Below are 56,422 nucleotides of genomic sequence, written 5' to 3'. Positions count from 1 at the left end.
TCCAGCTTCGTCATTCCGAAGTTCCTTCCAGGGGTATGCGTACGGCGTACGCGAGACACCGGTACAGTGTACGCATTAAGACCGGATGACGAAAGTGAGTCATGGGATGACTGAGGCCAAGCTCACCAGGGCGGCGATCGTCGACGCCGCGATCGCCCTCGCCGATGCCGACGGCCTCGACGCGGTATCGATGCGACGTATCGCCGACCGGCTCGCGGTGGGGACCATGTCGCTGTACCGGCACGTGGACAGCAAGGACGAACTGATCGCGGCGATGACCGACGAGATCGCCGCCCGGCACCCCTATCCCGACCCCACCGGGCAGAACTGGACCTGGCGCGACCGGGTGCGCATCGCCGCCGAGATCGATTGGCAGCTCTACCAGCAGCATCCGTGGGTGCTGCTGACCTTCGCGGTCCCCCGCTACAGCTTCGGCCCCCAGGGGCTGGCGAGCCTGGCCTGGCTGGTGGCGGGCCTGCGCGAGCTCGAGGTGTCGGCGCGCGAGGCAACGACGATGGCGTTCACGGTGTGGAACTACATCTCGGGCGCGAGCCTGCCGGTGGTCGGTGGCGCCCTGCTCGCCGACAAGCGCACCGCGACCGACGACCCCAACGGTCTGCGCGATCTGCTGGAAGGCACACCACAGTTCCCGGTGCCGCCCGCCTTGGCGGACCTGGAGGGCGCGGGCGTGAGCGAGCTGACCTCGCAGGATCTGCTCTACCTCGGCCTCGACGCACTCTGCGACGGTTTCGCCGCGCGCGCCGACCGGTCCGGCTAGGTCATCGAACAGCCTGCGCCGCAGCCGCTTTCGGTTTCCTCCAGGCGGGCACTGTCAGATAGGTGGCGGCGCGCAACACCCATTCCACCGGACCGTAGGGATGGTGACGCAACCACCAGGCACTGAGCGCGAGCTGGGCGGCGAAGGTGACCAGCGCGACGAGCACGACCACCGGCGGCGCGACGGTATCGGAGAGGGCGAAACCGTATCCGGTGTAGACCACCATCAGCACCACCGACTGACCGATGTAGTTGGTGGCCGCCATCCGCCCGGCGGGCGCGAGCGCGGCGAGATACCGGCCGGTGCGCGGCGAGCCCGCCAGCCGCAGGACCAGCGCGACATAGGCGAAGGTCATGGCGGGCGCGATGAGGTACTGGAGTCCGTGGACCAGGACCGGCGGATGCCACCAGTCCATCAGCTGAGCGAAGGTCATGGCCGAGATCGGGAGCCCGACCCCGAACCCGATCCACAACACCCGGGGCGACCAGCGCGCGATGGTCGCGGCGTCCTCGAACAGATTGCGTTTACCCGCCACCATGCCGAGCAGGAACATCGCCAGGCTCGGCACACCCTGGGCTATCCAGATGAGGATCGCGAACACCGGGGCGACGGAGGTCTGGGCGGCGAAGGTGTCGGCGAAGCTGCCGGTGTAGTCCGCCGACATCTTCGGCAGGTCGAAGAACAGGCCGAGACCGAGTGTGCCCGTGTCGCTTCCGGGTAGGAAGGCGAAGACCGACCACAGCGAATACAGCACGATCGCGGTGATGACAGCGGTGCGGGCCGAGAGTTTGCGCAGGGCGATCAGCAGCAGGCACAGTGCCGCGTACAGGGTGAGGATGTCGCCGACCCACAGGAAGTACACGTGCAGCAGGCCGATTCCCATCAGTGCCGCACACCGCCGCAGCAGCCGCCGAACCGGTGGCGCCCCGGCCCGCTGAGCCGCCGCGATCTGCAAAGTGAACGAGTATCCGAACAGGAACGCGAACAGCAGGTAGAAGCGCCCGGTGAACAGCGCGTCGACGCCCGCGCGGACCAGTTGATCGGCGGTGCCGTCGAACAGGGAACGCGGTTCCTCACGGGTGCCGACGGCGGACCACAGGGTGGTCGCGATGATCACATTGGTGATCAGGATGCCGAAGAGGGCGAAGCCGCGCAGGATGTCGACCTCGCCGATGCGGCGGCCGGAAGATGCCGCGGGTGAAGGGGGTCCGGCTGTCATGGACCGAGAGTAGGCCGGAGCGCCTCGCCGGTCGTCCCCCGTGAGACCGATTCGGTGGAGCTGTCGCAGGGGGTATCGGTCACCCTTGCGGCGTATTGACAGGCCGGGCTGCCATCGGCCTCTGTGCCGGGTGGGCGAGACGCGCGACCGGAACGTGCGGAGTCAGGCGAAGTCAGGCGCGGTGGAAGAATGGGCGCATCGTGCACGACTCGCAACCAGCTTCGGAGGCGGACATGCAGGCAGTGGTGATCGAACGATTCGGGGAGCCGAAGGACGTACTCGCGGCACAGACCGTGCCCGCGCCCGAACCGGGACCAGGTGAGGTGCGGCTGTCGATGACGCTCTCGCCCATCCACAACCACGACCTCGCGATCGTGCGCGGGGTATACGGCTACAAACCACCGCTGCCCGCGATTCCGGGCACCGAGGCCGTCGGCGTCGTCGACGCGGTGGGTCCGGGCGCCGATCAGGTGCAGGTCGGGCAGCGGGTCGCGGTGGCCGGGGCAAGGGCCGCGTGGGCCGAATTCTTCGTCGCACGCGCCGACCAGGTGGTCCCGATGCCGCCGACGGTGCCCGACGAGACCGCCTGCCAGTTGCTTGCCATGCCGTTGAGCGCGCTGATGCTGCTCGACGACCTCGCCGTGCAGCCAGGTCAGTGGATCGTGGTCAACGCTGCCAACGGCGCCGTGGGCCGACTGGTTAACCTGTTCGCGAAGCAGCGCGGGGTGCGAGTGCTGAGCCTGGTGCGCGGACCGAGTTCGGTGCGGGCACTCGAGGACCTCGGCTACGGCCCGGTCCTCGACACCGAGAGCGACGGGTGGACCGACCGGGTGGCGGAGGTGACCGGTGGCGAACCGATCGTGCGGGCCGTCGATCAGGTCAGCGGTCCGGCCGCGGCCACGCTGATGTCGCTGCTCGCCCCGCGCGGTGAACTCATCTCCTTCGGCGCGCTGTCGGGCAAGCCGATGATCGTCGACACCGGTGCGGTGATCTTCAAACAGGCTGTGGTGAAGGGCTTCTGGGGCCAGCAGCGCAGCGCCGAGATCGACCGCGCCGATTACGTGCGGCTCATCACCGAACTGGTCGGACTGGCCGCCGACGGCACGCTGCGCCTGGAACTCGACGGTGAGTTCCCCCTCGACAAGGCCGCAGACGCGGCCGTCGCCTCGGAAACACCGGGACGCAACGGCAAGATCGCGGTACACGGCTCAGCTCGCTGACTCGGATCGGCGAAAACCGCGTTCGCCGGGCGCGGTTTTCGCCCATCCGAACATTACCTGCCACAAGGGAATTCGGTAATTCCGGTGGTCACTTTCGGCGCGTCGCCTCGGCCACCCCGGTACCGTGACGAAATGGCCGACACCACCACCGCCGCCGCCCCTGTCGAGACCATCGGCGCCGACTTCTTCGACGACCCGCACGCCCACTACCGCCGCTGGCGCACCACCGGACCGGTGCACCGGGTGCTGTTCCCCGACAATGTGATCCGCTGGATCGTCATCGGTTACCCCGAGGCGCGCGCCGCCCTGGCCGATTCCCGGCTACGCAAGGACACGGTTCGTGCCGACGAGATCCTGCGCGCCAAACGCGACGGCACCCCCACCGACGCCAACACCATGGTGCTGCTGCAACACATGCTCAGCACCGACCCGCCCGAGCACACCCGGTTGCGCAAACTGGTGAACAAGGCGTTCACCACCCGGCAGGTGGCGGCCCTGCGCCCCCGCGTCGAGGAGATCACCGAGAACCTCCTGGACGCGATGGACGGCCACGACGAGGTCGACCTCATGCAGGCCTTCGCCAATCCCCTTCCGGTGACGGTGATCTGCGAACTACTCGGTGTTCCCTTCGACGACCGCGACGACTTCCAGGCCTGGACCCGGTCGCTGGTCGGGGTGGTCGGCGAGGAGGAGGGGCGGCCCGCCGCCGCGGCCGCGATGGCGGCGTACCTGTCGAGCCTGGTGCGCGCCAAGCAGTCCCGGCCCGCCGAGGATCTGCTGTCACAACTGGTGCTCGCCGACGAGGACGGCGACCGGCTCACCGACCGTGAACTGGTGTCGATGGCGTTCCTGCTGCTGGTCGCCGGCCACGAGACCACCGTGAACCTGATCGGCAACGGTGTGCACGCCCTGCTGCGCGAGCCGACCCAGTGGGCGGCGCTGTGTGCCGACCCGGCGGGTGTGCCCGAGGCCATCGAGGAGTTCCTGCGTTTCGACGGGCCGGTCGACATGGCGACGCTGCGGTTCACCGCCGAGCCCGTCACCCTCGGTGGTGTCGAGATTCCGGCGGGTGAGATCGTGAACGTCGCCCTGGCGGCCGCCAACCGCGATCCCGCCCGTTTCACCGACCCCGATGCGCTCACCGTCGACGGGCCGACCTCGGGTCACCTCGCCTTCGGTCACGGCATCCACTTCTGTGTCGGCGCACCCCTGGCCCGCCTCGAAGCCGAGGTCGCCTTCACCGCCCTGCTCCGGCGCTTCCCCGACCTGCGCTTGGCCGATCCCGCCGCGACCATGCACTGGCAGACGAGCACTCTCATCCGCGGGCTGCTCGACCTTCCGGTCCGGCTGCGCTGAGTAGTTTTCGCTGCGCGAGTCCCTCGTCGCTGCGCTGAGCCCTCGTAGCTGCGTCGAAGCCTCAGTCACGTCCCCGGCGTAGCATCGGGCCCAGACGTCATCCGGGAGACAGGGGCCGATCATGCCGAAGAAGTTCGCCGCCGCGGCGCTGATCCTCTGCGCTGCGGCGGCGCCGCTGTTCGCTGCGCCCGCCGCCTCCGCCGAGATCACCGGGCCGAACCGCCTGACGGTTCACACCGGGTCCGGCCAGCTGGCCGACGAGACGGCCGGACTCATCCTCTGCCTCATCCAGCTCCCGCCCTCGGCGTCCGGCGACTCCGGACAGGGCTGCCCCACCTGACCTACTGCCGGTATGTGGCCAGGAAGCGGCCGATGCGTTCGATGATGGCCTCGAGTTCGTCGGCGTGCGGCAGGGTGACGATGCGGAAGTGGTCCGGATGCGGCCAGTTGAAGCCGGTGCCCTGCACGATGTGCAGCTTCTCCTGCAGCAGCAGGTCGAGAACGAACTTCTCGTCGTCGTGGATGGGGTACATGTCCAGGTCGATGCGCGGGAAGGCGTAGAGCGCGCCCTTGGGTTTCACGCATGAGACACCGGGGATGGAGTTGAGCGCTTCCCACGCCCGGTCGCGCTGTTCGCGCAGCCGGCCACCGGGCAGGACCAGGTCGTTGATGCTCTGATACCCGCCGAGGGCGGCCTGGATGGCTTGCTGCGCCGGGACATTCGCGCACAGGCGCAGACCGGCCAGCATGGTGAGACCCTCGAGGTAGCTCGCCGCGTGCTGAACGGGGCCCGACACCACGAGCCAACCGGAGCGCAGACCGGCGGCGCGGTAGTTCTTCGACAGGCCGGAGAAGGTCAGGCACAGCAGGTCGGGGGCGAGCGAGGCGACCGCGGTGTGCTCGAGGTCGTCGTAGTAGATCTTGTCGTAGATCTCGTCGGCGAACACGACGAGGTTGTGCCTGCGGGCGATCTCGAGGATCTCGCGCAGCACCTCGGGCGGGTACACCGCACCGGTCGGATTGTTGGGGTTGATGAGGACTATGGCGCGGGTGCGGTCGGTGATCTTGGCGGTGATGTCGGCGAGGTCGGGGTACCAGTCGGCGCCCTCGTCGCACAAATAGTGCACCGGGGTGCCGCCGTTGAGCGCGGTCGCGGCCGTCCACAGCGGGAAGTCGGGGGCGGGTACGAGGACCTCGTCGCCGTTCTCGAGCAGTGCGGTCATCGCCATCATGATGAGCTCGGAGACACCGTTGCCGAGGAACACCTGCTCCACGTCGACATCGGGCACCCCGAGCGTCTGGTAGTACTGCACCACCGCGCGCCGGGCAGAGAGCAGGCCCTTCGACGAGGTGTAGCCGGTGGAGGCGGGCAGGGTTCGGACCATGTCCTGCAAGAGGTCCGGCGGCGCGTCGAAACCGAAGATCAGCGGATTGCCGGTGTTGAGCTTCACGACGTGATGCCCCTCGGCCTCGAGCCGGGCGGCTTCCTCGGCCACCGGACCGCGAATCTCGTACGACACTCCCGACAGCTTGCTCGACTGCTTGAACTGCATGGACTTCCCTCCGCGATGTGGTTGCCGCACACACTACTTGGTTTTTCCAAGATCTCACTTGGATTTTCCAAGTATCAGGTTAGAGTGATAGCCGTGTCACGCCGAAGCTACGACCACTACTGCGCCGTGAGCCGCGCGCTCGACCTCGTCGGGGACCGGTGGAGCCTGCTCGTTGTCCGCGAATTGTGTTCCGGCCCACGCCGTTACAGCGATCTGTTCGCCGACCTGCCCGGGATAAGCACCGATATGCTCGCGACCCGGCTCAAGGGGCTCGAACGTGACGGTGTGCTCACCCATCACCGCAACGGGATGCGCTCGAGCTATGAGCTCACCGAACTCGGCCGGGGGCTGCGACCGGTGCTCGACGCGCTGGCCGGGTGGGGTGCGCCGCTGCTCGGGCAGCGCAATCCCACCGACGCGGTGCGCGCGCATTGGCTGGCCCTGCCCCTGGGCCGGGCTCTCGCGGAGGTCGTCGACGAGGGCACAGTCACCGTGCATATCGGCGACACCGTGCTGCACTACGTGCGCACCGCCGAGGGGATCACCCACCACGACGGACCCGCGTCCGCAGCGGATCACGAGCTGCGGCTCGACCTGGCCGAAGCCATCGATATCGCGACCGGTGCGCAGCCGCTGTCGCCCCGGGCGCTGTCACCCGTGCGCTGACCCGCGCGAGCGCGGCCCGTCGCGGTACCGGCACGCCGCCGACCCGTCCGGGTACCCGGCCCACCGCTACCCTGTCGTACCGACACGGGACCAGCCGGATCGGCGACGAGGCCGTGCCGCTAGGCCTCCGAACCGTTGACCACCGCGTACGCGAAACCGTCCCAGCCTTTGGCACCGACGGTCTGGACCACCGTGGCGTCCAGGCTCGGTTCGGCGGCGAGCAGGTCGATCAATTCGCGGCTGGCGCGCACGTTCGGGTCGTCGGAGTGCTCGTCGGCAACAGCCCCGCCGCGCACCACATTGTCGACGATGATCACCGAACCCGGACGGGTCAGCCGCAGCGCCCACTGCACATAGTTCGAGTTGTTCACCTTGTCCGCATCGATGAACACCAGATCGAACGGCTCGCTGCTGTCCTCAGCCACCTCGGGCAAGGTATCCAGTGCGGCACCCACCCGGATATCGACGCGCTCCCCCACCCCGGCCCGGTCCAGATTCTCCCGCGCGACCTTGGCATGACGCGGCTCGAATTCCAGAGTCACCACGGTGCCACCCTCGCCGACCGCACGCGCGAGCCATTCCGTGCTGTACCCACCGAGCGTGCCGATCTCGAGCACCCGACGCGCACGAGCGGTGCGCGCCAACAGATTCAGCAGCTTCCCCTGCGGCGGCGACACATCGATCGCCGGCAACCCCGCACTGGCGTTCGCCTCCAGCGCGGGCACCCCCTCCTCCCCGACGAGCGCACTGACGAGATAACTGTCGACATCGGCCCACTCAGCACTGGTCATACCCGCAGTCTGCCACCAACCCCCACCACACACCGGCACCTATTTCGCGGATTCGACTCCGGCGACCCCGCGCACCAGCTGCACCGCGCTCTGCGCCATGGTCTTCGTCGACACCAGCGCCTCGGCGAGCTTGATCAGCATCTGCCACACAGTCATGGTGGCCAGCGAGATATCGGCCAGCGCGCGAGCGATGAGCGCGGGCGACGCGGTTCCGGCCGAGGCGATGAGGATCGCGGTCATCTCGAGCAGCATGCCCGCCAGGCTGCTGAGGATCTCGACGACGATGCCGCGCACCGTTTCCACGATCGACTTCATCGCCTTGTTGCAGTCGGCGAGGATCTGCGACACGGCGGCCTTCTCGGCGATCGTGCTCGCGAGTTCGGTCGCCTTGGTGCGATAGGCCTCGGCGGCACAGCCGGTCCACTCCCCGATGCCGGTGTCGACGGCGGCGGCCAGTTGCCCGGCGGTGGTGGTGAGATGGTCGGCGATCTTCTTCCACGAATCCGAATACGCTTGGACCATATCGGGATTGCCGGTGATGGAGTCGAGCGACTTGCGCATCGGTTCCACGTGTTCGAGCATCCAGCTCATCAGCTGCGAGCCGATGAAGTTGAACGGGTCGAACTTCGCCGGCGCCGAGGTGCCTTTGATGGCCTTGCCGAATGTCTGGACGGCGGAGGACCAGTCGGCCGCTGTCGATCCGGCCTTGGCGATGGCGTCGATCTTGTCGGTGGTCGACCCGCCACCGGCGAAGGCGTTGTAGAGGCTGTACCCGTTCTCGAAGGTGTCGCCCTGTAGAGTGCCCTCGAGAATGCCCGCGTCGGCCTCCTGCCCGCGGTTCTTCTCCTCGATCCGCGGCACACCCACGTTGCTGAACAGGAAATTCGATTCCTGGTAGTAGGTGTCGCGATAGTTGGTTCCATCGGCCAGCAGGTCGTTGTCGGGTGCGGGCGCGTCGTCGAAGGAGTCGACGGTGCCCGGCAGTACCGAGTTCTCGTTGAGGAAGGTGCCGATGGCGGTCGGTTGGTCGGCCATGCTCAGACGGTCCCCTCGATCTCGGCGGTGGTGGCTTTCAGCTGTCCGGCCCGGGTGGTGTCACACATTTCGAACGTGTCGGCGGCGGTTCGCAACTTGCCCGGCATCGCCGCCACCAGGGCATCGAGTTCGGTGAGTCCGTCGACGATCTCGTCGTGCAGCGTGTTGAGGGTGATCACCGCGTACGGCTTCACCAGCAGGCCGTAGCCGTCGTCGGCGTGGGCCAGGTAGCTCGCCGCCTCCAGGGCGGAGGCCACCCCGCTCGCGACGCCGTCCACCGATCCGGCGTGCGTTCTGATCGCATTCGGGTCGACATTCACCACGTCGGTCACGCTGACTCCCTCCTGAAAGCGAACCCGATCGAGTCCGCGCACCTGTCTCGAACTGATTGGACGCGGAACCACCCCGTTCGGTTCCCCCGAATATTCGCCGCAGCCGAGATCGCGCTACTGCAGCCAGGATTTGCGCTGGTAGAAGAGATCTTCCTCGTCGGGTTCCACGGGCGCGACGACCCGGTCGCGGTCGGGTTTGCGGGCGGCGCGCACCTCGTGTTCGACGGGCGGCCACGCGGTGACCGGCGGTGGCGGCGTGGCGGCAACGGGCGCCTGCTCCGAATCGATCGGATCGGGGAACCGGTCGGCGTACTGGCCGACGATCGCGGTCCCGGCCTCGTCGGTGCCGACCACGTCGTGCACCAGCCCGGCGACTCGGTCGCGCAGCCGGGCCTGGGCACGCTGGGTGCAGGCCATCAGTTCTGCGGCGACGGCCGAGGGGTCCATGCCACGCACGCCGGCGCCCAGCGCGCCAGATCGTCGGCGGCATCGGTCAGATCGTCCACGACAACGGCCCCCTCCCGCCGGTTCGTCCCGGCACGTGACGCGAGGCGACCGATACCCGCCCCGCTCGGATCGCGCCGAGATTACCCCAGGCCGCCGACACTCGGCGGCCAGCCCTCAGAACAGGAAATAGCGCTGGGCCATGGGGAGTTCGGTGGCGGGGGCCTCGGTCCAGACCTCGCCGTCGACGCGGACGGTGAAGGTGTCGGGGTCTACTTCGATGCGTGGCATGGCGTCGTTGTGGGGCATGTCGGCCTTGGTGACGCGGCGGACGTTTTTGACGGGGACCAGTTTTCGGCGGACGTCGAGGCGGTCGGCGAGACGGTCGTCGATGGCTTGTTCGGAGACGAAGTGCAGGGAGGTGGCGGCCGCGGCGGGGGCGGCGGCACCGAACATCGGGCGCGGCAGCACGGGTTGGGGGGTGGGGATGGAGGCGTTGGCGTCGCCCATCGCCGCCCAGGCGATCATGCCGCCCTTGAGGACCGCGTGCGGGCGGACACCGAAGAACGCCGGATCCCACAGCACCAGATCGGCCAGTTTGCCGACTTCCACCGAACCGATCTCGTCGTCGAGTCCGTGTGAAACAGCCGGGCAGATGGTGTATTTCGCGATGTAGCGCTGGACGCGGGCATTGTCGGCGGCGCCGTCGCCCGGCAGCGCACCGCGACGGCGTTTCATCACGTGCGCCGTCTGCCAGGTGCGCAGCACCACCTCACCGATGCGCCCCATGGCCTGGGAATCCGAGCCGATCATGGAGATGGCGCCCAGGTCGTGCAGGAGGTCTTCGGCGGCGATCGTCGAGGGCCGGATGCGGGATTCGGCGAAGGCCAGGTCCTCGGGGATCGACGGGCTCAGGTGGTGGCACACCATCAGCATGTCGAGGTGTTCGTCGAGGGTGTTGACGGTGTGCGGGCGGGTGGGGTTGGTCGAGCTGGGCAGCACGTTGAGATGCGAAGCGACCGTGATGATGTCGGGTGCGTGGCCGCCGCCCGCGCCTTCGGTGTGATACGCGTGGATGCCACGGCCCGCGATGGCGGCGAGGGTGTCCTCGACGAAGCCCGCCTCGTTGAGGGTGTCGGAGTGCAGCGCCACCTGCACGCCCGCCGCGTCGGCCACGGTGAGGCAGGCGTCGATGGCGGCCGGGGTGGAACCCCAGTCCTCGTGCAGCTTGAAACCCGATGCGCCGCCGCGCAATTGCTCCCACATGGACTCCTGGCTCACCGTGTTGCCCTTGCCGAGCAGCACGATGTTCATCGGCCAGTGGTCGAGCGATTCCAGCATCCGGGCCAGGTGCCAGGAGCCGGGCGTGACGGTGGTGGCCTTGGAGCCCTCGGCCGGGCCGGTGCCGCCGCCGATGAGGGTGGTGATGCCGCCGCCGAGGGCCTCCTCCATCAGCTGCGGGCAGATGAAGTGCACGTGGCAGTCGATGGCGCCCGCGGTGAGGATGCGGCCGTTGCCCGCGATGATCTCCGTCGCCGGGCCGACGACGAGGTCGGGGTGCACGCCCGACATGGTGTCGGGGTTGCCCGCCTTGCCGATGCCGCAGATGCGGCCGTCGCGGATGCCGACGTCGGCCTTGATGATGCCCCAGTGGTCCACGATCACCACTCCGGTGATGACGGTGTCGGGTGCGCCGTCGGCGCGGGTGGCGCGCGACTGCCCCATCGACTCGCGCAGCACCTTGCCGCCGCCGAAGACCGCTTCCTCGCCCGCCAGACCCGGTCCGCCGCAACGGTCTTCGGTGATCTCGATGAGCAGGTCGGTGTCGGCCAGGCGGATCCGGTCGCCGGTGGTCGGGCCGAACAGTTCGGCGTAGCGGGCGCGGCTGAGTTCGGTCATCGGCTCTCTCCCGGAAGCTGCTGCGAAACGGCGTGCGGTGTTCGGTTGCGCTCAGCCATCGAGACGGCCCGGTGCGTCGGCGTTGATCCCGTAGACCTCGCGGGAGCCACCGAGCGGTACCAGCGAAACCCGTTGCGGCAGACCCGGTTCGAAGCGGACAGCGGTGCCTGCCGGGATGTCGAGGCGGTGGCCGCGCGCGGCGGCACGGTCGAAGTCGAGTGCCGCATTGGCCTGCGGGAAGTGCACGTGACTGCCCACCTGCACCGGACGGTCACCGGTATTGACCACGTCCACTTCCACACGCACCGCGCCCGCGTTCAGTTCGATCGTGCCCTCGGCACACAGGTACTCACCGGGAATCATGGTCTCATCCGATCGGGTGGTGCACGGTGACGAGTTTGGTCCCGTCCGGGAAGGTCGCCTCGACCTGAACGTCGTGGATCATCTCGGGCACGCCCGTCATCACGTCGTCCCTGGTGAGCACCTGACGCCCCGAGGACATCAGTTCCGCGACGGTCCGCCCGTCCCGCGCGCCCTCGAGCACGTGGTCGGTGATGAGCGCGACCGCTTCGGGATGGTTGAGCTTGAGCCCCCTGGCCTGCCTGCGCCGCGCCAGCTCGGCCGCGTAACTCAGCAGCAGCCGTTCCTGCTCGTGCGGCGACAAACGCATCGGGATTCTCCTCGGCGGGTCGTGGTCGGTGAGCGACATTCTGGCACGAGCGTGCCCCCACGGGTCGCCCACCGACTCCGTGACCTGGGACGAACCCGGCTCGATTAACGAGAAGTTAACGAACCGGCCCCCGCACCGCTAACGCCTAGTCGGGTCGGTCCATCGAATTGAACCCGTCAGTCAACTTTTGGCCCGAATTCGGCTTAGACTCCATAGGCGACCTCAGCGACAACCCACTTCGCGGCGACCTGACCGCCAGCCGCCCTGGACACGCACAAGGACCCGATGTGACCGGATCACGCGACCCCCTGCTCGTCACCATCGAAGCCGAACGCGCGATTTTCAAGACCTTCTACAAGTTCTTCCGGATCGCCGACACCCAGGAGAGCGAACGATTCTCCGAATGCTTCACCCCCGACGCACTGATCGAGTACCGGATCATGCCCGGCCCGCCCGTGCTCTTCCACGGCCGCGACTCGTTCACCGACTACATGAGCCGGGTGCCGAAGTCCCAGCGCGCCCCGGTGGCCCACGTGATCGGGCAGGCCACCATCGAATGGACCGACGATCGCCCTCTGCTCACCGCGTATGCCACCGTCTGGCACTGGTTTTCGAATCCGGACGCGGGCAGGCCCGCGGACTGGACCGTGATCGGCCTCGTCCGCGACGAGTTCGAGCAGCACGAGGGCGAATGGCTGATCGCGCACCGCGACGTGCGCCATGTGGCGGGAAAGGTCGCCGCGGGCCGAACACCCGGCTCGCCGGCGGCAGCCGGCGACTCCACGGGGAACTGAGGTCAGGCCGCCAGATTCTGCAGGCGCACCTGTCCGCGAGCGACCATGCGACCCTCGGCGTCGGTGATCACCACGACCCACAACTGCTGGCTGCGGCCGCGGTGGATCGGGGTGGCCTCGCCGGTGAGGGTGCCCTCGCGCACCGCGCGCAGGAAGTCGGTGTTGTTGTTGACGCCGACCACCTGACCGCGCTCACCGAACCAGACACTGCCGCCGACGCTGGCGAGGGTTTCGATCACCGTGCAGTACACGCCGCCGTTCTGGATGCCGGCGGGCTGATGCAACTGAGGACGCACCTCCCATTCGCCGCGCACACGGTCGGCGGAGACCTCGGTGTAGCGCATGCCGATGAGGTCGGTGAAGGTGCCTTCACTCATCTTGGTCATCAGCTCGGGCGTGATATCGGCCCACGACAGGGGATTTTCGCTCATACCGTCCGGTTTACACCATCAGAAATCCGGCGTCGCCACCGGGAAAACGAAGCGGCGGACCCCGTTACGAGAACGGAGCCCGCCGCGGCAGGAACGAGGGGGTCGACCGCAGCCCTCGGGACCACCGACTCATCCATACGCCACGATGAGCATAGGTCAGGCTTACCTAAGTGGTCAAGTGACTGCCGGAATGCGACGCGCCGGTAGCCATATCCAGGGCTTGCTCAACACAATCGCAATACTCCATGATCATTCACACCTCTATGTTCCGAGGCTTGTGTCGATGGTGAAAGCTCATGTTCTGGGCGTACGACGACCAGGGGTGGGCGCGGCGAGAGAGGCAAGATTTCGTGAGTAGTAGTCGTATTCCCCGGTGGGCCGCGTGCGCGGCGATGTGTGCGGCGGTGGCGGGCACCGCGCTCGCCGCACCCGTGCAGGCCGAACCACTGTGGCCCGGCGGGCCCGATATCCCCGGCGTGCCCGCCATCGTTCCCGCGCCCGAACCGGAACCGGTGGTAGCGCCGTGCAGCGAGAAGGCCCGCGCGTGCCTGCAGCTGTCCACCAACAACGCGTGGCTGATGGACAACGGCACGGTGACCTACGGTCCCACCCCGATGTCGCACGGCCGCCCCGGCTACGAAACCCCGCCGGGCACGTTCAAGGTGGCGTTCAAGAAGCCGTTCCACTGGAGCACCCTGCACAACGCCCCCATGGAATACGCGATCTTCTTCAACGGCGACATCGCCTACCACATCGGACCCACCGAGGAGCAGTCCCACGGCTGCATCCGCCTGACCCCCGACGGCGCCAAGGCGCACTACGAATGGCTCGAACCCGGCGACATCGTCGAAGTGGTTCCCTGATCGTCCCCTGAGGGGAGGCCACTCGTGGCCTCCCCTCGTTCGTCCCCCGGCAGGTTCAGCCCGCCGATTGTGCGACCGAGACGGTCAGCGCGTCGAAGAGCCACAAGTGCGCGGCGCCGGAGGTGACCGACTCGCCCGTCAGGGCCGTGGTGAGACGCCAGTAGCGGCGCACGCGCTGGTCGGCGGCGCCGAGGGCCAATCGCCGACGGAATTCCGGGGTGTCTCGCTCGGCGCGAGCGGTGGCGTGGGCGTGAACGTAATGGTCGAGTTCGGTGCCGGGCCGAGGTTGTTCGCCGATCGCGACGAGTGGGGCCACCGAGAGACACGCCTGTGCGACGGACAGCAGCAGGTCCTTTTCGTCACGCACACCAGGAACGGCGCCGTGCCGGACGGTGTCGAACATCGCCGCGGTCAGCCGTGGATCACGCACGGCCGCCACGAGTTCGGCGTAGGTCAGCAGATACCGCGGGTCCGGATCGGTCGGAGGGCCCGGCACATTCATATCGATGAAGTCGTGCAGCACGGGAGCGGGCAGCGGAGCCAGCTGATGCCGCCAGAACCCGACGAGCGCGTCGTGCGCGGCAGCCGGATCAGCAACGGCGGCAACCAGATTCACCCCGACCCCGACCTCACCGGCAACCACCGCGGTCAGCAGCGCCTCGCGTCGCCGCAACGCGGTGAGTTCACCGACGACAGCTTCACGTTCGGCGGCGATCACCTCCGCCAGGGCGCGGGTACCCGCGAGGACCTCGGCGATGGCGGCCAAGCCGATACCCAGCGCACGCAGGCGTCGCAGCAGGCCGAGGCGCTCGATCGCATCCGTCCCGAATGTCCGATGCCCGGTCGAGGTGCGCTCGGCAGCGAGCAACCCTTCGTCGCAGTAGTAGCGGATGGTGCGCACTGCGACGCCGGTTCGGTCGGCGAGTTCGCCGATCGTCAGGCGTGTGTTGTGGGTCACATCCGCTGGCACCTCCACCTCGGTGGAGCTCCTACGGTACCGACGACATCGACCGAAGGAGACAGGATGACAACCGAACAACCGAGCGCGGACATGGTCTGGCGGCGCGTCGCCGAGGAGCGCACCACACTGGTCGAACTTCTGACCGGGTTCGACGAATCCGAGTGGGACGCAGCGTCATTGTGCGCAGGGTGGCGAGTTCGCGACGTGGTTGCCCATCTGGTACTCGCGACCCGGTTCACCCTCGGGACGATCCTGGTGGAGCTGGTGCGGGCGCGCGGAAATATCGACCGGCTCATCCGTGACAGTGCCGTTCGGTATGCCGATCGGACGACCACTGGGGAACTGCTCGCACAGCTGCGGGAAACGATCGGGTCACGCACGACCCCGATCGGTACGACGCCGCTCGACCGCTTGATGGACCTGCTCGTACACGGACAGGACATCGCGGTACCGCTCGGGATCGAGCGGGTCGCGCCCACGGAGCCCGCGCAGTGGTCGCTGGAGCGGGTGTGGGCGATGGGTGCGCCGTTCCACGCGCGCAAGCGGCTCGCCGGATACCGGCTGTGCGCGACCGACACCGGGTGGACAGCAGGATCGGGGACGGAGGTCACGGGCACTGCTGCGGAATTGCTGATGCTCGTCACCGGCCGCGCCGATTGCCCGACTACCGGCGGACGGGTCGTGCTGCCCGACGCCGGTGGCGGACAGGGGGATTGACGCGGCTCCCCGACGGACGGGCGACGCGTGACAAGCCTTGTGCGTCGCCACAGGTCACAGCATCAGCGGCAGTGACGTTCGCCAACCGGGCGAGATACTTTCCGTCGGAAAGAATTCGGGACGAATTGTCCGGATCCGCCAAAAATCGGGTGAGGCGAAATGGCCGGCGGCTACGTTACCGGCATCACGACGGGCGACCGCCGCTGATGCAGATCCGAAAATGCCGCAAGGAGAACTGATATGGGTTCACTCACCGAATTGATGATGGCCGGAATTGCGGGACTCGGTTCCGCCGCCGAAGGGGACGGTTTGCTCGCCGTGTTCCTCGGCTCTGTCGAAGCCTTCTTCCCGTAAACAACCCGATATTTCACCGAGGAGAACACCATGGGATCGCTCTACGAATTGCTGCAGACCGGGGCGGGCAGCCTCAGCGACGGCGCACTGCCGTTCGTGCAGGCGCTGATCTCGGCCAGCGGCGGCACGCCGTCGCCCGGTAAGTAGCGACCAGGCGAACGGGTCGAGAGCGGGCCGACGAGCCCCTCCGACCCGTTCACGGGACCGAGCAAGAGTTACCTTTCAATAGCGAAGCGACATAACGACTCAACGGCCCATCGTCGGCAGCACGACAGATCTCCCCGAGGCATAGCCCCGAAACAAGGGGCTTGCGCGTCCACCCGGCAACACCCCACCGACGAGCCCGCAGCGCGTTCCGATCCGAGCGGACCCAACATCCATCGCGCCCCCGCGCATCAGCCGAGCATTCGGACTCGACTCCGACACGCTCCGCACCGCTGCAGTTCAGAGCGGAAAAAAGCCCCCTTGACACCCGTTCCGCGTACACCGTTGTTCCCCGCGAACCGACTGATAACTGTGCCAGACAGTGGCAGTAACCACAGGTCACACCTAGTACGGACGAGCCCTTCCGGCAATCAGCAAGTTGATTCCGCCCGGAAGAAAAATATGAACAGTTCGAGCGGAGTGAAACATCGGGTTGCCACACCTTGGGTGGCGGGTTACGTTACCGGCGTCACATCGAAGCCTGGTGTGGCCACAACGCAAGGAGAGATACATGGGCTCGTTGAGTGAGCTTCTGACCGCGGCCATCGCGGGACTCGGTTCGGCTGCCGAAGGCGATGGTCTGCTGGCCGTCTTCCTCGGTTCGGTGGAAGCCTTCTTCCCGTAATCCGGCCGTCCGGTCACCCGGCTCGCCCGTGACGCGAGCCTGATTCACCCATCACCACCAGGAGAAACACATGGGATCCCTCTACGAACTGCTGGAGACCGGCGCCGGCAGCCTCAGCAATGCGGCGTTGCCCTTCGTGCAGGCGCTCATCTCGGCCAGCGGCGGCACGCCGTCGCCCGGCAAGTAGCCCTCAGCTCTGTCACGGGGGCCGGCCCATCGGCCGGCCCCCGGTCGCTCTTCGAGAAGTCAGCAGGCTCGTACCACCGATGAACACACTCGCATTCCGCACCCTCCTCGCCGCGGCCTGTGCCGCCGCCCTGGCCACCGCTCCCGTGCTCGCCGACGGCCCGCAGGCGACCGCCGCGCCCGGCGCCCACCTGGTGAGCCGCGGTCAGACCGGCCAGACCGCCGAGATCAGCGTCTATTCGCCGTCGATGGATCGCACCATCGCGCTGCGCGTGCTCCGCCCCGCCGACACCGCGACTCCCGCCCCGACGCTGTACCTGCTCAACGGTGCGGGCGGCGGCGAGGATTCGGCCAACTGGGCAGGTCAGACGAATGCGGCCGAGTTCTTCGCCGGTAAGCACGTCAATGTCGTGATGCCGATGGAAGGCGCGTTCAGCTACTACACCGACTGGCACCAGCCCGACCCCGGACTTGCGAAGAACCTGAAGAACAACGGCGTCAACAAGTGGACCACCTTCCTCACCCAGGAGTTGCCGCCGGTGATCGACGCGGCCTTCGACACCACGGGCGTGAACTCGCTCGCGGGCATCTCGATGGCGGGCAGTTCGGTCCTCGACCTGGCCATCCAGGCTCCGCGGCTCTACCGGAGCGTCGCCTCCTACAGCGGCTGCGCGATGACGAGCGATCCGGTGGGCCGCGAGTTCGTCTCGCTCGTGGTCCGCCTCGGCGGCGGCAAGGTGGAGAACATGTGGGGGCCGGCAGGCGATGCCGCCTGGCGCGAGCACGACCCGTATGTACAAGCGCATCGGCTGCCCGATATCCCGATCTATATCGCCGCGGGAAGTGGATTGCCGGGCGTGCACGACACCCTCGCGAATCCGCGGGTACATGTCGAAGGAAAAAACCCCGCGTCCATTCTGCAGAATCAAATGCTCGTCGGTGGCGGAATCGAAGCGGCGACCATGTATTGCACCGCGCAAATGGCCCAGCGGACACGCGAACTCGGCCGTACGAATATCACCTACAATATGCGCGCGACCGGAACTCATTCATGGGGTTATTGGGAAGACGACTTGCACGCTTCCTGGCCGATGATGGCGACGGCGCTCGGCCTGTGAGCACCCTGCGGGTACGCCCCGGGCGGTTGGCGCCGCGCGATGCGGTGTTCGTCTACGACGAGACCGACCGGCATCTCTCCCACATCGTCGCGGTGTACTTCTTCGCCGACGACGGCACCGCGCCCCTGCAAACGCGCGAGGTTCGCGAGTGGGCGCGGGCTCGCCTCGGCCACTCTCCCCTGTTCCACCGCCGCCTGCGCCGCACCCCCTTCGATCTCGACCTGCCGTACTGGGTGCCCGCTCCGGTGGCGAATATGGCCGATCACGTCTTCCTCGACGCGCCGGGTATCTGGCCTGCGGCCCAGACCCGGATCGCCGAACTCGCCTCGGCGAGAATGGATCTCGTCAAGCCGCCGTGGGAGATCCATGTCCTGGACCGGGTAGGTGAGGTGCCGGGAATCGGGACGGCGACGGTGGTGGTGCTCAAACTCCACCACAGCGTCTGCGACGGGGTCGCGACCCGCGAACTCGAGGCGAAACTGTTCGGCGACGCGCCCGCCCCCGAGGTCGAACTCGGCGGTGACGACCTGATCGGCGCGGCTGTGCGCACCGCCGCCACTGTGCTCACCGCCCCCGCGCGATTCGCCCTCGGCATGGCCCGGACCCGGGTACCCGGCGACAGGACCGCGGTGACCCAGCAACCCGTGACCCGCTTCAACCGCGATATCCACGCACCGCTGACCATGCATGTCGTCACCCTGCCGATGACCGAGGTCCGTGCAGTGCAGGCCGCGTGCCCGATCCGGGTCACCGTCAACGACCTGATGCTGACCACCGTGTCGGGCGCGCTCGCGGCTTATCTGGCCGAGCGCGGCGAGACCCCCGAGGCTTCCCTCGCAGCCATGGTGCTCATGTCGATGCGCGGTGTGGCGCAGTGGGATTCGGTGAACCAGCTCACCCAGATGTTCGTCGATCTGCACACCGACATCGACGACCCAGTGCGGCGTCTGCTCGCGATCGAGGAATCGGCGCAGCGGGCCAAAGCCACCGCCGCCGACCCGGCCACGCTGCGCACCGAGTCGCGCGTCGAGACCGCGCCCGCGCTGCTGCTGCGAGCCGCGGGCTGGGCGCGCACCCTGCGCCGGTTCGACGCGGCGACCTCGATCCCGTTGAGCAACACCACGATCAGCAATGTGCCGCCGGTCCGCGACGACCTGCGGTTCGGCGGACGGCCCCTGGTGCGCGTGCTCGGTGCGCTGCCGATCCACGACGGCGACGGCCTGCGCCATCTCATCACCTCACAGGGCGCGGAGCTGGCCGTCACCGTCACCACCAACGCGGCGATGATGCCGGACCCCGACCACTACGGCGACCTGCTGCTGAGCTCGTTCCGGCGACTCGGCGACGCCGTGGCCGCCCGGGGTGCCGCAGGCTAGTCCGGCGGTTCCTGCGCACCCTCGTCGGTCTCGGCGACATCGGGGGCGACTTCGCGGGTGGCCATGCCACCGTCCTTGCCCTCGTCACGGGGGCCAGGCCGTCCACCTTTCGGTTCGGCGGTGTCGTCGTCGCGGTCGCGTGGTGTGGTCATGAACTTCCTCCTCTCCTCGGCTGGCTCTACCCGTTTTTCCGCATCCACACCACCGCGGGCACGAATCGCGTTCACCACGGCCAGCACCGCGCCCAGACCGACGAGGATCAGCCCGCGCGCCCACACCTCACCGTCGATGCGGGTGAACAGGAACAGGCACGACGCCAGGCCGAGCAGGGGCACGACGGTCGGGATACGGAAGTGTCCCGGTTCGCCCGGTTCGCGGCGCAACACCAGCACCGCCGCGTCGACGGAACCGAAGACGAACAGCAGCAACAGCACCAATGTCGCTGCCAGCGAATCGACTTCGCCGGTCAGTGCCAGCAGCAACGACACCGCCGAAGTCGCCAGGATCGCCACCCAGGGTGTACGTCTGCCGGGCAGGATGCGGGCGAGCGCGGACGGCAGCAGACCGTCGCGGGCCATGCCGTAGGCCAACCGCGAGGACATGATGCCGGTGAGCAGGGCCCCGTTGGCGACCGCGACCAGCGCGATCAGACTGAACAACCAGTCGGGGACCTCCCCGGCCACCCGCACCACCTCCAGCAGCGGCCCGCTCGACTCGGCCAGCTTCTCGGTGGGCACCGCGGCACTGGCGACCACACCGATCAGCGCGTACACCACCCCGGCGGTGAGCAACGCACCGAACAGCGCCGTGGGGTAGGACCGGCGTGGGTCCTTCACCTCCTCGGCCAGATTCACCGAGGTCTCGAACCCGACGAACGAGTAGAACGCCAGCACCGAGCCCGCCAGCACCGCACCGACCGCACCCTGTTCGGCGGTGCCGACCTGGGTGAGGCGGCTCAGGTCGGCGTCTCCACGCAGCATCACCCACAGACCGAGTCCGATGATGAGCAGCAACCCGCCGACCTCGACCAGTGTGGCTGCCACGTTGGCGCCCAACGACTCCCGGATGCCGCGAATATTCAGCGCCGCGAGCAGCACGAGAAACACCACGACCACCACGACCACCGGCACCGAGACCAGCGCCTGCAGATAGTCCCCCGCGAACGCCCTGGCCAGCGCACCCACCGACACCACACCGGCGGCGAGCATGCAGAAACCGACGAACGACCCGGCCGCGGGCCCGAACGCCCGGGTGACATAGTGCGCCGACCCACCCGCCCTCGGAAACTTCGTCGCCAGTTCCGCATACGAACCCGCGGTGAGCGTGGCCAGCACCAGCGCGATGACGAGCGGCAACCACACGGCGCCACCGGATTCCCGGGCCACCGAACCGACCAGCACGTACACCCCGGCGCCCAGAATGTCGCCGAGGATGAAGAAGTACAGCAGCGGCGTGGTGACAGCCCGCTTCAGGACAACGGTCATGCGGAACCTATACCCGCGACCGCGCCGGTGAAGCGCGCGACGCGCTCAGCGCTGCAGCACGCTGCTGCGCCGCACGGGCAAACCACGCTCCTCGAAGGCGGTGAGCAGCAACTGGCCCCGACGCGCCGCGGCGGCGGCATCGGTGCGCGCCAGATCGGGCACATAGGTGGCCGCGCCCACGACGGATTCACCGACCAGCGGCCAGAACCGGCGCGCGGGCAGGCCCGAGCAGCGGGTGAGCACCGACTGCAGCGGGATCAGCGACGACGCGCTGCGCTGCACCAGCCACACCGCCATCGCCGCCTCGCAGGGCAGTGCGACGGTGCCGGGTTCGGCGGCCTGCGGATCACCGTCGACGACGCGAATCGTGGTGTCGGACAAGCCCGCCCAATCGATACCGCCGTCGTTGTCGTGGTGGATCCAGAGGTTGTCGCGCCCCGGATCCCAGGCCTGCGCCGACATCACGAACAGCGCGGTGACCCGGCCGACGACGGCGTGGATGAGCGCGGTCGCCACCACTTCGGCGGCGATCTCGTCGTTGATCATCTCCGCGGCGTGCCTGCGGTACATCAGTTCGACGCGGCCCTCGGACAACCCGTTCGGGACATGCCACCATCGCCGTTTTCCCTGTCCGGCCATCGCCGCCACGGCATAGACCCGCGGATGCTCCGGTTGCAGGGCTTGCAACCGCGCACAGGCGCGATCGAACGCGAGGGTGGTGCGGGTCGTGGTGGTGGTGACGGGCTCGGGCATCGAACCTCCTCGAACGGTTGGTTCCCGTGACGATGATGTCTCGGAACATAGGTTAGGCTTACCAGACTTCACAAGTCGTGTCCGGTTTCGAGGCAGGAGAAGTTCGTCGCCGTGATCCACCCTGGCACCGTCAGACGCCGTCGTCTGACCGGGCTTGCCCTGCTCGCTGTACTGCTCACCGTGGCGGTGGTGGCCAGCATCGCCATCGGCACCCGCTCGCTCGCACCGTCCACGGTGTTCGACGCCGTCACACACGCTCTCGGCTGCGACGGCGGCCCGTTCCGATGCCCGGCCCGCTCCACCGCCGAGGAAATCGTGCGTGAGCTGCGTCTCCCGCGCACCGCGTTGGCCCTCATCGCCGGGATGGCGCTGGGGGTCGCGGGCGCGCTCATCCAGGGGTATACCCGGAATCCGCTAGCTGATGCCGGATTGTTAGGACTGAATGCGGGCGCCGGCTTCCTGGCGGCGCTCAGCATCTATCTGTTCGGCTTCACCGCGCCGGGTCAGTACATCTGGTTCGCCTTCACCGGATCGGCGATCGCGGGATTGATCGTGTTCGGCGTCTCCTCGATCGGCGGTGGCAAAGCCAGTCCGTTGAGCCTGGTGCTCGCCGGTGCGGCGGTCACCGCGTTCCTGCAGGCGATGACCAACGCCGTCGTCGTACTCGACAACGCGGCGCTCGACACCTACCGGTTCTGGGTGGTCGGCACGGTCAACGGCCGCGAGGCCGACGTGTTCTGGCAGGTCCTGCCGTTCCTCGTGATCGGACTGGGCATGGCGCTGGCCGCCGCCCCCGCCTTGAACCTGCTCGGTCTCGGCGACGATGTGGCACGCGGGCTCGGTGTCGACATCGGCCGGGCGCGCGCGTTCGGACTGGCCGCGGTGGTGCTGCTCAGCGGTGCGGCCACCGCGGCGGTCGGGCCGATCGCATTCCTCGGGCTGGTGGTCCCGCATATCGCTCGCATCGTCACCGGACCCGACAACCGGTGGCTGATCCCCTACTCGGCACTGCTGGGCGGACTGTTGCTGCTGGCGGCCGATATCACCGGCCGCGTCGTCGCCCGGCCGGGTGAACTGCAGGTCGGCGTGATGCTGGCGGCGCTGGGCGCACCGTTCTTCATCGCCCTCGTGCGCCGCAAGAAGCTGGTGACGCTGTGAGCGCCGGCATCGACACGACCGCCGATCTGCGCAAGGTGCGTCCGGCCTTGCGAGTGGGTCCGCTGTCGCTGGTGCTGCGCCCGGTGATGTTCGGTTTCGTCGTCGCGTTGGCCGTGACTGTGTTCGTGCTGTTCTGCGTCGATATCGCCGTCGGCGACACCTATGTCCCGCTGAGCCGGGTGCTCGATGTCCTCGGCGGGGGTGGGTCCCGATCGCAGCGGTTCATCGTCCTCGAATCGCGACTCCCCCGGGCGCTCACCGCCGTGGTCGTCGGTGCCGCCCTCGGGCTTGCGGGCGCGCTGATGCAGTCCATCCTGCACAACCCGCTGGCGGGGCCGGACGTGCTCGGTATCACCACCGGCGCGAGTGTGGGCGCGGTCGCCGTGCTGGTCGGAAGCGGCGGGGCGACAACGGGTCTCGTCGCGACGGTCGGTGCTCCCCTGGCGGCGCTCGCGGGTGGTCTGCTCACCGCCGTGGTCATCTACCTGCTCGCGTGGGGTCGCGGTGGTGGCGGGGAACGCGGTGTCACCGGTTTCCGCCTCGTGCTCATCGGTATCGGCGTGAACGCGGTGCTCATGTCGGCGATCAGCTGGCTGCTCACCCGCGCCAGCCTCACCGACGCCGCCCGTGCCCAGGTCTGGCTCAACGGCTCGCTCGACGCGGCCGACATGTCCAGTGTCGTGCCCGCCGCGATCGCGCTCACCGTGGTCACCGTCGTCGCGCTCGTCTCGGCGCGCACGCTGGCCGCGCTGCGCCTCGGCGAGGAATCGACCCGGGTGCTCGGTGTGCGCATCCAGTCCCAGCAGGCGCTGCTGATCGGTGCGTCCGTCGTCGCCGCCTCGGTGGCGACCGCGGCCGTCGGGCCCGTCGGGTTCGTCGCGCTGGCCGCACCGCAGATCGCCCGGATGGCGTTCCGCACGCCCGGCGAACCGCTGATCGCCTCGGCGCTCACCGGCGCCGCACTGGTGGCGGGCGCCGATATCATCTCGCGCGCGCTGCTGCCCGTCGACCTGCCGGTCGGTATCGTCACCGCCGCGCTCGGCGGGCCGTTCCTGCTCTACCTGCTCGTCCGCATGAACCGGAAGGCCACGCTCTCATGACCAGCCCCGCCCATCGCCTCGCCGCCGACACCGTTTCCCTCGGCTACGGCGAGCGGGTGATCGTCGACGGGCTCAGTCTCGACATCGCCCCCGGCGTGGTCACCACGGTGATCGGACCGAACGGGTGCGGCAAGTCGACGCTGCTCAAGTCGCTCGGCCGGTTGCTTCGTCCGCGCGAAGGCCAGGTGGTGCTCGACGGCAAGGCCATCTCGTCGATGAAGACCAAGGACGTCGCGCGGGTGATCGGCATGTTGCCGCAGACCCCCGTCGCACCGGAAGGGCTCACCGTCGCCGATCTCGTCGCGCGCGGCCGTCACCCGCATCAGTCCTGGCTGCGGCAGTGGTCGGCCGACGACGAGACCGAGGTCGCCGCCGCCCTGGCCCAGACCGGCATCGCCGACCTGGCCGACCGCACCCTCGACGAGTTGTCCGGCGGGCAGCGGCAGCGCGCCTGGATCTCGATGGCACTCGCCCAGGGCACCGACATCCTGCTGCTCGACGAGCCGACCACCTATCTCGATCTCGCGCACTCGCTGGAAGTGCTCGACCTGGTCGACCGCTTGCACGCCGAATTCGGACGCACCGTGGTGATGGTGCTGCACGATCTCAACCTCGCCATCCGCTACAGCGACGAACTGGTGGTGATGGCGTCGGGCCGCATCGTCGCGCAGGGAAAACCGGCCGACATCATCACCGCGGAACTGCTCGCCGAGGTGTTCGGACTCGACGCGAAGGTACTCACCGATCCGGTCTCGGGGCGGCCGATGGTCGTGCCGATCGGCACGCGCCACGTGCACGGCGCGGCCGGGTATGACGAATGACACACCAGCAAACACCCCGTTACGACAATCTGTAGTACGCATCTTTGTCGTTGAGTCCGTAAAATCGGAGGGATGGCAGGTCTCGGCGAACTCGAAAAAGCGGTGATGGACCAGTTGTGGTCCGCCGACGAACCGCTCACGGTGCGGCAGGTACACGAAGCACTGGCGGCTCGTCGCGAGCTCGCGTACACCACGGTGATGACCGTGCTGCAGCGGCTGGCGAAAAAGGATTTGGTTGTGCAGCGTCGCGACGATCGCGCGCATCGGTACGCCCCGGTACACAGCCGTGACGAACTGGTCGCGAGCCTGATGGTCGACGCGTTGCAGCAGGCCGACGCGGCGGGCAGCCGCGCCGCGGCGCTGGTGCACTTCGTGGAACAGGTCGGCAAGGACGAAGCCGATGCGCTGCGCGAGGCACTGGCCAAGCTCGAATCCGACGAAAACAGCGGCTAGACTCCCTGGCGGCTCTCACAACGACGTGAGCGCCCCTGGCCCCACAACGCAGTGAGCAGAGTCGATGAACGCAACCGCGGCAGTCTTCGCAGGTCTCGCCTTGCTACTCGCAGGGCCAGTTCCCGCGCTGCTCAGCCGTGCTACCTGGCCGCACCGCAGTCCGCGGGCGGCGGTCGTGTTGTGGCAGGCCATCGCGCTGGCCGCCGTGCTCAGCGCCTTCGGTTCCGGGCTGGCCATCGCCAGCCTGCTGCTCGTTCCCGGCCCCGACGGTAGGCCGACCACCTCCCCCACCAAGGAGATCGACGCGCTCGGGCTGCCGCTGTGGCTCGTGTACGTCACCGTGTTCGCTCTGACGCTGATGATCGGCGCGCGCCTGATGTTCTCCATCGTGCGTGTCGGCGTGCACACCCGCCGCCGCCGGTCCCGGCACCGCATGCTGGTCGATCTGCTCGATCAGAGCGGTCCCGTGCGCCGCGCCGCCGACATCCGGGTGCTCGCCGCCACCGAACCCATCGCCTACTGCCTGCCCGGGCTCCGCCAGCGCGTTGTGCTCAGCGAAGGCACCCTGACCAGCCTCGACGACGCCGAGGTCACCGCGATCGTGAGCCATGAGCGCTCGCATCTGCGGGCCCGCCACGACCTGGTGCTCGAGGCGTTCACCGCCGTCCACGAGGCGTTCCCCCGGGTGGTCCGCAGCAAGGCCGCGCTCGGTTCGGTGAAACTGCTCATCGAACTGCTCGCCGACGACTCCGCGGTGAAGGTCACCGGCCCCAAACCGCTCGCCCGCGCCCTGGTGGCGTGCGCGAAATCGACCGCACCGCAGGGCGCGCTCGCCGCGGGCGGTCCGAGCACCCTCATCCGCATCCAGCGCCTCGCGGGCACCAACGGCGACGTGAGAATCGCCACCGCGGCCTACCTCGGATCGGCGGCGATTCTGGTGGTTCCCACCCTCGCCGTCGCGGTGCCGTGGCTGCAGGAACTGAGTCGGCTGTTCCACGGCTGACCTGGCGATCACCCACCTGAGCCGGACGCGACGCGCGCACCCCGAACCCTGCTGATCACTCCTGGCCGAACCGGCGCTCGCCGTTACCGCTGACCAGGTTGTTTACCCACGCGAACGCAATCACGCCTATCCTGGGAGATCGGTCCTTCCTGCTGGGCCGCACCCCGTACGCCGTTCGCGTGTTTCGGGTAATCGGCGCCGGTGATCTTCCAGCGCGATTCGCAGCCCAACGAAAGGCCATTTTGTCCACCTCTGCTGTCTCCGACGCGACCGAACCGACCTTCACCGAACTAGGCCTGCCCGTGGCCCTGGTGCAGGCCCTGCGCAACGCGGGCATCGACAAGCCCTTCCCCATCCAGGCCGCCACCATCGGTGACGCGCTCGCCGGGCGTGACGTGCTGGGTCGCGGCCCCACCGGCTCGGGCAAGACCCTCGCCTTCGGCCTGCCGATCCTCACCCGCCTGGCCGAGGGCCCGCCGTCCAAGCCGGGCCGCCCGCGTGGCCTGGTGCTCGTACCGACCCGTGAGCTCGCCACCCAGATCGAGAAGGCGCTCGAAGATGCCGCTCGCTCGCTCGGTCTGCGTGTCGCCTCCGTCGTCGGTGGTGCACCGATCAAGCGGCAGGCCGACCGCCTCGCGCGCGGTGTCGACCTGCTGATCGCCACTCCCGGCCGCCTCGACGACCTCATCAAGCAGCGCAATGCCGACTTGTCCGACGTGGCGATCACCGCCCTCGACGAGGCCGACCACATGGCCGACATGGGGTTCCTGCCCCAGGTCACCCGCCTGCTCGACCGCACCCCGAAGCAGGGTCAGCGCCTGCTGTTCTCGGCCACCCTCGACGGTGACGTGGACAAGCTCGTGAAGCGCTACCTGAGCAACCCGGTGACCCACTCCACCGCGCCCGCCGAGGCGTCGGTGAGCACCATGACCCACCACCTGTTCTTCGTGCGCGACAAGAACATCAAGCGGACCGTCGCCACCGAGATCGCCGCCCGCGACGGCCTGACCATCATGTTCGTGCGCACCAAGCACGGCGCCGATCGTCTGGCCAAGCAGCTGCGCGGCGCCGGTGTCGACGCGGGCTCGCTGCACGGCGGCAAGGCACAGAACAATCGCGTGCGCACGCTGGCGGCCTTCGCCGACGGGTCGGTGCCGGTGCTGGTCACCACCGACGTGGCCGCGCGCGGCATCCACATCGACGGTGTGTCGCTGGTCGTGCACTTCGACCCGCCCGCCGAGCACAAGGCCTACCTGCACCGCGCCGGTCGCACCGCGCGGGCCGGCGAGGACGGCGTGGTCGTCACCCTCGTCACCGACGAGGAGCGCAAGGACGTGGCCGCGATGACCCGCAAGGCGGGCGTGCGGACCGACGGTATCGATGTCCGCCCCGGCGACCGGAAGCTGGTGGACATCACCGGCGCCCGCAAGCCGAGCGGCATCGCGCTCGCCACCCCCGCCGCACCGGCACAGCCGACGCGGACCTCGACCGGTGCGGGTCGTCCGCGCCGCGCAAGGCCCAGTGGCGCAACAGCTTCCGAGGGCGGGCACAGCCGGGGTTCGGGCGCGCCGCGCCGGGACCGTCCGACCGGTGAGTCGCGTTCCCGCAAGCCCGCGGGCGCCGGCGGACACGCCCGGAGCGGCGACACGCCGACGAATTCGCGGCGGCGCGCCGGTCGTCCGGCGGCTCCGGCGGGCAACCGCAACCGTTCCGCAAACTGATCGCACAGATGAATCGCCGCGTGGCCGAACCGATTACGGTTCGGCCACGCGCCTTTTCCGGCGGCATGCCAGGAGCACCCTGCGCGCATCCGCCCGCCGGACCGCTCACACGGCTATCATCGGCACAGTGCGATTTCTTCCTGGCCCACCGCCGCCGTACGACCTGACCTACGACGACCTGTTCCTCGTCCCGAACCGCACGGATGTCGCATCCCGGTTCGATGTTGACCTGGCCAGCGTCGACGGCTCGGGTACCACCATCCCCCTCGTCGTCGCGAACATGACCGCGGTGGCCGGTAAGCGGATGGCCGAGACCGTCGCCCGGCGCGGCGGACTGGTCGTCCTGCCGCAGGATCTCCCGATCCCGGCGGCCGCCGAGACCATCGCGTTCGTCAAGAGCCGCTCGCTCACCGCCGACACCCCGGTCACTCTCGACCCCGACGCGGCGGTGTCCGACGCGCTGGCGCTGATGCACAAGCGCGCGCACGGCGCGGTGGTCGTCGTCGAGGACGGCAAACCCGTCGGTGTGGTCACCGAGGCCGCCTGCGCCGACGTCGACCGATTCGCGCGCTTGCGCGAGATCGCCCAGACCGATTTCGTGCAGGCCCCCGTCGACGCCTCGCCCCGCGACATCTTCGACCGGCTCGCCGGTTCACACACCCAGCTCGCCGTGCTCACCCACCCCGACGGCACCCTTGCGGGCGTGATGACCCGCACCGGCGCCATCCGCGCGGGCATCTACACCCCGGCCGTCGACGCCGAGGGCAAACTGCGCGTCGCCGCCGCCGTCGGCATCAACGGTGACGTGGCCGCCAAGGCGAAGGCACTGGCCGACGCGGGCGCCGACGTCCTCGTCCTCGACACCGCCCACGGCCACCAGACCAAGATGCTCGAATCCCTGCGCACCGTCGCCGATCTCGGCCTCGGGCTGCCGCTGGTCGCGGGCAATGTGGTCTCCGCCGAGGGCACCCGCGACCTTGCCGAGGCGGGCGCGACCATCATCAAGGTCGGCGTCGGCCCCGGTGCGATGTGCACCACCCGGATGATGACCGGTGTGGGCCGTCCTCAGTTCTCCGCGGTGGCCGAATGTGCCGCCGCCGCACAGGAACTCGGCGTGCACGTGTGGGCCGACGGTGGTGTCCGCCACCCCCGCGACGTGGCCCTGGCACTGGCCGCGGGCGCGTCGAACGTGATGATCGGCTCCTGGTTCGCCGGCACCTACGAGTCCCCCGGCGACCTGCGCGTCGACCGCGACGGCAACGCCTACAAGGAAAGCTTCGGCATGGCGTCCAAGCGTGCCGTCGCCGCCCGCACCGCCGCCGACAGCGGTTTCGACCGGGCCCGCAAGGCGCTGTTCGAGGAAGGCATCTCCAGTTCGCGGATGCGCCTGGACCCCGAGCGGCCGGGCGTGGAGGACCTGATCGACCACATCTGCTCGGGTGTACGCAGCTCCTGCACCTACGCGGGCGCCCGTACCCTGCCCGAGTTCCACGAACGCGCGGTGCTCGGTGTGCAGTCCGCCGCCGGTTTCGCCGAGGGCAGGCCGCTGCCCAGCGGCTGGTGACCGACCGGCCGACCGGACGCCGTGCGGGCGCCGGTCGGCCGCGCCGCTGACGCATCAACCGAGGCGACGGATTACTATGGAGTTGCCGATCTCGGCACAGCTCGTTTTCCCACCTCGAAAGGATCCAGTTGTCACCCGCGTCCAAGGGCGCCACACAGGAGGGCTCCTCTACGGAGCCGGGTGACAAACCCGGCGTCCTCCTTTCCGCAGCGTCCGTCCGATCCACTGGTCTCGCCCCGGCACCGCATAGGTGGTGCTGAGGATGTCCACCGTGCTGACAGTGCTCAGCCTGCTCGGTTTCGCCGCATTGACCCTCGGTACCGCCCTGTTCGTGGCCGCCGAGTTCTCCCTCACCGCCCTGGAACGCAGCGCCGTCGAATCGGCCGCGCGCTCCGGTGACACCCGGTCACGACTGGTCAAACAGGCGCACAACACCCTGTCGTTCCAGCTCTCGGGCGCCCAGCTCGGCATCACCATCACCACCCTGATCACCGGCTTCATCGCCGAACCCGTGCTGGCACGGCTGCTGGCGCCGCTGCTCGACGGCATCGGCCTGAGCGAGACCGCCGCGACCGGTGTCGCGCTCGCGCTGGCGCTGATCCTGGCGACCTCGCTGTCGATGATCTACGGCGAACTGGTACCCAAGAACATCGCCATCGCCAAGCCGATGGCGACGGCCCGGCTCACCGCGGGCCCGATGATCGGGTTCTCCGTGTTCTTCAAATGGCTGATCCGATTCCTGAACAACGCCGCCAACTGGCTGGTCCGCAGGCTCGGCATCGAACCGGCCGAGGAACTGCGTTCGGCCAGGTCGCCGCAGGAACTCGGATCGCTGGTTCGCACCTCGGCCCAGCGCGGCGCGATGGATCAGCGCACCGCGCAGCTGATGGACCGCTCGCTGGAGTTCGGTGAACGCAGCGCCGAGGATCTGATGACCCCCCGGGTGAAGGTGGAGTCGCTCGACCGCGACGACACCATCGCCGACCTCATCGCCGCCTCGGCACGCACCGGGTACTCCCGGTTCCCGGTGATCGACGGCGACCTCGACAACACCCTCGGCGTCGTCCACGTCAAACACGCCTTCACCCATCCGGCGCACCTGCGTAAGCAGATCCCGCTCGGGAAACTCGCCGTCGCGGTACCGATCGTGCCCGCCAGTCTCGACGGCGACGAGGTGCTCGAACGGGTTCGTGCCGACGGCATGCAGGTGGCGCTCGTCGTCGACGAGTACGGCGGCACCGCGGGCATGGTCACCATGGAGGACCTGATCGAGGAGATCCTCGGCGACGTGCGCGACGAGCACGACGAGGAGGAACGCGATGTGCGTCGGGTGAGCGACGGCTGGGATTGCTCGGGTCTGCTGCGCATCGACGAGGTGTCCCGCGCGACGGGCTACGACGCGCCCGAAGGCGAATACGAAACCCTCGGCGGACTCGTCCTCACCCAGTTGGGCCGCATCCCGATGGGCGGCGACGAGGTCGTCCTGCCCGAATCGCGTGGCGGTGCGGGCGGCTGGGTGGCCCGGGTGGAACGGATGGACGGACGGCGGATCGACCGGGTGCGCCTGGTGCCCGTCGACGACGCGAACCTCGCGGCACGGGAGCACAACCATGGGTGACCTGTTCGGACTCGTCCTCACCGCGGTGCTGCTCGCGGGCAACGCCTTCTTCGTCGCGGCCGAGTTCGCGCTCATCTCGGCCCGTCGTGATCGCCTGGAAGCCCTTGTCGCACAGGGGAAGAAGAAGGCCGCGACGGTGATCGAGGCAGGCGAGAACCTGTCGATGATGCTGGCCGCCGCCCAGCTCGGCATCACCATCTGCTCGATCCTTCTCGGCCGTGTCGGCGAACCGGCCATCGCGCACCTGATCGAGCGCCCGTTCGAACTGCTCGGGTTGCCCGAGCAACTGCTGCACCCCGTCGGGTTCGCGCTGGCGCTGACGCTGGTGGTGATCCTGCACATCCTGCTCGGCGAGATGGTCCCGAAGAACATCGCGCTGGCCGGTCCGGAACGCTCGGCGCTGCTGCTGGTACCGATCCATCTGATGTGGCTGCGGATCGCGCGTCCCCTCATCGCGCTCTACAACTACGCGGCCAACCTCACCCTGCGGATGCTGCGCATCGAGCCCAAGGACGAACTCGACGCGACGGTGTCCACGGTGGAACTGGCCGAGATGATCGGCGAGTCGCGCTCGGAGGGTCTGCTCGACGAGGAGGAACACCGCAGGCTCACCCAGGCCCTCGGCACCTCCGAGCGGATCGTGGGCGATGTCATGGTTCCGCTGGCCGAGGCGCGTTCGGTGCCGTTGCGCGGCGACGGGACCACGCTCGGTGATGTGGAAGCCGCCGTGGCCGAGACCGGGTTCTCCCGGTACCCGGTGCGCGCGGCGGACGGTTCGCTCGTCGGCTACCTGCACATCAAGGACGTGCTCGACGAGGTCGCCGACGACAACGCGGGCCCCGACACCAAGATCCCACGCACCGACATCCGCCCCCTGCCGACGGTCACCACGACCACCGCGCTCTACGAGGCGCTGGCCAGGTTGCGCCGCACCAGCAGTCATCTGGGCCGGGTGGTGGATGCCCGCGGAAACACCGTCGGCGTCGTCGCGCTCGAGGACCTGGTGGAGGAGTTCGTCGGTACCGTGCGCGACGGGACCCATCGCAAACCCGAGTGAGTTCGCGGGCCCCGACCTGCGCGGGGTGGTTCCCGCCACCCCGCGCAGCCGGCCCCGGCCATGCGGCTCGAACCACGGGCCCGCGCCCGAGTCGTTAGGGTCGGGCAGTATGCGCCCCCTCAGGCATCTGATCCTCATCTTGGCTGGGGCCGTGCTGCTGTCGGTCCTCGCAGCCCTGGCCTTCGCCGGCGACGCACACCCGGAATGCGCCGCCATCCCGGGCGATGTCGGCCCCTGCGACTATTGGGGCCGCGTCGCCGAATACGGGCCGTTCATCATCCTGTGGGGCACGATGATCCTCGCGGGACTCGGATCGGCGATATGGCTGGTGATCATGGCCGTTCTCGGGCTCGTCGCGCTGCTGCGTGCCGACCTCGGTGACCGCTGAGCCGCGTGCCGAACAGGCTGGGCACGAGGTGTCTTCGGCGAGGAACGACTACGGCCGGATACAGCAGGAAACGATGCGCCAGAAGGCCGTGCCGGACATGCTGCGGATGTCCCAATCACCGATCTGATCGTGTGCGGTGGAAACAATGCGGTCGATGTCGAAATCGTTCCTGGTCGCCGCACCGGTCGATTCGACCTGGTCGATCACGAATTGTCTTGCCGCGCCGCGCATATCAACCGGCTCGGGGCGAAAGCTCCGGTCCAGAATCGATGACAAATCGAGTTCCCCTCTCCGCCTGACCGCAGGGCCAGAAGGGCATATTCTGTTGTGTCCATGCCCTTTTCGCCGCTGCGGGTCCCCTGGATTACCTGACGCACAGAGTCTAGGGCGGGGTGACGGGTAGACGGCTGTAGGCGCCGACACCGTTTCGGGCCTGTCGTTGTCGCCACCACAACAACGGGCAAATCAGACAGGCTGGACGGGTTGCCGCCAACCCTGCCCGGTCGGTGTCGGCGAGCCCGCGAGGTCGGGCAAGGTGCCGACGGCCTGCAGGGCGGCCACGAGTTCGGCCAGCCTGGTCGGGTTGCTCAGCGAGCAGCCGAGTTGTTCTTCGAGCTTGCGGATCCGGTGGCGCACAGTGTTCTCGTGGCAGTACAGCGCGGCCGCGGCGCGTACGGCCGAACCGTCGGCGGCCAGCCAGGCCCGGGCCGTGGCGAGGTGGGTGTCGCGTTCCTCCGCGGGCAGCCGCAGGATCGGGCCGAGTACCCGCCAGACGAACTGCCTGGCCGAGTCCACGTTGCCGATCACCAGGTCGCTGATGGGGGTGTCGACGATCTGGTTCACCCCGACCGTCCCGGCGGGCATCGCCTCCAGCGCCGTGCGGGCGAATCGAGCCGCCCTCGGGGTTTTGTCGAGCCTGCCGAATTCCGGGCTCACGCCGACCCGGAAAGTGGCGGTGGCGGAGACGATCTCGAGAATGTCGGACAGTGATTGGCTGCGGCCGCGGTAGATGATGCCGATCTCGCGGTCGGGTTGGGAACGCCAAGCCGAGGAGGTGCCGCGCCGGCGCAGCACGTCCTCGAGATGCAGCGTCGCATTGTCGGCGATGGGTGCCGATTCCGTGGCGACCACCACGAAGGTGCCTTCGAAGGGCAACCCGAGGGTCTGCGAGATCTCCCACGCCGTCTGGGTGTCGCCGGCCGAGCCGTCGATCAGGGCCGCGACCAGCGCGGACCGCCGCCGATCCTCGGCGACCAGACGCGCGTTCATCTCCTCGCGGTAGGCCTCGGTGAGCGCGGTCGAGAACTCGTCGTTGAGCATCCACAGGTCGGACACGGTGTCGGTGGCCACCTCGACGGCCTTCGGGCCGTGCTCGCGCGCGCAGCTCAGCAACCGCTCCCAGAAGAACGCGAAGCCGATGGTGTAGGCGCGCAACAGTTCCGGCAGCGGCACCCCCATCGCGGCGCGTTCCCGCCCGGTCCGTTGCGCGGCCGACAGATCGACCGGCACGTTGTATTGGAGCTGGTCGAGCGAGCGGGTGAGATTCCGGCGCAAACTCTGCGACAGCAGTTCGTCCGACACCACCGTCTCGTCTCGATACAGGGCGATGTGCTGCCTGGTGAAGGTGACCAACTCCGCGACGTACTCGTCGAGCCGTGACCGCATGATGGCGGCCAGGCCGACGATGACGGGATCGGATTCGCGACCGAGCATGAACCGGCACGCTACCGGTCCGCCGGTCACCCGGTCCGAGGACTACCCGACTTCGACGCCGGGCGGGTGAGTTTCCCCTGCGGCAGTGCTTCCGGTCAGGCGGGATCGCCGGAGGGCTGGGCGGAGGGTGGGACGGCCGCCTTCGCCGCGGTTTCGCATTCCGCCGATTCCGGTGGGGTGGTCTTCGCGTCGATCTGTTCGCCGAGGTAGCGCAGGACCACCGCGATCATCGCCACCACCGGGACGGCGAGGAAGGCGCCGGTGATGCCGTAGAGGGAGCCACCCGCGGTGACCGCGAGCAGCACGATCACCGGGTGCAACTCCATGCTGCGGCTCTGCAACACCGGTTGCAGCACATTGCCTTCCAGCTGCTGCACGGCGATCACGACACCCAGCACGATCAGCGCCGTGGTGAAACCGTTGCCGACCAACGCGACGAGGACGGCGAGCGCGCCCGCCACGAACGCGCCGACCATCGGGATGAACCCGCCGACGAAGGTGATCACCGACAGCACCAGTGCCAACGGCACATCGAGGATGAACAGGGCAGCGCCGATGAGGACGGCGTCGACGAAACTGACGATGGCCTGGGTGCGGATGAACCCGCCGAGGGTCCCCCAGACCCGCTCGAGCACGGCCTCGAGGTGGCGGCCGCTGCGGTTGCCGCACACAAGGTTCATCCAGGGCAGCAGGCGCGGCCCGTCCTTCAGGAAGAAGAACACCAGAACCAGCACCAGGAACACCGCGATCAGCACCGAGGTGGCGGTGGATACGCCGGTGAAGACGCCGTTGGCGATCTGGGTGCCACTGGACTGCAGTCGCGACACGATGGCGTCGACAGCGGAGTCGAGCTGCTCGTCGCGGATGTTCAGCGGCGGACCCTGGATCCAGTCACGCACCTGGTTCACGCCCGCGGTCGACTTGTCCGCCAGTTCCGGTGCCTGATCGGCGACCGACGGCACGATCAGCGCGATGACGCCCGCCACCAGCGCGAGGAAACTCACCAGCGTGATCGTCGCAGCCAAAGCGGGCCGCAACCCGTGCGCGGTGAGCCACCTGGTCGCGGGCCACAGGATCGTGGTCACCACGACCGCCAGCGCGACCGGCAACAGCACCACCCACAGCCGCGCCACGATCGTGCCGAGCACCCACGCACCCGCCGCGATCGCGACGATGCAGAGTGCCCATTTGGCCAGCCACAGCAGTCCGCCACCGATCACCTCGCCTCGGTCGCGGCCCTGCTGTCCGTCCGTTCGCGCCGTAGCGCTCGCATTCCCCATCGCGCCCACGCCGCTAGTCTGGCATGCGCCCCGGCGCCCCCGCATGATGAGCATTCCCCGTCGGCGCGCCTCGACGGTGGCCGGCCCCAGGTCCGTGCCGTGCCGGGACGGATCGGTGAGCCACCGGATGCGCCTTCGCGCAGGCGGGCATTCGCGCAGTTCGGCGAGGATAATCGAAGTGGGACGAAGTTGCGGCACCACCACCAGGAGCGAGCAATGATCCACAGTCATCGGGCGTTTTCCCATTTGGTCCGCGCCACGGGCGAAGACAATTTCGGCGACGATCAGTTACGGCACGCGGCCTGGGTCGCGCGGTGTGTGGGCCGCCTGCGCACCTGCCCGCTGCGCGTCGAGGACTACGACGAACTCGCCGACCGTTTCGAGCCGAAACCCCTGGTCGCCGGGTCGTCGCTGTTCGTCGCCGGGGCGGCGCCGGAGGGAGTGTGGTTCGTCCGGCAGGGGCTGATCGAGTTGTCGGTCGGCTCGGCGCAAGAGCAAACGGTCATCGACGTGCTGCGCCCCGGCGACCTCGACGGCGACCTCGCCCTGCTGCTCGAAACGCCGCCGCCCTACACCGCCCGCGCCCGCACCGATTCGCGCTGCCTGTTCCTACCGGCCGCTGCCTTCGACGCACTCCTGGCCGACCACCCCGATATCTCCCGCCGCTGGCTCACGAGCGTGGCGAAACGCCTCGAGTCCTCACACTGACCGGATTCTCTTCCGACACACGATCATTCCGCTCTCGCGTTCGCAACACTCCGCGCTGCTCCGGCGGCGAGCGAAGAGTTCTCACCCGCTCCGGAGGCCCGGCATCGGTGAATCATGTGACGGCCTCGACCACCGCACCTATCCGGAGCAGTCCGCCCGCCGAACCACCCGGCGGGTGGCACTCGCACCCGCCGGGACCGGAATTCGGCTCAGATCTCCGCCAACTGGTGGTCGGTGACGTGGGCGGTCAGGTAACGCAGGTGATCGCTGGAGTCGCCGAGGGTGTGTTCGATGGCGGTGAGGCGGGCGGTGTAGTGGCCGACGGGGTACTCGGCGGTCATGCCGATGCCACCGTGCATCTGGATGGCTTCCTGGCCGATGTGCCTGCCGGAGCGGCCGATTCGCAGTTTCGCGCGGGCGGCGACCAGCGGGTCGGCGATGCCGTCGGCCAGAGACATCGAGGCGTACAGGCTCATGCTCCTGGCGAGCTCCAGCGAGACGTACATGTCGGCGGCGCGGTGGGTGAGCGTCTGAAAAGTACGCAGTGCGACCCCGAACTGTTTGCGGGTGCCCAGGTACACGGTGGTCAGCCGCAGCGCTTCGGACATGGCACCGACCGCTTCGGCACCCAGCGCGGCCTGGGCGGTGACGATCATTTCGCCGATCACATCGGCGGCGTCGACCGGGTTGCCGAGGGGTTCGGCGGCGGCGCCGTCGAAGGTGAGGTCGGCACCGCGGCGGCCGTCGTGGGTGCGGAAGGCGGTGACGGTGACGCCCGGATCGGTCGGCTCGACCAGGAACAGTCCGGTGCCGCCGTCGGGCAGCGCCGCGCTGACGATGAACTGGTCGGCGGAATCCGCGGCGGCGACCGGGTGCTTGCGCCCGGTCACCCGCCAGCCGTCACCGTCGCGGGTCGCCCGGGTGGACACCGCGGCGGACGGTGGCCGCATCCCCGGCTCGACATGGGCGAAGACCGGCCTGCGCTCGCCTGCCGCGATTTCGGGCAGCAGCTGTTTGCGCTGTTGCGCCGAGCCTGCCCGGGTGATGACGGCGCCGGGGATCAGCGCGCAGTCGAGCACCGGTTCCGGTGCGAGCGCGCGTCCGAGTTCTTCCAGCACGAGCATGGTCTCGATCGGGCCCGCGTCGAGTCCGCCGTCGTCGGCGGGGATGGTGAGCCCGAGCAGGCCGATCTCGGCGAAGGTCGACCACACCTGCGGATCCCAGCCGGGGTCGGTGGCGACGACGGTGGCGCGCCGTTCGTGGGTGTAGTGCCGGGTGAGGACGCTACGGACGGTGTCGCGCAGCATGTCCTGTTCGGTGGTGAATTCGAAATCCATTGCGCTGTCTCACAGTCCGAGGATCGTCGAGGCGATGATGCTGCGCTGCACCTCGCTGGATCCTCCGTAGATCGAGGTTTTGCGGTAATTGAGGTAGGTGGCGGTGCTGCGTCGCGCCCAGTCGGGTTCATCGGACTCGCGGGCGAGCGAGTCCGCACCCGCGATGTCGACGAGCAGTTCGGTGACCGCCTGCTGGAGTTCGGTGCCGCGCAGTTTGAGAATCGAGGACACCGGGTTCGGTGCGCCGTCGGCGGAACCGGCGACGACCCGCGCCTGCACGAGTTCGAGTGCGATGAGCTCATTTTCGAGTTCGGCGATGCGGGCGGCGAACATCGGGTCGTCGAGCAGGGTGCCGGATCCGAGCCGGGTCTGCTTGGCGTGTTCCTTGGCCAGCCACAGCCGCACCTTGGTCTGGCCGACGGCGGCGATGCCGGTGCGTTCGTTGCCGAGCAGGAATTTGGCGTAGGTCCAGCCCTGGTTCTCCTGGCCGACGAGCTGGTCGGCGGGCACCCGCACATCCTCGAGGAATACCTCGTTCACCTCGAAGCCGCCGTCGATCAACTCGATCGGGCGGACGGTGACGCCCGGTGTGTCCAGCGGGAACAGCAGCATCGAGATGCCCGCTTGCTTCTTGGGCGCGTTCGGATCGGTGCGGGCCAGGCAGAACATCCAGTCCGCGCTCTGCGCGGCGGTGGTCCAGGTCTTCTGGCCGTTGATCACGTAGTCGTCGCCGTCACGCACGGCGACCGTACGCAGGGAGGCGAGGTCGGAACCGGCCTCGGGTTCGGAGAAGCCCTGGCACCACCAGATGTCGAGATTCGCGGTCGCGGGCAGGAAGCGCTGCTTCATCTCCGGCGCACCGAACTGGGCGATGACCGGCCCGATCATGTTGGTGTTGAAGGTGAGCGGTTCGGGGACCGAGGCGAGCTGCATCTCGTCGTGCCAGATATGGCGCTGCACGGGGGTCCAGTCGCGGCCACCCCATTCGACCGGCCAGTGCGGCACCGCGAGCCCGTGCGCGTTGAGGATGCGCTGGGTGGTGACGATGTCGTCCTTGCTGACCTCGGCCATGTGCCGGGTGCGATTACGGATGTCTTCGGGAATTTCGTGCCGGAAGAAGGCACGCAGCTCGTCGCGGAAGGCGAGCTCGTCCTCGGTGAGTGCCAATTGCATGCTCGGGAATGTTACACAGAGAGCGATATGTTTCAAATACCCTCGGCGGCCTATGCTGTCCCCTGTGACGCGAACCGAAGGGACCCGGGCGCCCGGACGACCGGCCGCGGCCACCCGCGACGATGTGCTGCGCGTCGCGATCGACACGTTCCTCGCGGGCAAGCGCGTCGACGTCAACGCCATCGCCGCCCAGCTCGGCCTCGGACGCACCAGCATCTACCGGTGGTTCGGCTCCCGCGACGGCCTGCTCGGCGCCGCGATCGCCCACCAGCTCGAGCGCATGGTCGCCCACACCGCCCGGACGTGCCGGGCGACCGGCGCGGAACGCCTCAACGAGATCCTGGACCGCTGCATCCACTGGCTGGTCGAGGACGATTCACTGCGCACCTATTTCGACAACGAGTCGACCAGCGCCCTGCGTTTGATCACCCGCAGCGACGGCCTCGTCCACCAGACGGCGGTCGCGGTCGTCGCGGGCCTGATCGAACGCGCCGAGGCCGAGGGCTATCAGCCGCCCATCGTCCGCGACACCTTGGCCTACGCCCTGGTGCGGCTGTGGGAAGCGTTCCTGTACAACGACGCGGTCGCCGGTTTCCGCGGGGATGTGGACCGGCTCCAACAGGTGCAGGCGGCGCTCCTCCGAGCCTGAGCTGCGGCAGGTCGTTGGTGCCTCCGGCTGATGCGGGACAATGACCAGGTGAGCACGCACCACGACCTGGACTCCGCTCTCGACCTACGGGTATTGCCCGAGGTCGAGTGGCAGGCCGCCGCGTCCGCGCACCGGGAGCGACTCGATCGGCTGGTCGGCCCGTATCTGGAGCGGCGGGCGGCGGGGACGGCCCATCCGGTCATCGATTTCCTGTTCACCTACTACGGGAACAAGCCCGCGCAGTTGCGGCGGTGGCATCCGGGGTTCGGGATCGGTTTGCGGGGAGCGCGGGAGTACGCGGGTGCTCGCGGGTATCACCGGGTGGATGGCGATGTGTTCACGGCCGATCCGGCTTATCTGGTGAAGCGGCGGGAAACGGTGGAGTTCGTCGGGCGGTTGCTGACCGCTACCGCGACGCGTTCGGCGCAGCTGTCGTGCTTCGGGTTGCACGAGTGGGCGATGGTGTACCGCACCGACGAGGTGCGCCATCAGCAGGTGCCGTTGCGGTTGGGGCATGCGGGGACCGATGCGGTGGTGGAGTCGATGTCGTTGCGGTGCACGCACTTCGACGCGTTCCGGTTCTTCACCCCGGACGCGGTGGGGCGCAATGCCGAGCCGCTGACCCGCGCCGACCAGGTGCGACGGGAACAACCCGGCTGCCTCCACGCGAACATGGATCTCTACAAATGGGGTTTCAAGCTGGCCCCGCTGATCCCCTCGGACCTGCTGCTCGATTGTTTCGAACTCGCCTGCACCGCACGGGAACTCGACATGCGCGCCAGCCCGTACGACCTGCGGGAATTCGGCTACGAACCAGTCCGCGTCGAAACCCCCAACGGCCGTGCGGAATACGTGCGCGCCCAAGCCGCCGTCGCCGAAACCGCCGACACGCTACGCACACGATTACGCGAATCCTGTACCGAATTGTCGGCCACCCTCGAGCAGTTCGCCGCCTAACCGCCGCGCCGCAGCACGACAGCACTCGCGCACAGCGCGACCGCCACCGCGACCCACGGCGCACTCCCTCCGGGCACCAGATCGATCAGCGCACCGGTGACCACGGAGCCGATCAGCACACCCACCCCGCCGATGGACGCGAGCAACCCGTAGTACGACCCGAGCCGCCGCTCACCGGCGATACGCCCCACCGTGTCCCGCGACACCGGGAGCACGATCATCTGCCCGAGCGCCAGCAGCAGCACGAACACCGCCGCCGGAATCAGCCCCGCCACCCCGTGCCACCGGGCGGGCGCGCACACCGCCATCACCAGGAACGCGGTCGCCATCACCAGGAGCCCGACCGGCAGGGCGGTGGCCGAACGCGCCCGCCGGGTCACCGGCAACTGCGCGAGCACCACGAACAGCGACGAGAGCGCGAAGAACCAGCCGAGCGGCGCCTGCGAACCCCATGCTCGTTCCACCTCGAGCGGCAGCAGCAGATACAGCTGGTTGTAGGCGACCAACTGCGTGCTCATCGCCACCGCGAACACGAGAAACCGCTTGTTGGCGAGCACTTCCCGCCAGCCTTCGCGCCAGGTGCTGTGCGCACCGGGTGTGCGGGGTAACCACCGCAGATGCGCGAGCAGGATCACCACGAAGACTCCGGCCGCGACCAGGCACGCCACCGCGAAGTCGGCGGCGAGCAGCAGTGCCCCGAGCAGCGGCCCGGTGAACGCCCCCACCTGGCCGAATGCCGAGAACAACGCGAAGGCCTCGGTGCGTGCCCGCCCCGCGCTCCCGGCCGCGGTGGCGAGCGCGCTTTCGACGGCGGGCGAGAACAACGCGCCTGCGAACCCGATCAGCACGGTCGCCGCCACGATGCCCGGCACCGAGGTGACCGCTGCCAGGCCGACGAACCCTGTTATGCGACAAAGGCATCCGGCGACGACCACGGGTCGCACACCCCACCGGTCGGCCAGCGAGCCACCGACGAAGAACAACCCCTGCTGCGAGAAGGTGCGCAATCCGAGCACCGCCCCGACGAACGCCGCGCGCAGCCCGAGATCCTCGGTCAGGTACACCGACAGGTACGGCAGCACCATGAAGAAGCCGACGTTGAACGCCAGCTGGGTGAGGACGAGCAACCGCACCGCCGGAGTGGCCGCGACCAGATCACGCGACAGCGACCACCGGTCGAGCAGTGGCCGACCCGAATCCGGCACCGCGGATCAGGGTGCGGGGACCGGGACCGGCCCCGGTTCGAACAGGATGGACAACCGGCCCTTCGCCGCGTCGGTGATCACCTCGGCGCGCACGTTGTACACCTCGGCGATCAGTTCGGCGGTCAGGACGTCGACCGGCGGGCCACCGGCCACGACCCGGCCCTCCTTCAACACGACCACCGCGTCGCAGAACATGGCGGCCAGATTCAGATCGTGCAGGGCGATCACGCTGGTCACCGGCAGCCGGGTGACCAGGGCGAGCAGTTCGAGCTGATGGTGGATGTCGAGGTGGTTGGTCGGCTCGTCGAGCAGCAGCTCACGCGGTTCCTGCGCCAGTGCCCGCGCGATCTGCACACGCTGCTTCTCACCACCGGAGAGCCGGTGCCACAACCGGTCCGCCTTCGCCGTGAGGCCGGTGTGTTCGAGCGCGGCGGCCACCGCGGCTTCGTCGGCGACGGTGTTGCCGCCGAAGGCGCCGCGATGCGGGATGCGGCCGAGGCGGACCACGTCGGCGACGGTGATGTCGACGTCGGTGTCGGCGTGCTGACTCACCACGGCGACCGCCCGCGCGATCTGCCTGCGTTTGACCGTGGTGAGGTCGTCACCGTCGAGGGTCACCACGCCGGAGGTCGGCCGCACCACCCCGTTGAGAAGCCGCAACAACGAGGACTTCCCGGACCCGTTGGGACCGAGCAGGCCGACGGTCTCCCCCGGCGACGGCGTGAGACTCACCCCGTCGACGACGAGCGACCCACCCCGGTCCCAGGTGACGTTGCGCGCGTGCAGCGTCATCGCACACTCCTTCGCCGCGACAGAATGACGATGAACGCCGGCACACCCACCAGGGCCGTCCCCACCCCGACGGGCAGCGGGGTCGGCGCGAACGCCACCCGTGAGATCGCGTCCACCCACACCATGAACACCGCGCCGAGCAGCGCGGTCGCCGGAACCAACCGGCTGTGGCGGGGACCCACCAGGAACCGCGCCGCGTGCGGAAGGACAAGCCCGACGAACCCGATCGCGCCCGCGACGCTGACCAGGGTCGCGGTGATGAGCGCGGTCACGATCAGCAACAGCATGCGCACCTTGGCGACGGCGATGCCCAGCGAAGCGGCCACATCGTCACCGAAGGAGAAGGCGTCGAGCACGTAGGCGAAGTACAGGCACACCGCCGCACCCGCCAGCACGACGATCGCGCACAGCGTCACGTCGTCCCAGCGCACCCCTTCCAGCGAGCCGAGCAGCCAGAACATCACGCCGCGTGTCTCGTCGGAGTCGGCGAACGCGAAGATGACGAACGAGGTGAGCGCGGAGAACAACTGGGTGCTCGCCACACCCGCCAGGATCACCCGGTCATTGCTGCCACCGGACATGCGGGCCAGCAGCAGCACCAGCCCGAAGGCGACGAGCGAACCGAGGAACGCCCCGCCCGACAACCCGAGCGCCGCCCCACCCACCCCGAGCACACCGACGATCACCGCACCGGTCGACGCACCGGAGGAGATACCGAGGACGAACGGGTCGGCCAGCGGGTTGCGCAGCAGCGACTGCATGATCACACCGCAGATGCCGAGCCCGGCACCGCACGCGGCGGCGACCAGGGCACGCGGCAGGCGTTCCTCCCACACGATCGCGTTCTTCGACACCCGCACGGGGACATCGGTGAGCCCGAGGTGGTTCAGCAGCACATCGCGCACGTTCACCGGCGAGATGTCGGCCGGGCCGAGGGTGACGGCGATCAGGATCGACACCGCGAGCGCGGCGAACCCACCGACGACGATCAGCGACCAGAGCACCAGGGGACGCTCCCTAACCGGACCGGCGGTGGTGCGTGCCTGCTCGCGCACGGTACTCAGTTGGGCACCTTCAGTTCGCGCAGGCCGGCGGCCACCTTCTCCAGGCCGTCGACGGCGCGGATGGACGGATTCATCTCGGCGCCGTGCAGCGCGATGTAGCGCTTGGCGCGGACGGCCTCGAGGTCGCGGGTGACGGGATCGGCTTCGAGGAAGGCGGTCTTGTCGGCCAGCCGGTCACCGGGGAAACGGTTGCGCAGCAGGTCACCGAGGACGAGCACATCGGGGTTGCGGTCGACCAGGGTCTCCCAGCCGACGGCGGGCCAGTCGTCGGTGAGGTCGGCGAAGACATTGGTCGCGCCGACCGTGGTGGCGAGCAGGTTCGCCGAGCCGAGACCGCCCGCGACATAGGGGCTCTTGGTGTCGGCGAACCAGAACGCCATCGAGACGTCCGACTTCGTGATCCCCGCTACGGCCGCGTCCGCCCGGCTGCGCAGCTCCGCGATGAGCCGGTCGCCGCGGTCGGTCACGTCGAAGACGGTCGCCAGTTCGCGGATCTCCTGATACAGCGAGTCCATGGTCAGCGGGTTGGTTCGCTTACCGCCGCCGTTGATGCTCACCCCGTTGTCGCAATCGGTGGGCGACAGGTAGGTGTCGATGCCGGTTTCGGCGAACCGGGCGCGATCGGCGACGCCGCCCTGCTTGAAGTGCCTGCCGAACGACGCGGTGACGAAGTCCGGGTCGGTGTCGAGGACGACCTCGTAGGTGGGGGCGTTGTCGGCCAGGCGCGGCACCGACTTGTTCGCCTCGGCCAGGTTGTCGCGCACCGGATCGGTCCAGGACGCGGTGCCGACGACCCGGTCACCGAGTCCGAGCGACAGCAGGATCTCGGTGGATCCCTGATCCAGCGACACCACCCGCTGCGGCGGCGCGTCGAGGGTGACGCTGGTCCCGCAGTTGTCCAGCGTGAGCGGATAGCTGGTGCGGCCTTCGCCGCCTGCCGCCGCGCCGGGACCCGCGACCTGCTCGGATTCGCCGCAGGCGACGAGCGCGCTCGCCACCGCGGCGGTGACACAAACCAGACCGATCCGACCCACAGACAATTTCACGAAAGGCAGCCTAACCTAAAGTAACTGGTCAGTCGCTGGCGTCCTTCTTTTTCAGATCGATGACGATCTCTTCGGTGGCGGGTTCGGTGACCAGAGCGAAGTCGCCCTCGTGCAACTCGGTGCCCTTGTCGACGGCGATCTCGATGAGTTCCGCACCCCGGTCGGCCCGCAGGATCAGCGGGTCGTCGCGCAGGTCCTTGTAGAGCGAGAAACACATCGCGATCATCACCACGAGGAACGGCAGCGAGACGACCGTCGTCAGCGCCTGCAGGCCGGTCAGCGCACCACCGAGATTGTCGGAATCGGCTATGACCAGCATGATCGCCGCGACCGCACCGGTCGCCGCACCCCAGAAGATGACGATCCACCGCGACGGTTCGATGCTGCCGCGTTCGGACAGCGTGCCCATCACGATGGAGGCGGCGTCGGCACCGGAGACGAAGAAGATCGCCACGAGGATCATCACCACCACGGTGGTGATCGAAGTGAGCGGGTACTGGTCGAGCAGGTGGAACAGGGCGAAGTTCGAGTCCACCGAGCCGTCGGGTTCGGTGAGCGCGCGGTCCTTGGTCTGCTCGGCGATACCCGCGCCACCGAAGACGGCGAACCACAGCAGGCTCACCACGCTCGGCACCAGCAACACACCGGTGACGAACTGGCGGATGGTGCGGCCGCGGCTGATGCGGGCGATGAACATGCCGACGAACGGGGTCCACGAGATCCACCACGCCCAGTAGAAGATCGTCCAGCTCGACAGCCAGGCCTTCATCGCCTCGTCACCGGCGCCGGTGCGTGAGGCCATGGTCGGCAGCATCTCGACGTAGTCACCGAGGGCGATCGGCAGCAGGTTCAGTACGAACAGCGTCGGCCCGGCGATGAACACGAACGCCGCGATGGCAAGGGCCAGCACCATATTGATGTTGGACAGCCACTGGATACCGCGTTCGATACCCGACACCGCCGAGAACACGAACGCCACGGTGAGGCCCGAGATGACGGCGACGAGACCGATCTTGCCGACGCCGTCGATCCAACCGTTGAACTCCATGCCCGCACCGATCTGCAGGGCACCGAGGCCGAGGGAGGCGGCCGAGCCGAACAGGGTCGCGAAGATCGCCATCATGTCGATCGCGCGGCCACCGAGACCGTCGGCGTGGCGGCCGAGCAACGGCCGGAACACCGAGGAGATCAACTGCGAGCGGCCTTTCCGGAAGGTGCCGTAGGCGATGGCGAGGCCGGCTACGGCGTAGATCGCCCACGGGTGCAACGTCCAGTGGAACAGCGTGGTCGCCATCGCGACCTCGGCGGCGGCCGGTGAGCCCGGCTCGGCGGTGTGCGGCGGCGGATTCACGAAGTGCGACAACGGTTCGGCCACGCCCCAGAACATCAACCCGATGCCCATGCCCGCGCTGAACATCATGGCGATCCAGGAGACCGTGCGGAATTCGGGCTTCTCGTCGTCGGCACCGAGCGGGATACGCCCGTAGCGGCTCACCGCCAGCCAGATCACGAACACCACGAACGCGGTGGCGACCAGCACGAACAGCCAGCCGGTGTTGGTGATGACCCACTTCTGGGCCGAACTCGCCGCAGCGGCGAGGCTTTCGTCGTCGAGTGCACCCCAGGCGACGAAGGCCAGCGCACCGATCGCGGTGGCGGCGAAGACGAATCGATCGAGTCCCGTTTTGCGCGATGCTCTCGGGGGTACCGCTCCCGGTGTCGCGTCGGCGTCACCGGATCTGTCAACAACGTTGTTCGACATGAAGTCCGTAATCCTTTCCGGCCGCACGCACCCCGGCCCGCCCAGACGAACCGGCCGGTTGCAGCAACCGTACAGCGCATCGATGCGGACCTCGGGTAAGGCACGACCCAGCCTTGGCTTAGTTCCCCGGAATCACCTCCGGCAATCTTTCGGTTGCTTTACGATTCGCACAGACGACTGTCTGAGTCAGTAGCCGTCGGGGGGCGGATCGAGGAGGCAACGATGCACCTGTGGACTCGGGTCGTGCGCGCGACGGCACCGGCGGCGGTGGCCGCGCTGATCGCGATCGGACTGCCGTCGGGCGCGGCCGCCGATCAGCCCTTCGACCAGCTGGTGCACGAATTCTTCGACATCGGGCGGACATCGGTGCCACGCGCGGAGTGCGGGCCGGGGTCCGCACCGGAGATGGGGCTGCAGGGCGACGTGCCCGCCGCCGACCGGGACAGTGGCCGCAGCGCGCAGGGCTATCACTGCAATATGTCGATGGCAGGCGGATACACCGGGCGCGGAGCCGGGATCACGTCGACCAGTTTCGAACACTGCGCCTACATCGGGTCGTTCTTCCCCGGCACCCTGCTCGGCGAACACCCGGGCGTGCAGGTGCTCGACGTGTCCGATCCGGCGAATCCACGGCACACCGCGACCCTCGCCGAGCCCGCGATGCTGGCCGGCACCTGGGAGACGTTGAAGGTCAACACGACTCGCAAATTGCTCGTCGGCACCGGCGTCCCGCTCGCCATCGGCGCGGGCTTGCTGTCGGTGTACGACATCTCCGATTGCGCGCATCCCCGGCTGCTGAATCCGGGGCCGGGCACGAACCCGGCCATGCCGCTGCCGATCACGACGCACGAGGGCGGCTTCTCCCCCGACGGCCGCACCTACTGGGCCTCGGGCATCGCGCCCGGCCTGCTCAGTGCGATCGATCTGACCGATCCGGCGAATCCGCACGTGATCTGGCAGGGGCTCACCGGGATCGAGGCGCACGGTTTCGGGGTGAGCCCCGACGGGAACCGGCTCTACATCTCCGCGCTCGGCGGGTTCACCGTGCTCGACGTGAGCGCGGTGCAACGTCGCGATCCGAACCCGCAGGTCCCCCATCTCGGGCGCACCTTCTGGACCGACGGCTGGGCCACCCAGCACAGTGTGCCGGTGACCTATGACGGTGTGCCGCATCTGTTCACCGTCGACGAAGGTGGTTCCGGCGGGGTGAAACTCATCGATGTCTCCGACGACACCGCGCCGCGCATCGTGAACAAGATCAAGCTCGAGATCAATCTCGGTGAGCACGTCGACGCCCAGATCGGTTCGGCCATGGGCAATTCGCTGTTCTCCTACGATCCGCACTACTGCACGGCGGACCGCCCGGCGAACCCGACCGCGCTCGCCTGTGGCTGGACCTCCTCCGGCATCCGGGTGTTCGACGTGCGCGACCCCGCCGCGATCCGTGAGATCGCCTATTTCAACCCGCCCGCCCGCACCGGGCGCAACCTCGAGATCTGGAACTCCCCGCACGCGCTGGCCTCGATCATCGGTATCCCCGCGATGAGTGCGCCCGCCGCACTGCGGGCCATGGCGGACGGGTTGTTCGATCCCGCGCAGGTGTTGTCGGCGCGGGTGGGGCTGATCGCGTTCGGTGATCTGTCGGCGGACTGGTGCATGTCACCGCCCGAGTGGCGGGGAAATCAGTTGTACGTCACCTGTTCCGACAACGGGTTCATGGTGCTGAATCTGGACGAGGCGGTGTATCGGGCGCCCGCCGACCAGGTTTCGACGCTGGGGTCATGAGGGTGATCGCCGATCGCCCGAGGGCTCTCGGGGTGGCGGCCGCGCTGGCGGCAGCCGTGTTCTTCTTCGTCCTCGGCGCGGCGTCGCGCCCGCTGCTCGCTTCCGAAGAATCCGCGCCCGCAACGGTGCTGAACTCGACCGAGCTGGGTTTCGTGCAGGACATGACGGCTCATCACCAGCAGGCCATGATCCTCGTGCAACGGCTCGACCCGACCGTCGACGCGGGGGTGCGTGCGCTCGCCGAACAGATCGCCGACACCCAGCGGGTCGAGATCGGTACCCTGCTCGGCTGGACGCAGCTCGCCGGCGCCGCGCCTACCGCCACCACACCGATGAGCTGGATGACGGCACACCATCATTCGACCGGCCCCGCCACCATGCCCGGGCTGGCGACCCGAGCCGAGCTCGACACTCTCACCACGGCACGAGGTTCCGAGGCCGAGATCTTGTTTCTGCGGCTGATGTACCACCACCACGCGGGCGGAATCACCATGGCCCGCGCCGCCGACGCCCTGCTCACCGAGGGGCCGGTCAAGCAGGCGGCCAGGTCGATGGCGCAGTCGCAGAGCCGCGAAATGGGCTCGCTCGGTGTGCTTCTCGAGTTGCGCGGCGCACGACCGTGAACTATCGGTCGCGGCGGGTGAACATGTCGTTCAACGCGTCCTGACCGAGCTGGTTCTCGGCGTAGGTGAAGGTGCCACGTTCGGCCAGTTCGCGGGCGGCGTCGAACAGGTGGCGGTACAGCATGCGCGCGATACTGCCGCCGACGGTGACCCGCCGGACACCGAGATCGGCGAGCTCGGCCATGGTGAGGGTGGCGGTGAGTCCCATGACGACATTGAGGGGGCCGTCGAGCTCGCGAACAAGGGTGGCGATGGTTTCGGCGTCGGCGGCACCGGGAACGAAAACGCAGTCCGCACCCGCCGCGAGATAGGCGTTGCCCCGGCGGATCGCCTCGTCCAGCCCGCCACCGACGAGCAGGACGTCGGTACGGCCGACGAGCACGAACGGCGCACCGCTGGCCGCCACCGCCGCGCGGGCGGCACGCACCCGGTCCACGGCGTGCACCTCCTCGAACAGCGGGGCCGCGCGCTCACCGGTGAAGTCCTCGATATTGCCGCCCGCCGCCCCAGCGGTGATGGCCTCCGCGATGGTGGTCGCCACGGCCTGTGCGTCCGGCCCGTACCCCTCCTCGAGATCGGCGCTCACCGGAATCCCCACCGCACCGGTGATCTCCCCGATCCGGCGCATCATCGTGCCCTTGTCGACCCGCCCGTCCTCCTCCGAGGCGTGAAAGTCGTGATCGGGCCTGCCGTACGAGAACGCGATCCCGGCACTTGTCGTGGCGATCGCCGCAAACCCGGCGGCCTCCAGCACCCGCGCACTCCCCGCATCCCACGCATTGGGCAACAGAAAACACCCCGACCGATGCAGCTCGACAAACGCCTGTGCCCGCTCCCGCTGTCCCGTATCCACCCCTCCATTCAGCCACGCGAATCCAATCCGCGCACCGAGACCACGCCGAACCGCATCGCACCGGCGGGGACCGGCGGGGGTGAGGACAACGTTATCGGGCGGCAACTGGGGAGAAAATCGCAGGCAATGGGGGGTGCGGACGATGGGCGGAGTATCGGCGGGCGGAAGGTTGGACGTGGTGGTGAGCGCGCGGGCGGAGATCGTCGCGGTGACGCGGTGCGGGCTGGAACAGGTGCGTGCGCGGATCGCGGCGGGTCTGGAGCCGGTGGGGGTGCGTGAGCTACCGGTGGGCGAGGCTGTCGGGGGAACACTGGCGGTGGCATTGCGCGCGGCCACGCCACTGCCCCGGGTGGACACGGCGGCCATGGACGGTTACGCGGTCGCGGGGCCGGGGCCGTGGTGGCGGGTGCACGAGCAGGTCGGGTACGCGGGGCGGCCCTGCTCGGTGGTGCTCGCTCCGGGCGAGGCGGTGCGGATCGCGACCGGCGCTGCCACCCCGCTGGGCACCACGGCCACTCTGCGCGACGAACACATCGTCACCACCGTGGTGTCCGGCAAACCGGTGGTATTGCGCGCACCCGATGCCCCGGTACGCGACGACACCCGGCGGCAAGGTGAGAACTGGTCCACCGGAACACAATTGGCACCCGCGGGCACACGGGTGTCGGCCGCGCTGGTCTCGGCCGCGCTCAGCGCCGAGGCCGAAACCGTCACGGTGCGTGGGCCGTTGCGCGCGGATGTGGTGATGACCGGTGACGAGATCCGGGCAGTCGGCCCGCTCGGTCCGGGCGAGACCCGCGATTCGCTCGGACCGGTGCTGCCGGAGTTCCTGCGCTGCTGCGATATCGAGAGCACCGGGCTGTGGCATCTGACCGACGAACGCGACCTGCTGCGTTCCTGGCTCGCCCTGAAATCGAACGCCGACCTGGTGGTGATGGTCGGGGCAACCGGCCGGGGTGCCGCCGACCACCTGCGCACCCTGCTCGCCGACCTCGGTGCCCGCATCGTCGTGGACCGGGTCGCGATCCGCCCCGGCGGCTCGACCCTCGTCGCCCAGCTCCCCGACGGCCGTGTCCTGCTCGGCCTCCCCGGCAATCCGCTCGCCGCCGTCGCCGCCCTGCTGGCCGTCGGCCCCGCTGTCATCGACGCCCTCACCCTGCGCACCCCCGGCCCGACCATGTGGGGCAGGCTCTCGGACGCAGGCGTGATGGCGGGCGACGCCACCCGCATCGTCCCCGTCCAACAACAGACCGGCGGCGTCTGGCGCAGCACCGGCCCCGCCCACACCCCCCACCTGGCCGGCCTCATCGGCTGCCAAGCCCTGGCGGTCCTCCCACCCGGCACCGGCCGAGGCACCCTCGTCGAACTGCTCCCCCTCCCCCGCTGACCGAAAGGCTCGGACCGGTGTCGTCTGCCGACACCGGTCCGAGCCCAACGATCATCTGAGGCGACGCGCCACCGATTCCAGCGCTCGGCCCGCGGGTTACGTCTGCTGCGGCGGCTGCCAGGGGCGACCGTACGGGTCGCCGGGCTGGGACTGGGCCGGGCCCACCGGCGGCGGTTCGGGGAGGTTTCGTTCCGGTTTGGGCGCAAGGGTTTTGGGCAGCGTCGGCTCGAAGCCCTCGACCGGCTGGCGGGCGGTGGCCTCGGCGGCGCGGACCGCTTGCTCGATCTTCGGGTCCGAGGCGGTCTCGAACCAGTCGGCCACGTCGGAGTCGTCCTCGATCTTCACCGGGGGCGTGTCCTCGGTGTTCGGTTCGTACCGGAACACCCCGTCCTCGCCCTTGGTGGCGAAGTTCTGGGCGAACCCCTCGAGTGCCTTGCCGAAGTCGCTGGGGACCAGCCACACCTTGTTGGCATCGCCCTTCGCCACCATCGGCAGCGTCTGCATGTACTGGTAGGCAAGCAGTTCCGGTGTCGGCTTGCCGTTCTTGATGGCGGCGAACACCTTCTCGATGGCCTTGGCCTGACCCTGGGCCTGCAGGTAGGACGCGGCCCGCTCACCCTGTGCCCGCAGGATGCGGCTCTGCCGCTCACCCTCGGCCGACAGGATCGCCGACTGCTTGGCGCCCTCGGCGGACAGGATCTGGGCCTGCTTGGCGCCCTCGGCGGTCTTGATCTGCGACTCGCGGGTGCCCTCGGCGGTGAGGATCATGGCCCGCTTCTCGCGGTCGGCCTTCATCTGCTTTTCCATCGACTCCTGGATCGACGGCGGCGGATCGATCGACTTCAGCTCCACCCGGGCCACCCGAAGACCCCAACGGCCGGTGGCTTCGTCGAGCACCCCGCGCAGCTGGTTGTTGATCTGGTCGCGCGAGGTCAGCGTCTCCTCGAGCGTCATGCCACCGACCACGTTGCGCAAGGTGGTGACGGTGAGCTGCTCGACGGCGGCGATGTAGTTGCTGATCTCGTACACCGCGGCCTGCGGGCTGGTGACCTGGAAATACACCACCGAGTCGATCTGCAGGGTGAGGTTGTCCTGGGTGATCACCGGCTGCGGCGGGAACGACACCACACGTTCACGCAAGTCGACTTTGGCGCGCACCCGGTCGGCGAACGGGACGAGGAACGTGAGCTGTCCCGACACCGTGCGCGAGTACCGGCCGAGCCGTTCGATCACCGCCGCCTCGGCCTGCGGAACGAGCGCAATAGATTTGAAAACCACCACCACGACCAGCAGGACGAGGACGGCGGCCACGATCAAGGCAACCATGGACTCTAAGGACCCTTCCAGACGACGGCGGTCGCGCCGTCGATCTTCATCACATAGACGGTCACACCGGCTTCGTAGACTTCGCTCGGATCGAGCGGACGCGCCGTCCACACTTCGCCACCGAGTTTGACCCGGCCCGAATACTCGGCGACGTCCTCGAGAACGAGCGCCGACTTCCCGGTCAGCGCATCGACATTCGTCGGTGTGGGCGGCGGGGTTCCGAACCTGCGGCGCAGCACCGGGCGAACCCCGAGGAACAGCACCCCGGCCATCGCGCCGAAGACGAGCGCGTCACCCCACAGCGGCAACCCCGCGGTGGCGCTGACGCCCGCGGTGGCCAATGCCGCCACTCCGAGCATGAGCAGCGTGAGATCCCCGGTGAGCATTTCGGCCGCCGCCAGCACGAGGCCCGCGATCAGCCAGACTATTGCGGCCACCACCCAAGCCTAGCCCCGATCGGGCCGTCGCGGGCGGCGTCGCCCGCCCCCGGAGCCGATCTTGTGGTCCAACGGTTTCGCGCGCCGCTCCCGCTAGCCCGGCGCCGACGGCTCTAAGCTCGGGCGGGTGAGTGCGCGTGACATGTACAGCGGCGATATCTACGCAGGCCACAACCGGACGAAGAAGACGCCGGTACCGCAGGTGGCGGCCGAACGGGATCTGGTGGTCGAGGACGCGGCGAGCGGATTCTGCGGTGCCGTAGTCGGTTTCGACCGCAGCTACGACGGCGAGTTCGTGAAACTCGAGGACGGGCGCGGGGCGGTCCGCCTGTTCGCGCTGCGCGAGGCGGCGTTCCTCATCGACGGCAAACCGGTGACGCTCGTCCGCCCGAAGGTCGCCGCACCGAAGCAACCGACCCGTTCCGCGTCCGGCTCGACGCGTGTGGAGGGGTTGCGCGCGCGGGTGGCCCGCGGCAGCCGCATCTGGGTGGAGGGCGTGCACGACGCCGCACTCGTCGAGCGGGTGTGGGGCCACGATCTTCGGGTCGAGGGCGTGGTCGTCGAACATCTCGCGGGTCTCGACAATCTCGGCGCCCGCCTCACCGAGTTCGGGCCCGGTCCAGGGGCGCGGGTCGGGGTGCTCGTCGACCACCTGGTGACCGGTTCCAAGGAGTCCCAGCTCACCACGGGGCTCGGCCCGCACGTCCTGGTCACCGGGCACCCCTTCATCGATGTGTGGCAGGCGGTTCGTCCGGCCGCCGTCGGGATCGAGGCCTGGCCGACGGTGCCGCGCGGTGAGGACTGGAAGACCGGCATCTGCCGCAGGCTCGGCTGGGGTACCCCGCAGGAGGGGTGGCGCCGGGTGTACAACGCGGTCGACTCGTTCCGTGATCTCGAGGCGCCGCTGATCGGCGCGGTGGAACGGCTCATCGACTTCGTCACCGAGCCCGAGTAGCTCGACCGCAGGTCAGACCCGGCACACGGATCGGGGCGAACCTTTATGCTCGATGATTATGTGCTCTCCCAGTGCCACGCTGACGGTCTGGGCCGGCTCCTGGCTGGCCGGTACCAGCGCGCCCGACGACGTGCTGGAGTCGCTGCACGCCTGGGCGCCACGCCACACCATCGCCGCAGGCGACCCGGCCACCGGTGGCCGCACCGACTTACCGTGGACCTCCCGCGGCGACCTTCCCGGCACCGGCGCCATGCCGCTGCTCAAGGTCATCCGTGAGGCGATGGCTCCCTCGGGCGCACACCTGCGCCTGGTGCTGCCCGCACCCGGCGACGTGCGCGGCCTGCCGGTGGGCAGCGCCTTCGCGGCGGATGCCATCGATGCGGAGGAGGGCATCCTGATCGGCGTCCCCGGCCAGGAGGGCACCGGTCTGATCCCGCACTGGGACGACGACGACACCCTGCAGTGGACCGTCTACAGCGTGATCGTCCCGCCCGTCGGTGACCCGGACATGACCCTCGGCGCCGCCGAGTACACGATGCGCGAAGCGGTCCGCGACGCCGCCGACGCGCTCATGCAGCTGCACACCACCTCGATCGGCCCGTCGGACGCCGACCCGCGCGAGCAGATCGAAGCCCAACTCGCCGCCTACGCCAAGCACGCCTATCCCGACTCGATTCCGTTGCGCGCCAAGCGGATTCTCGACACGGCCGACCATGTCGCGGCGATTCTCACGGTCGCCGAACACGAACCGGCGTCGTCGCCGACCTCGGCTACGGCCATCGGCGCCCACGAATCACTGCTGCGTCCGCTGTGGAACACGATCCGACAGGCCCGGCTGGTCGCCATCCACGCGGCCGCGCGACCAGCGGCCTGACACCGGAAAAGGTTGCCCGACAGCTCATCCGACGAGCGGGCCGGCGGTCAGCGATACGGCTGCTGGTACTGATTCGGGTACGGCGCCCGCTGCGGCGGGTAGGGCATCGGCTGCTGAGGCGGGTACTGCGCCTGCGGGTACTGCGGCGGATAGGGAGCCTGCGCGTATCCGCCCTGCGGGTGGCCGTAGTTCGGCGGCATCTGCTGCGGGTACGGCTGCTGATGCTGGGCGAACTGCTGCGGCATGTGCTGGGGCGCACCCTGATTCGAGTTGCCACCGAATTTGCGGATCAGCACGATCACCACGATGAGCACGATCACGGCGATGATGATCAGCCACACCCAGTCGGGCAGGCCGACCCCGACGCTCACCCCGCCGCCGCCACCCCGCTTGGCAAAGATCGTTTCCGCCGTGTGGACAGTCTTCATCGGGCCTCCCCCGTCGCGGCTGCTCGACCCTCCCGGCCGAAGAACACCGGCGATGCTAACCCACCTGATTCACCAACGGGGAACCGCCGCTTCAGAATCCGTTCAGCGCGGTCTTCATATCCGGGTAGTCGAGGACGGTGAGGGTGTCGGCGCGAACCCCGGGGCAGCTGCGGTTGGTGACCTCGTCGACCACGAAGCGGTCGTAGGAGATGGCGGCATTGGCGATGGTGTCGCGCTGCGCCCACAGGCGCATGGCTCCGTTGAACGCCACCCGCCCGACCTCCGGGCCGAGCGCCTTCCAGGTGCCCTGTTGGGAGTCGAGGATGCTGCACAGGCTGTCGACGGTCGGTTGGGAAATGGTCGGCTCGGTCGGTTCGGGGCCGGTCTCGTACCCGGAATCACCGCCGCAGCCGGCCAGGGCGAACGTCCCGGCGACGGGCAGCAGGAGCAGCGCGGCCGCGTGACGGCGTTTTGTCGAGCGCATCGGATGCCTCCGATCTGTCGATCACAACAACCGCCCAGCCTACCCGCGTAATAGGCGCGGGCGGTGAATGGTTATGCGGTTGTGCTCACGCACGCGCGGGGCGCGGGGGCAGTTCGCAGCAGCCGGGAGCGCACAGCGCGCCGTCGACCGTGCAGCCGTAACCGGGGACTTCGCCGAGCTCACGCACGTCGCCCGCGCTGAGGCGCTCCTGGATCAGCTCCACGATCATCCGGGGGAAACGGGGATCGGTACCGGGTGTGGCGGCGCGCGCGAAGGCCATCCCGAGTTCACCGGCCCTGGTGGCCGCCTCGTTGTCGAGATCCCAGATCACCTCGAGATGATCGGAAACGAATCCCACCGGGCACACGACGACGGACTCGATTCCCTTGGCGTGCAACACATCCAGGTGATCGACGATGTCGGGTTCGAGCCACGGCACCTGTGGCGGCCCGGACCGCGACTGCCACACCACGTCGTACTCGGCGAAACCGGCTGCGGCGGCACACAATCGGGCGGCTTCGGCGACCTGCCTGCTGTAGAGGCGGCCACCGTCGGCCGGCGGTCCCGCGACATTGTCGGCGGCGACGGGGATGGAGTGCGCGGTGAACACCAGGCGCGCGCCCTCGCGGTGGTCGGCCGGAAGCTGTTGCACCGCAGCGGTGATCGCATCGGCGAAAGCGGCGATCAGCAGCGGATGATCGAAATACTGGCGCAGCTTCACCAGTTCGGGCGCGCCCGCACCCACGGCGGCGCGAGCTCGGGCGATGTCCTCGTCGTACTGGCGGCAGCCGGAATACCCACCCCACGCGGAGGTGGGGAAGACCAGGGCCGAGCGCACACCGTCGGCCGTCATCGTGGCGACGGTGTCCTCC

General features: G+C 68.7%; 58 protein-coding genes (2 of these 58 only partly in view). 28 read left to right on the top strand and 30 right to left on the bottom strand.

Annotation, left to right across the window (positions count from 1 at the left end):
• On the bottom strand, positions 1-14 hold the 5' portion of the coding sequence (locus HYG95_RS12505; protein WP_181698136.1) for an MFS transporter. Its footprint begins 1,456 nt before the window's first position; the window shows 14 of its 1,470 coding nt (coding positions 1-14); the start codon lies at positions 12-14; its stop codon lies off the left edge, out of view.
• 92 nt (positions 15-106) lie between these two features.
• Here HYG95_RS12505 and HYG95_RS12500 point away from each other — a divergent pair, with 92 nt between their 5' ends.
• Positions 107-778: a TetR/AcrR family transcriptional regulator gene (locus tag HYG95_RS12500; protein ID WP_067491940.1), complete on the top strand. Its 672-nt coding sequence runs from the start codon at positions 107-109 to the stop codon at positions 776-778.
• Position 779: 1 nt separating this feature from the next.
• Here the strand turns inward: HYG95_RS12500 and HYG95_RS12495 are convergent, their stop codons facing one another.
• The gene (locus HYG95_RS12495; RefSeq protein WP_181698135.1) at positions 780-1,997 is read right to left on the bottom strand and encodes a DUF418 domain-containing protein; all 1,218 of its coding nucleotides are present in this window, start codon (positions 1,995-1,997) and stop codon (positions 780-782) included.
• 233 nt (positions 1,998-2,230) lie between these two features.
• On the opposite strand from HYG95_RS12495, the gene HYG95_RS12490 reads away from it, so the two are divergent.
• From HYG95_RS12490 to HYG95_RS12480, 3 genes are all read left to right on the top strand, one after another.
• Positions 2,231-3,217: a zinc-binding dehydrogenase gene (locus HYG95_RS12490; RefSeq protein WP_181698134.1), complete on the top strand. Its 987-nt coding sequence runs from the start codon at positions 2,231-2,233 to the stop codon at positions 3,215-3,217.
• Between the two features lie 132 nt (positions 3,218-3,349).
• A complete protein-coding gene (locus HYG95_RS12485) occupies positions 3,350-4,573 on the top strand; it encodes a cytochrome P450 (RefSeq protein ID WP_181698133.1) in 1,224 nt (407 codons plus the stop codon).
• Positions 4,574-4,694: 121 nt separating this feature from the next.
• Positions 4,695-4,913 (top strand): hypothetical protein, encoded by a 219-nt coding sequence (locus tag HYG95_RS12480; protein ID WP_181698132.1) that lies wholly within the window; start codon positions 4,695-4,697, stop codon positions 4,911-4,913.
• 1 nt (position 4,914) lies between these two features.
• On the opposite strand, the gene HYG95_RS12475 is transcribed toward HYG95_RS12480, so the two are convergent.
• Complete coding sequence (locus HYG95_RS12475) at positions 4,915-6,126, bottom strand: pyridoxal phosphate-dependent aminotransferase (protein WP_181698131.1); 1,212 nt, start codon at positions 6,124-6,126, stop codon at positions 4,915-4,917.
• 93 nt (positions 6,127-6,219) lie between these two features.
• Between HYG95_RS12475 and HYG95_RS12470 the strand changes: the two genes are divergently transcribed.
• A complete protein-coding gene (locus tag HYG95_RS12470) occupies positions 6,220-6,792 on the top strand; it encodes a helix-turn-helix domain-containing protein (RefSeq protein ID WP_181698130.1) in 573 nt (190 codons plus the stop codon).
• Between the two features lie 119 nt (positions 6,793-6,911).
• On the opposite strand, the gene HYG95_RS12465 is transcribed toward HYG95_RS12470, so the two are convergent.
• From HYG95_RS12465 to HYG95_RS12435, 7 genes are all read right to left on the bottom strand, one after another.
• Complete coding sequence (locus HYG95_RS12465) at positions 6,912-7,583, bottom strand: O-methyltransferase (protein WP_181698129.1); 672 nt, start codon at positions 7,581-7,583, stop codon at positions 6,912-6,914.
• 39 nt (positions 7,584-7,622) lie between these two features.
• A complete protein-coding gene (locus tag HYG95_RS12460; RefSeq protein WP_181698128.1) occupies positions 7,623-8,618 on the bottom strand; it encodes a WXG100 family type VII secretion target in 996 nt (331 codons plus the stop codon).
• Between the two features lie 2 nt (positions 8,619-8,620).
• Positions 8,621-8,950 (bottom strand): type VII secretion target, encoded by a 330-nt coding sequence (locus HYG95_RS12455; RefSeq protein ID WP_181698127.1) that lies wholly within the window; start codon positions 8,948-8,950, stop codon positions 8,621-8,623.
• Between the two features lie 114 nt (positions 8,951-9,064).
• The gene (locus tag HYG95_RS12450; RefSeq protein WP_181698126.1) at positions 9,065-9,397 is read right to left on the bottom strand and encodes a hypothetical protein; all 333 of its coding nucleotides are present in this window, start codon (positions 9,395-9,397) and stop codon (positions 9,065-9,067) included.
• A 174-nt stretch (positions 9,398-9,571) separates the two neighbouring features.
• Entirely contained in the window at positions 9,572-11,293 is a 1,722-nt protein-coding gene (locus tag HYG95_RS12445) for an urease subunit alpha (RefSeq protein ID WP_181698125.1), read from the bottom strand.
• Positions 11,294-11,344: 51 nt separating this feature from the next.
• On the bottom strand, positions 11,345-11,656 hold the full coding sequence (locus HYG95_RS12440; protein WP_181698124.1) for an urease subunit beta: 312 nt from the start codon (positions 11,654-11,656) through the stop codon (positions 11,345-11,347).
• A gap of 4 nt (positions 11,657-11,660) precedes the next feature.
• Entirely contained in the window at positions 11,661-11,963 is a 303-nt protein-coding gene (locus HYG95_RS12435) for an urease subunit gamma (protein ID WP_181698123.1), read from the bottom strand.
• A gap of 287 nt (positions 11,964-12,250) precedes the next feature.
• Here HYG95_RS12435 and HYG95_RS12430 point away from each other — a divergent pair, with 287 nt between their 5' ends.
• Positions 12,251-12,757: a nuclear transport factor 2 family protein gene (locus tag HYG95_RS12430; protein ID WP_181698122.1), complete on the top strand. Its 507-nt coding sequence runs from the start codon at positions 12,251-12,253 to the stop codon at positions 12,755-12,757.
• Between the two features lie 2 nt (positions 12,758-12,759).
• On the opposite strand, the gene HYG95_RS12425 is transcribed toward HYG95_RS12430, so the two are convergent.
• Positions 12,760-13,143, bottom strand: coding sequence for a PaaI family thioesterase (locus HYG95_RS12425; RefSeq protein ID WP_370465771.1), 384 nt, complete (start codon positions 13,141-13,143; stop codon positions 12,760-12,762).
• A gap of 395 nt (positions 13,144-13,538) precedes the next feature.
• On the opposite strand from HYG95_RS12425, the gene HYG95_RS12420 reads away from it, so the two are divergent.
• Positions 13,539-14,051 (top strand): L,D-transpeptidase, encoded by a 513-nt coding sequence (locus HYG95_RS12420; protein ID WP_356984344.1) that lies wholly within the window; start codon positions 13,539-13,541, stop codon positions 14,049-14,051.
• A gap of 55 nt (positions 14,052-14,106) precedes the next feature.
• Here the strand turns inward: HYG95_RS12420 and HYG95_RS12415 are convergent, their stop codons facing one another.
• Positions 14,107-15,009 carry a MerR family transcriptional regulator gene (locus tag HYG95_RS12415; RefSeq protein WP_181698120.1) on the bottom strand — a complete coding sequence of 301 codons (903 nt, stop codon included), beginning with the start codon at positions 15,007-15,009 and terminating at the stop codon, positions 14,107-14,109.
• A gap of 66 nt (positions 15,010-15,075) precedes the next feature.
• Between HYG95_RS12415 and HYG95_RS12410 the strand changes: the two genes are divergently transcribed.
• From HYG95_RS12410 to HYG95_RS12400, 3 genes are all read left to right on the top strand, one after another.
• A complete protein-coding gene (locus tag HYG95_RS12410; RefSeq protein ID WP_181698119.1) occupies positions 15,076-15,729 on the top strand; it encodes a maleylpyruvate isomerase family mycothiol-dependent enzyme in 654 nt (217 codons plus the stop codon).
• Between the two features lie 1,449 nt (positions 15,730-17,178).
• The gene (locus tag HYG95_RS12405; RefSeq protein ID WP_181698118.1) at positions 17,179-18,216 is read left to right on the top strand and encodes an alpha/beta hydrolase family protein; all 1,038 of its coding nucleotides are present in this window, start codon (positions 17,179-17,181) and stop codon (positions 18,214-18,216) included.
• Complete coding sequence (locus HYG95_RS12400) at positions 18,213-19,592, top strand: wax ester/triacylglycerol synthase domain-containing protein (RefSeq protein ID WP_370465768.1); 1,380 nt, start codon at positions 18,213-18,215, stop codon at positions 19,590-19,592. Before HYG95_RS12405 ends, HYG95_RS12400 begins: the two co-directional genes overlap by 4 nt.
• Here HYG95_RS12400 and HYG95_RS12395 read toward each other — a convergent pair.
• On the bottom strand, positions 19,589-21,076 hold the full coding sequence (locus HYG95_RS12395) for an APC family permease (protein WP_255495255.1): 1,488 nt from the start codon (positions 21,074-21,076) through the stop codon (positions 19,589-19,591). The two genes, HYG95_RS12400 and HYG95_RS12395, sit on opposite strands and share 4 nt — an antisense overlap.
• 45 nt (positions 21,077-21,121) lie before the next feature.
• Positions 21,122-21,829: a hypothetical protein gene (locus HYG95_RS12390; RefSeq protein WP_181698116.1), complete on the bottom strand. Its 708-nt coding sequence runs from the start codon at positions 21,827-21,829 to the stop codon at positions 21,122-21,124.
• Positions 21,830-21,940: 111 nt separating this feature from the next.
• Between HYG95_RS12390 and HYG95_RS12385 the strand changes: the two genes are divergently transcribed.
• The 10 genes from HYG95_RS12385 to HYG95_RS12340 all read left to right on the top strand — a co-directional run bounded on the left by HYG95_RS12385 (position 21,941) and on the right by HYG95_RS12340 (position 32,712).
• Complete coding sequence (locus HYG95_RS12385; RefSeq protein WP_181698115.1) at positions 21,941-22,987, top strand: iron ABC transporter permease; 1,047 nt, start codon at positions 21,941-21,943, stop codon at positions 22,985-22,987.
• 86 nt (positions 22,988-23,073) lie between these two features.
• The gene (locus HYG95_RS12380) at positions 23,074-24,087 is read left to right on the top strand and encodes an iron chelate uptake ABC transporter family permease subunit (protein ID WP_225280852.1); all 1,014 of its coding nucleotides are present in this window, start codon (positions 23,074-23,076) and stop codon (positions 24,085-24,087) included.
• Complete coding sequence (locus tag HYG95_RS12375; protein ID WP_181698113.1) at positions 24,084-24,908, top strand: ABC transporter ATP-binding protein; 825 nt, start codon at positions 24,084-24,086, stop codon at positions 24,906-24,908. Before HYG95_RS12380 ends, HYG95_RS12375 begins: the two co-directional genes overlap by 4 nt.
• A gap of 63 nt (positions 24,909-24,971) precedes the next feature.
• Positions 24,972-25,361 carry a BlaI/MecI/CopY family transcriptional regulator gene (locus HYG95_RS12370; protein ID WP_279537543.1) on the top strand — a complete coding sequence of 130 codons (390 nt, stop codon included), beginning with the start codon at positions 24,972-24,974 and terminating at the stop codon, positions 25,359-25,361.
• Between the two features lie 64 nt (positions 25,362-25,425).
• Positions 25,426-26,364: a M56 family metallopeptidase gene (locus tag HYG95_RS12365; protein ID WP_181698112.1), complete on the top strand. Its 939-nt coding sequence runs from the start codon at positions 25,426-25,428 to the stop codon at positions 26,362-26,364.
• A gap of 242 nt (positions 26,365-26,606) precedes the next feature.
• Complete coding sequence (locus HYG95_RS12360) at positions 26,607-28,085, top strand: DEAD/DEAH box helicase (protein ID WP_220139353.1); 1,479 nt, start codon at positions 26,607-26,609, stop codon at positions 28,083-28,085.
• A 127-nt stretch (positions 28,086-28,212) separates the two neighbouring features.
• Entirely contained in the window at positions 28,213-29,649 is a 1,437-nt protein-coding gene (locus HYG95_RS12355; protein ID WP_181698111.1) for a GuaB1 family IMP dehydrogenase-related protein, read from the top strand.
• Between the two features lie 262 nt (positions 29,650-29,911).
• Complete coding sequence (locus HYG95_RS12350) at positions 29,912-31,267, top strand: hemolysin family protein (RefSeq protein ID WP_181698110.1); 1,356 nt, start codon at positions 29,912-29,914, stop codon at positions 31,265-31,267.
• A complete protein-coding gene (locus tag HYG95_RS12345) occupies positions 31,260-32,324 on the top strand; it encodes a hemolysin family protein (protein WP_181698109.1) in 1,065 nt (354 codons plus the stop codon). The genes HYG95_RS12350 and HYG95_RS12345 overlap by 8 nt, the downstream gene beginning before the upstream one ends.
• A 109-nt stretch (positions 32,325-32,433) precedes the next feature.
• On the top strand, positions 32,434-32,712 hold the full coding sequence (locus tag HYG95_RS12340; protein WP_181698108.1) for a hypothetical protein: 279 nt from the start codon (positions 32,434-32,436) through the stop codon (positions 32,710-32,712).
• 48 nt (positions 32,713-32,760) lie between these two features.
• Here HYG95_RS12340 and HYG95_RS12335 read toward each other — a convergent pair whose 3' ends face one another.
• From HYG95_RS12335 to HYG95_RS12325, 3 genes are all read right to left on the bottom strand, one after another.
• On the bottom strand, positions 32,761-32,988 hold the full coding sequence (locus HYG95_RS12335) for a hypothetical protein (RefSeq protein ID WP_181698107.1): 228 nt from the start codon (positions 32,986-32,988) through the stop codon (positions 32,761-32,763).
• Between the two features lie 189 nt (positions 32,989-33,177).
• Positions 33,178-34,425: a CdaR family transcriptional regulator gene (locus HYG95_RS12330; protein WP_181698106.1), complete on the bottom strand. Its 1,248-nt coding sequence runs from the start codon at positions 34,423-34,425 to the stop codon at positions 33,178-33,180.
• Between the two features lie 95 nt (positions 34,426-34,520).
• On the bottom strand, positions 34,521-35,705 hold the full coding sequence (locus tag HYG95_RS12325) for an AI-2E family transporter (RefSeq protein ID WP_181698150.1): 1,185 nt from the start codon (positions 35,703-35,705) through the stop codon (positions 34,521-34,523).
• 216 nt (positions 35,706-35,921) lie between these two features.
• Here HYG95_RS12325 and HYG95_RS12320 point away from each other — a divergent pair, with 216 nt between their 5' ends.
• Positions 35,922-36,413 carry a Crp/Fnr family transcriptional regulator gene (locus tag HYG95_RS12320; protein WP_181698105.1) on the top strand — a complete coding sequence of 164 codons (492 nt, stop codon included), beginning with the start codon at positions 35,922-35,924 and terminating at the stop codon, positions 36,411-36,413.
• 209 nt (positions 36,414-36,622) lie between these two features.
• On the opposite strand, the gene HYG95_RS12315 is transcribed toward HYG95_RS12320, so the two are convergent.
• Both HYG95_RS12315 and HYG95_RS12310 read right to left on the bottom strand, forming a co-directional pair.
• A complete protein-coding gene (locus tag HYG95_RS12315) occupies positions 36,623-37,750 on the bottom strand; it encodes an acyl-CoA dehydrogenase family protein (protein WP_181698104.1) in 1,128 nt (375 codons plus the stop codon).
• 9 nt (positions 37,751-37,759) lie between these two features.
• Positions 37,760-38,923, bottom strand: a complete 1,164-nt coding sequence (locus tag HYG95_RS12310) for an acyl-CoA dehydrogenase family protein (protein WP_181698103.1) — start codon at positions 38,921-38,923, stop codon at positions 37,760-37,762.
• 64 nt (positions 38,924-38,987) lie between these two features.
• On the opposite strand from HYG95_RS12310, the gene HYG95_RS12305 reads away from it, so the two are divergent.
• Together HYG95_RS12305 and HYG95_RS12300 are read left to right on the top strand one after the other, a co-directional pair.
• Complete coding sequence (locus tag HYG95_RS12305; RefSeq protein ID WP_225280755.1) at positions 38,988-39,572, top strand: QsdR family transcriptional regulator; 585 nt, start codon at positions 38,988-38,990, stop codon at positions 39,570-39,572.
• 30 nt (positions 39,573-39,602) lie between these two features.
• The gene (locus HYG95_RS12300) at positions 39,603-40,529 is read left to right on the top strand and encodes a 3-methyladenine DNA glycosylase (RefSeq protein WP_255495248.1); all 927 of its coding nucleotides are present in this window, start codon (positions 39,603-39,605) and stop codon (positions 40,527-40,529) included.
• On the opposite strand, the gene HYG95_RS12295 is transcribed toward HYG95_RS12300, so the two are convergent.
• From HYG95_RS12295 to HYG95_RS12275, 5 genes are read right to left on the bottom strand one after another with little or no spacing between them, the layout of a single operon-like run.
• Positions 40,526-41,734 (bottom strand): MFS transporter, encoded by a 1,209-nt coding sequence (locus tag HYG95_RS12295; RefSeq protein ID WP_370465767.1) that lies wholly within the window; start codon positions 41,732-41,734, stop codon positions 40,526-40,528. The genes HYG95_RS12300 and HYG95_RS12295 overlap by 4 nt on opposite strands.
• Before the next feature lie 6 nt (positions 41,735-41,740).
• Positions 41,741-42,526, bottom strand: coding sequence for an ABC transporter ATP-binding protein (locus tag HYG95_RS12290; protein ID WP_181698101.1), 786 nt, complete (start codon positions 42,524-42,526; stop codon positions 41,741-41,743).
• Complete coding sequence (locus HYG95_RS12285; protein WP_181698147.1) at positions 42,523-43,530, bottom strand: iron ABC transporter permease; 1,008 nt, start codon at positions 43,528-43,530, stop codon at positions 42,523-42,525. The genes HYG95_RS12290 and HYG95_RS12285 overlap by 4 nt, the downstream gene beginning before the upstream one ends.
• A gap of 56 nt (positions 43,531-43,586) precedes the next feature.
• Entirely contained in the window at positions 43,587-44,636 is a 1,050-nt protein-coding gene (locus HYG95_RS12280) for an ABC transporter substrate-binding protein (protein ID WP_181698100.1), read from the bottom strand.
• A 28-nt stretch (positions 44,637-44,664) separates the two neighbouring features.
• Positions 44,665-46,398, bottom strand: coding sequence for a BCCT family transporter (locus HYG95_RS12275; protein ID WP_181698099.1), 1,734 nt, complete (start codon positions 46,396-46,398; stop codon positions 44,665-44,667).
• 222 nt (positions 46,399-46,620) lie between these two features.
• Between HYG95_RS12275 and HYG95_RS12270 the strand changes: the two genes are divergently transcribed.
• Together HYG95_RS12270 and HYG95_RS12265 are read left to right on the top strand one after the other, a co-directional pair.
• Positions 46,621-48,183, top strand: coding sequence for an LVIVD repeat-containing protein (locus HYG95_RS12270; RefSeq protein WP_181698098.1), 1,563 nt, complete (start codon positions 46,621-46,623; stop codon positions 48,181-48,183).
• A complete protein-coding gene (locus tag HYG95_RS12265) occupies positions 48,180-48,806 on the top strand; it encodes a DUF305 domain-containing protein (RefSeq protein WP_181698097.1) in 627 nt (208 codons plus the stop codon). Before HYG95_RS12270 ends, HYG95_RS12265 begins: the two co-directional genes overlap by 4 nt.
• A gap of 1 nt (position 48,807) precedes the next feature.
• Here the strand turns inward: HYG95_RS12265 and HYG95_RS12260 are convergent, their stop codons facing one another.
• On the bottom strand, positions 48,808-49,659 hold the full coding sequence (locus HYG95_RS12260; protein ID WP_181698096.1) for an isocitrate lyase/phosphoenolpyruvate mutase family protein: 852 nt from the start codon (positions 49,657-49,659) through the stop codon (positions 48,808-48,810).
• A 142-nt stretch (positions 49,660-49,801) separates the two neighbouring features.
• On the opposite strand from HYG95_RS12260, the gene HYG95_RS12255 reads away from it, so the two are divergent.
• Positions 49,802-51,046 carry a molybdopterin-binding protein gene (locus HYG95_RS12255; protein ID WP_181698095.1) on the top strand — a complete coding sequence of 415 codons (1,245 nt, stop codon included), beginning with the start codon at positions 49,802-49,804 and terminating at the stop codon, positions 51,044-51,046.
• Positions 51,047-51,142: 96 nt separating this feature from the next.
• Here HYG95_RS12255 and HYG95_RS12250 read toward each other — a convergent pair whose 3' ends face one another.
• Both HYG95_RS12250 and HYG95_RS12245 read right to left on the bottom strand, forming a co-directional pair.
• Entirely contained in the window at positions 51,143-52,372 is a 1,230-nt protein-coding gene (locus HYG95_RS12250; protein WP_181698094.1) for an SPFH domain-containing protein, read from the bottom strand.
• 5 nt (positions 52,373-52,377) lie between these two features.
• Positions 52,378-52,809 (bottom strand): NfeD family protein, encoded by a 432-nt coding sequence (locus HYG95_RS12245; RefSeq protein WP_181698093.1) that lies wholly within the window; start codon positions 52,807-52,809, stop codon positions 52,378-52,380.
• A gap of 142 nt (positions 52,810-52,951) precedes the next feature.
• On the opposite strand from HYG95_RS12245, the gene HYG95_RS12240 reads away from it, so the two are divergent.
• Positions 52,952-53,764, top strand: coding sequence for a DUF3097 domain-containing protein (locus HYG95_RS12240; RefSeq protein ID WP_181698146.1), 813 nt, complete (start codon positions 52,952-52,954; stop codon positions 53,762-53,764).
• Positions 53,765-53,822: 58 nt separating this feature from the next.
• On the top strand, positions 53,823-54,638 hold the full coding sequence (locus HYG95_RS12235) for a hypothetical protein (RefSeq protein WP_181698092.1): 816 nt from the start codon (positions 53,823-53,825) through the stop codon (positions 54,636-54,638).
• 47 nt (positions 54,639-54,685) lie between these two features.
• Here HYG95_RS12235 and HYG95_RS12230 read toward each other — a convergent pair whose 3' ends face one another.
• The 3 genes from HYG95_RS12230 to HYG95_RS12220 form a co-directional block, all read right to left on the bottom strand.
• Positions 54,686-55,066, bottom strand: a complete 381-nt coding sequence (locus HYG95_RS12230; protein WP_181698091.1) for a hypothetical protein — start codon at positions 55,064-55,066, stop codon at positions 54,686-54,688.
• 91 nt (positions 55,067-55,157) lie between these two features.
• Positions 55,158-55,550: a hypothetical protein gene (locus tag HYG95_RS12225; RefSeq protein WP_181698090.1), complete on the bottom strand. Its 393-nt coding sequence runs from the start codon at positions 55,548-55,550 to the stop codon at positions 55,158-55,160.
• Positions 55,551-55,635: 85 nt separating this feature from the next.
• Positions 55,636-56,422 carry the 3' portion of a ferrochelatase gene (locus HYG95_RS12220; protein ID WP_181698089.1) on the bottom strand. Its footprint extends 263 nt past the window's final position, so the window shows 787 of its 1,050 coding nt (coding positions 264-1,050); its start codon lies beyond the right edge, outside the window; it ends in the stop codon at positions 55,636-55,638.

It is taken from the genome of Nocardia sp. GTS18 (genome assembly GCF_013839555.1).
Lineage (GTDB): Bacteria > Actinomycetota > Actinomycetes > Mycobacteriales > Mycobacteriaceae > Nocardia > Nocardia rosealba.
The sequence above is the reverse complement of the archived record's forward strand: the minus strand, read 5'-3'. Positions and strand labels throughout refer to the sequence as shown.

What these genes read in the sequence shown, in the direction of transcription:
- HYG95_RS12265 (WP_181698097.1), top strand. Translation starts at nt 48,180, where the DNA reads ATGAGGGTGATCGCCGATCGCCCGAGGGCTCTCGGGGTGGCGGCCGCG.
- HYG95_RS12250 (WP_181698094.1), bottom strand. Translation starts at nt 52,372, where the DNA reads ATGGTTGCCTTGATCGTGGCCGCCGTCCTCGTCCTGCTGGTCGTGGTG.
- HYG95_RS12495 (WP_181698135.1), bottom strand. Translation starts at nt 1,997, where the DNA reads ATGACAGCCGGACCCCCTTCACCCGCGGCATCTTCCGGCCGCCGCATC.
- HYG95_RS12340 (WP_181698108.1), top strand. Translation starts at nt 32,434, where the DNA reads ATGCGCCCCCTCAGGCATCTGATCCTCATCTTGGCTGGGGCCGTGCTG.
- HYG95_RS12345 (WP_181698109.1), top strand. Translation starts at nt 31,260, where the DNA reads ATGGGTGACCTGTTCGGACTCGTCCTCACCGCGGTGCTGCTCGCGGGC.
- HYG95_RS12405 (WP_181698118.1), top strand. Translation starts at nt 17,179, where the DNA reads ATGAACACACTCGCATTCCGCACCCTCCTCGCCGCGGCCTGTGCCGCC.
- HYG95_RS12390 (WP_181698116.1), bottom strand. Translation starts at nt 21,829, where the DNA reads ATGCCCGAGCCCGTCACCACCACCACGACCCGCACCACCCTCGCGTTC.
- HYG95_RS12290 (WP_181698101.1), bottom strand. Translation starts at nt 42,526, where the DNA reads ATGACGCTGCACGCGCGCAACGTCACCTGGGACCGGGGTGGGTCGCTC.
- HYG95_RS12275 (WP_181698099.1), bottom strand. Translation starts at nt 46,398, where the DNA reads ATGTCGAACAACGTTGTTGACAGATCCGGTGACGCCGACGCGACACCG.
- HYG95_RS12365 (WP_181698112.1), top strand. Translation starts at nt 25,426, where the DNA reads ATGAACGCAACCGCGGCAGTCTTCGCAGGTCTCGCCTTGCTACTCGCA.
- HYG95_RS12320 (WP_181698105.1), top strand. Translation starts at nt 35,922, where the DNA reads ATGATCCACAGTCATCGGGCGTTTTCCCATTTGGTCCGCGCCACGGGC.
- HYG95_RS12350 (WP_181698110.1), top strand. Translation starts at nt 29,912, where the DNA reads ATGTCCACCGTGCTGACAGTGCTCAGCCTGCTCGGTTTCGCCGCATTG.
- HYG95_RS12255 (WP_181698095.1), top strand. Translation starts at nt 49,802, where the DNA reads ATGGGCGGAGTATCGGCGGGCGGAAGGTTGGACGTGGTGGTGAGCGCG.
- HYG95_RS12375 (WP_181698113.1), top strand. Translation starts at nt 24,084, where the DNA reads ATGACCAGCCCCGCCCATCGCCTCGCCGCCGACACCGTTTCCCTCGGC.
- HYG95_RS12310 (WP_181698103.1), bottom strand. Translation starts at nt 38,923, where the DNA reads ATGCAATTGGCACTCACCGAGGACGAGCTCGCCTTCCGCGACGAGCTG.
- HYG95_RS12235 (WP_181698092.1), top strand. Translation starts at nt 53,823, where the DNA reads ATGTGCTCTCCCAGTGCCACGCTGACGGTCTGGGCCGGCTCCTGGCTG.
- HYG95_RS12500 (WP_067491940.1), top strand. Translation starts at nt 107, where the DNA reads ATGACTGAGGCCAAGCTCACCAGGGCGGCGATCGTCGACGCCGCGATC.
- HYG95_RS12460 (WP_181698128.1), bottom strand. Translation starts at nt 8,618, where the DNA reads ATGGCCGACCAACCGACCGCCATCGGCACCTTCCTCAACGAGAACTCG.
- HYG95_RS12440 (WP_181698124.1), bottom strand. Translation starts at nt 11,656, where the DNA reads ATGATTCCCGGTGAGTACCTGTGTGCCGAGGGCACGATCGAACTGAAC.
- HYG95_RS12325 (WP_181698150.1), bottom strand. Translation starts at nt 35,705, where the DNA reads ATGGGGAATGCGAGCGCTACGGCGCGAACGGACGGACAGCAGGGCCGC.
- HYG95_RS12225 (WP_181698090.1), bottom strand. Translation starts at nt 55,550, where the DNA reads ATGCGCTCGACAAAACGCCGTCACGCGGCCGCGCTGCTCCTGCTGCCC.
- HYG95_RS12410 (WP_181698119.1), top strand. Translation starts at nt 15,076, where the DNA reads ATGACAACCGAACAACCGAGCGCGGACATGGTCTGGCGGCGCGTCGCC.
- HYG95_RS12300 (WP_255495248.1), top strand. Translation starts at nt 39,603, where the DNA reads ATGCGGGACAATGACCAGGTGAGCACGCACCACGACCTGGACTCCGCT.
- HYG95_RS12230 (WP_181698091.1), bottom strand. Translation starts at nt 55,066, where the DNA reads ATGAAGACTGTCCACACGGCGGAAACGATCTTTGCCAAGCGGGGTGGC.
- HYG95_RS12445 (WP_181698125.1), bottom strand. Translation starts at nt 11,293, where the DNA reads ATGACCGAACTCAGCCGCGCCCGCTACGCCGAACTGTTCGGCCCGACC.
- HYG95_RS12315 (WP_181698104.1), bottom strand. Translation starts at nt 37,750, where the DNA reads ATGGATTTCGAATTCACCACCGAACAGGACATGCTGCGCGACACCGTC.
- HYG95_RS12425 (WP_370465771.1), bottom strand. Translation starts at nt 13,143, where the DNA reads ATGACCAAGATGAGTGAAGGCACCTTCACCGACCTCATCGGCATGCGC.
- HYG95_RS12395 (WP_255495255.1), bottom strand. Translation starts at nt 21,076, where the DNA reads ATGACCGTTGTCCTGAAGCGGGCTGTCACCACGCCGCTGCTGTACTTC.
- HYG95_RS12380 (WP_225280852.1), top strand. Translation starts at nt 23,074, where the DNA reads ATGTTCGGTTTCGTCGTCGCGTTGGCCGTGACTGTGTTCGTGCTGTTC.
- HYG95_RS12270 (WP_181698098.1), top strand. Translation starts at nt 46,621, where the DNA reads ATGCACCTGTGGACTCGGGTCGTGCGCGCGACGGCACCGGCGGCGGTG.
- HYG95_RS12485 (WP_181698133.1), top strand. Translation starts at nt 3,350, where the DNA reads ATGGCCGACACCACCACCGCCGCCGCCCCTGTCGAGACCATCGGCGCC.
- HYG95_RS12435 (WP_181698123.1), bottom strand. Translation starts at nt 11,963, where the DNA reads ATGCGTTTGTCGCCGCACGAGCAGGAACGGCTGCTGCTGAGTTACGCG.
- HYG95_RS12450 (WP_181698126.1), bottom strand. Translation starts at nt 9,397, where the DNA reads ATGGACCCCTCGGCCGTCGCCGCAGAACTGATGGCCTGCACCCAGCGT.
- HYG95_RS12490 (WP_181698134.1), top strand. Translation starts at nt 2,231, where the DNA reads ATGCAGGCAGTGGTGATCGAACGATTCGGGGAGCCGAAGGACGTACTC.
- HYG95_RS12330 (WP_181698106.1), bottom strand. Translation starts at nt 34,425, where the DNA reads ATGCTCGGTCGCGAATCCGATCCCGTCATCGTCGGCCTGGCCGCCATC.
- HYG95_RS12475 (WP_181698131.1), bottom strand. Translation starts at nt 6,126, where the DNA reads ATGCAGTTCAAGCAGTCGAGCAAGCTGTCGGGAGTGTCGTACGAGATT.
- HYG95_RS12480 (WP_181698132.1), top strand. Translation starts at nt 4,695, where the DNA reads ATGCCGAAGAAGTTCGCCGCCGCGGCGCTGATCCTCTGCGCTGCGGCG.
- HYG95_RS12240 (WP_181698146.1), top strand. Translation starts at nt 52,952, where the DNA reads ATGTACAGCGGCGATATCTACGCAGGCCACAACCGGACGAAGAAGACG.
- HYG95_RS12465 (WP_181698129.1), bottom strand. Translation starts at nt 7,583, where the DNA reads ATGACCAGTGCTGAGTGGGCCGATGTCGACAGTTATCTCGTCAGTGCG.